Source organism: Acinetobacter higginsii, assembly GCF_000369525.1.
Taxonomy (GTDB): Bacteria; Pseudomonadota; Gammaproteobacteria; order Pseudomonadales; family Moraxellaceae; genus Acinetobacter; species Acinetobacter higginsii.
The window spans coordinates 614,431-672,101 of the sequence record NZ_KB850072.1 but is presented as its reverse complement, the minus strand read 5'-3'; the positions used below and the strand labels follow the sequence as shown (position 1 = coordinate 672,101).

The 57,671-nt window shown below is 42.4% G+C and carries 54 protein-coding genes (2 of these 54 only partly in view); 14 read left to right on the top strand and 40 right to left on the bottom strand.

The annotated features are described in order from the left end of the window. Positions 1–2,017: the 5' portion of an aminopeptidase N gene (gene pepN, locus F902_RS09110; RefSeq protein WP_005202828.1), read on the bottom strand. The gene continues 590 nt to the left of window position 1, outside the view; only the first 2,017 of its 2,607 coding nucleotides appear in the window; it begins with the start codon at positions 2,015–2,017; its stop codon lies beyond the left edge, outside the window. Between the two features lie 433 nt (positions 2,018–2,450). Between pepN and F902_RS09105 the strand changes: the two genes are divergently transcribed. Beyond that, positions 2,451–2,708 (top strand): hypothetical protein, encoded by a 258-nt coding sequence (locus tag F902_RS09105; protein WP_004652954.1) that lies wholly within the window; start codon positions 2,451–2,453, stop codon positions 2,706–2,708. A 57-nt stretch (positions 2,709–2,765) separates the two neighbouring features. Here the strand turns inward: F902_RS09105 and F902_RS09100 are convergent, their stop codons facing one another. From F902_RS09100 to F902_RS09090, 3 genes are all read right to left on the bottom strand, one after another. Then, on the bottom strand, positions 2,766–3,239 hold the full coding sequence (locus F902_RS09100; RefSeq protein ID WP_005189664.1) for a DUF2147 domain-containing protein: 474 nt from the start codon (positions 3,237–3,239) through the stop codon (positions 2,766–2,768). Between the two features lie 215 nt (positions 3,240–3,454). Then, a complete protein-coding gene (locus F902_RS09095; RefSeq protein ID WP_005202827.1) occupies positions 3,455–3,931 on the bottom strand; it encodes a DUF2147 domain-containing protein in 477 nt (158 codons plus the stop codon). 143 nt (positions 3,932–4,074) lie between these two features. Further along, positions 4,075–4,548, bottom strand: a complete 474-nt coding sequence (locus F902_RS09090) for a DUF2147 domain-containing protein (RefSeq protein ID WP_004808021.1) — start codon at positions 4,546–4,548, stop codon at positions 4,075–4,077. Between the two features lie 230 nt (positions 4,549–4,778). On the opposite strand from F902_RS09090, the gene F902_RS09085 reads away from it, so the two are divergent. Both F902_RS09085 and thiM read left to right on the top strand, forming a co-directional pair. Continuing rightward, a complete protein-coding gene (locus F902_RS09085) occupies positions 4,779–5,939 on the top strand; it encodes a hypothetical protein (protein ID WP_005202826.1) in 1,161 nt (386 codons plus the stop codon). A gap of 24 nt (positions 5,940–5,963) precedes the next feature. After that, complete coding sequence (gene thiM, locus F902_RS09080) at positions 5,964–6,779, top strand: hydroxyethylthiazole kinase (RefSeq protein ID WP_005202824.1); 816 nt, start codon at positions 5,964–5,966, stop codon at positions 6,777–6,779. A 172-nt stretch (positions 6,780–6,951) separates the two neighbouring features. On the opposite strand, the gene F902_RS09075 is transcribed toward thiM, so the two are convergent. From F902_RS09075 to F902_RS09060, 4 genes are all read right to left on the bottom strand, one after another. Further along, entirely contained in the window at positions 6,952–7,407 is a 456-nt protein-coding gene (locus F902_RS09075) for a hypothetical protein (protein WP_005202822.1), read from the bottom strand. A 389-nt stretch (positions 7,408–7,796) separates the two neighbouring features. After that, positions 7,797–8,963 (bottom strand): cyanate transporter, encoded by a 1,167-nt coding sequence (locus F902_RS09070; protein WP_005202819.1) that lies wholly within the window; start codon positions 8,961–8,963, stop codon positions 7,797–7,799. Positions 8,964–8,987: 24 nt separating this feature from the next. Further along, the gene (locus F902_RS09065) at positions 8,988–9,449 is read right to left on the bottom strand and encodes a nucleoside deaminase (RefSeq protein WP_005202817.1); all 462 of its coding nucleotides are present in this window, start codon (positions 9,447–9,449) and stop codon (positions 8,988–8,990) included. A 1-nt stretch (position 9,450) separates the two neighbouring features. Continuing rightward, positions 9,451–10,137, bottom strand: a complete 687-nt coding sequence (locus F902_RS09060; RefSeq protein WP_005202815.1) for an ankyrin repeat domain-containing protein — start codon at positions 10,135–10,137, stop codon at positions 9,451–9,453. A gap of 172 nt (positions 10,138–10,309) precedes the next feature. On the opposite strand from F902_RS09060, the gene F902_RS09055 reads away from it, so the two are divergent. From F902_RS09055 to F902_RS09045, 3 genes are all read left to right on the top strand, one after another. Continuing rightward, on the top strand, positions 10,310–11,167 hold the full coding sequence (locus F902_RS09055; RefSeq protein ID WP_005202813.1) for a LysR family transcriptional regulator: 858 nt from the start codon (positions 10,310–10,312) through the stop codon (positions 11,165–11,167). A 183-nt stretch (positions 11,168–11,350) separates the two neighbouring features. Continuing rightward, positions 11,351–12,214, top strand: coding sequence for an alpha/beta fold hydrolase (locus F902_RS09050; RefSeq protein WP_005202811.1), 864 nt, complete (start codon positions 11,351–11,353; stop codon positions 12,212–12,214). Next, positions 12,204–13,133 carry a metal-dependent hydrolase gene (locus F902_RS09045; protein ID WP_005202808.1) on the top strand — a complete coding sequence of 310 codons (930 nt, stop codon included), beginning with the start codon at positions 12,204–12,206 and terminating at the stop codon, positions 13,131–13,133. Before F902_RS09050 ends, F902_RS09045 begins: the two co-directional genes overlap by 11 nt. A 105-nt stretch (positions 13,134–13,238) precedes the next feature. Here F902_RS09045 and F902_RS09040 read toward each other — a convergent pair whose 3' ends face one another. After that, entirely contained in the window at positions 13,239–14,720 is a 1,482-nt protein-coding gene (locus F902_RS09040) for a flavin-containing monooxygenase (protein WP_005202805.1), read from the bottom strand. A 345-nt stretch (positions 14,721–15,065) separates the two neighbouring features. On the opposite strand from F902_RS09040, the gene F902_RS09035 reads away from it, so the two are divergent. Continuing rightward, positions 15,066–16,061, top strand: coding sequence for an AraC family transcriptional regulator (locus F902_RS09035; protein WP_005202804.1), 996 nt, complete (start codon positions 15,066–15,068; stop codon positions 16,059–16,061). 72 nt (positions 16,062–16,133) lie between these two features. On the opposite strand, the gene F902_RS09030 is transcribed toward F902_RS09035, so the two are convergent. The 14 genes from F902_RS09030 to F902_RS08965 all read right to left on the bottom strand — a co-directional run bounded on the left by F902_RS09030 (position 16,134) and on the right by F902_RS08965 (position 29,577). Further along, on the bottom strand, positions 16,134–17,327 hold the full coding sequence (locus F902_RS09030; RefSeq protein WP_005202803.1) for a hypothetical protein: 1,194 nt from the start codon (positions 17,325–17,327) through the stop codon (positions 16,134–16,136). 149 nt (positions 17,328–17,476) lie between these two features. Continuing rightward, positions 17,477–19,117, bottom strand: a complete 1,641-nt coding sequence (locus F902_RS09025) for a thiamine pyrophosphate-binding protein (RefSeq protein WP_005202802.1) — start codon at positions 19,115–19,117, stop codon at positions 17,477–17,479. Positions 19,118–19,155: 38 nt separating this feature from the next. Then, positions 19,156–20,622, bottom strand: a complete 1,467-nt coding sequence (locus tag F902_RS09020) for an aldehyde dehydrogenase (protein WP_005202801.1) — start codon at positions 20,620–20,622, stop codon at positions 19,156–19,158. A 12-nt stretch (positions 20,623–20,634) separates the two neighbouring features. Next, positions 20,635–21,426: an aspartate dehydrogenase gene (locus F902_RS09015; protein ID WP_005202800.1), complete on the bottom strand. Its 792-nt coding sequence runs from the start codon at positions 21,424–21,426 to the stop codon at positions 20,635–20,637. A 9-nt stretch (positions 21,427–21,435) separates the two neighbouring features. Further along, complete coding sequence (locus F902_RS09010; protein WP_005202798.1) at positions 21,436–22,230, bottom strand: SDR family oxidoreductase; 795 nt, start codon at positions 22,228–22,230, stop codon at positions 21,436–21,438. A 22-nt stretch (positions 22,231–22,252) separates the two neighbouring features. Further along, on the bottom strand, positions 22,253–23,068 hold the full coding sequence (locus F902_RS09005; protein WP_005202796.1) for an alpha/beta fold hydrolase: 816 nt from the start codon (positions 23,066–23,068) through the stop codon (positions 22,253–22,255). A gap of 33 nt (positions 23,069–23,101) precedes the next feature. Next, positions 23,102–23,623 (bottom strand): cupin domain-containing protein, encoded by a 522-nt coding sequence (locus F902_RS09000; RefSeq protein ID WP_004652930.1) that lies wholly within the window; start codon positions 23,621–23,623, stop codon positions 23,102–23,104. A gap of 34 nt (positions 23,624–23,657) precedes the next feature. Next, positions 23,658–24,881 (bottom strand): MFS transporter, encoded by a 1,224-nt coding sequence (locus tag F902_RS08995; protein WP_005202794.1) that lies wholly within the window; start codon positions 24,879–24,881, stop codon positions 23,658–23,660. Between the two features lie 40 nt (positions 24,882–24,921). Continuing rightward, positions 24,922–26,133, bottom strand: a complete 1,212-nt coding sequence (locus tag F902_RS08990; protein ID WP_005202791.1) for an NAD(P)/FAD-dependent oxidoreductase — start codon at positions 26,131–26,133, stop codon at positions 24,922–24,924. Between the two features lie 27 nt (positions 26,134–26,160). After that, positions 26,161–27,093, bottom strand: coding sequence for a VOC family protein (locus F902_RS08985; protein WP_005187266.1), 933 nt, complete (start codon positions 27,091–27,093; stop codon positions 26,161–26,163). Positions 27,094–27,104: 11 nt separating this feature from the next. After that, positions 27,105–27,869, bottom strand: coding sequence for an SDR family oxidoreductase (locus F902_RS08980; RefSeq protein ID WP_005202789.1), 765 nt, complete (start codon positions 27,867–27,869; stop codon positions 27,105–27,107). Next, positions 27,862–28,929, bottom strand: a complete 1,068-nt coding sequence (locus F902_RS08975; protein ID WP_005202787.1) for an aromatic ring-hydroxylating oxygenase subunit alpha — start codon at positions 28,927–28,929, stop codon at positions 27,862–27,864. Before F902_RS08975 ends, F902_RS08980 begins: the two co-directional genes overlap by 8 nt. A 17-nt stretch (positions 28,930–28,946) precedes the next feature. Then, a complete protein-coding gene (locus tag F902_RS08970) occupies positions 28,947–29,246 on the bottom strand; it encodes a recombinase-like helix-turn-helix domain-containing protein (RefSeq protein ID WP_004652921.1) in 300 nt (99 codons plus the stop codon). A 25-nt stretch (positions 29,247–29,271) separates the two neighbouring features. Beyond that, complete coding sequence (locus F902_RS08965) at positions 29,272–29,577, bottom strand: non-heme iron oxygenase ferredoxin subunit (protein WP_004808056.1); 306 nt, start codon at positions 29,575–29,577, stop codon at positions 29,272–29,274. A 267-nt stretch (positions 29,578–29,844) separates the two neighbouring features. Between F902_RS08965 and F902_RS08960 the strand changes: the two genes are divergently transcribed. Continuing rightward, the gene (locus tag F902_RS08960) at positions 29,845–30,657 is read left to right on the top strand and encodes an IclR family transcriptional regulator (RefSeq protein WP_005202782.1); all 813 of its coding nucleotides are present in this window, start codon (positions 29,845–29,847) and stop codon (positions 30,655–30,657) included. A gap of 58 nt (positions 30,658–30,715) precedes the next feature. Here F902_RS08960 and F902_RS08955 read toward each other — a convergent pair whose 3' ends face one another. From F902_RS08955 to F902_RS08945, 3 genes are all read right to left on the bottom strand, one after another. Beyond that, complete coding sequence (locus F902_RS08955) at positions 30,716–31,525, bottom strand: SDR family NAD(P)-dependent oxidoreductase (RefSeq protein ID WP_005202780.1); 810 nt, start codon at positions 31,523–31,525, stop codon at positions 30,716–30,718. A gap of 119 nt (positions 31,526–31,644) precedes the next feature. Further along, positions 31,645–32,100 (bottom strand): SRPBCC family protein, encoded by a 456-nt coding sequence (locus F902_RS08950; RefSeq protein WP_005202778.1) that lies wholly within the window; start codon positions 32,098–32,100, stop codon positions 31,645–31,647. A gap of 258 nt (positions 32,101–32,358) precedes the next feature. Further along, a complete protein-coding gene (locus F902_RS08945) occupies positions 32,359–32,631 on the bottom strand; it encodes a hypothetical protein (protein ID WP_005202776.1) in 273 nt (90 codons plus the stop codon). Between the two features lie 622 nt (positions 32,632–33,253). Here F902_RS08945 and aguA (F902_RS08940) point away from each other — a divergent pair. The 3 genes from aguA (F902_RS08940) to F902_RS08930 are packed head-to-tail and all read left to right on the top strand — an operon-like array spanning position 33,254 to position 35,023. Then, a complete protein-coding gene (gene aguA / locus F902_RS08940) occupies positions 33,254–34,345 on the top strand; it encodes an agmatine deiminase (protein ID WP_005202774.1) in 1,092 nt (363 codons plus the stop codon). Positions 34,346–34,396: 51 nt separating this feature from the next. After that, positions 34,397–34,705 (top strand): DMT family transporter, encoded by a 309-nt coding sequence (locus F902_RS08935; RefSeq protein WP_005202771.1) that lies wholly within the window; start codon positions 34,397–34,399, stop codon positions 34,703–34,705. 3 nt (positions 34,706–34,708) lie between these two features. After that, entirely contained in the window at positions 34,709–35,023 is a 315-nt protein-coding gene (locus F902_RS08930; protein WP_005202770.1) for a DMT family transporter, read from the top strand. Between the two features lie 50 nt (positions 35,024–35,073). Here the strand turns inward: F902_RS08930 and F902_RS08925 are convergent, their stop codons facing one another. The 10 genes from F902_RS08925 to F902_RS08880 form a co-directional block, all read right to left on the bottom strand. Then, positions 35,074–35,874 carry an SDR family NAD(P)-dependent oxidoreductase gene (locus F902_RS08925; protein ID WP_005202769.1) on the bottom strand — a complete coding sequence of 267 codons (801 nt, stop codon included), beginning with the start codon at positions 35,872–35,874 and terminating at the stop codon, positions 35,074–35,076. 243 nt (positions 35,875–36,117) lie between these two features. After that, positions 36,118–37,203: an agmatine deiminase gene (aguA, locus tag F902_RS08920; protein WP_005202768.1), complete on the bottom strand. Its 1,086-nt coding sequence runs from the start codon at positions 37,201–37,203 to the stop codon at positions 36,118–36,120. A gap of 57 nt (positions 37,204–37,260) precedes the next feature. Continuing rightward, the gene (locus tag F902_RS08915) at positions 37,261–38,589 is read right to left on the bottom strand and encodes an APC family permease (protein WP_005202767.1); all 1,329 of its coding nucleotides are present in this window, start codon (positions 38,587–38,589) and stop codon (positions 37,261–37,263) included. Positions 38,590–38,708: 119 nt separating this feature from the next. Beyond that, positions 38,709–40,124, bottom strand: a complete 1,416-nt coding sequence (locus tag F902_RS08910; RefSeq protein WP_005202766.1) for an aldehyde dehydrogenase family protein — start codon at positions 40,122–40,124, stop codon at positions 38,709–38,711. Between the two features lie 204 nt (positions 40,125–40,328). Further along, positions 40,329–41,729 (bottom strand): aminotransferase, encoded by a 1,401-nt coding sequence (locus tag F902_RS08905; RefSeq protein ID WP_004808078.1) that lies wholly within the window; start codon positions 41,727–41,729, stop codon positions 40,329–40,331. A gap of 76 nt (positions 41,730–41,805) precedes the next feature. Further along, positions 41,806–43,065 carry a Zn-dependent hydrolase gene (locus tag F902_RS08900; RefSeq protein WP_005202765.1) on the bottom strand — a complete coding sequence of 420 codons (1,260 nt, stop codon included), beginning with the start codon at positions 43,063–43,065 and terminating at the stop codon, positions 41,806–41,808. 468 nt (positions 43,066–43,533) lie between these two features. After that, positions 43,534–44,289 carry a TorF family putative porin gene (locus F902_RS08895; RefSeq protein WP_004652906.1) on the bottom strand — a complete coding sequence of 252 codons (756 nt, stop codon included), beginning with the start codon at positions 44,287–44,289 and terminating at the stop codon, positions 43,534–43,536. A 190-nt stretch (positions 44,290–44,479) separates the two neighbouring features. Continuing rightward, complete coding sequence (locus F902_RS08890) at positions 44,480–46,195, bottom strand: amidohydrolase (RefSeq protein ID WP_017402233.1); 1,716 nt, start codon at positions 46,193–46,195, stop codon at positions 44,480–44,482. A gap of 249 nt (positions 46,196–46,444) precedes the next feature. Beyond that, a complete protein-coding gene (locus tag F902_RS08885) occupies positions 46,445–47,893 on the bottom strand; it encodes an NAD-dependent succinate-semialdehyde dehydrogenase (RefSeq protein WP_005202759.1) in 1,449 nt (482 codons plus the stop codon). Then, positions 47,890–49,200, bottom strand: coding sequence for a 4-aminobutyrate--2-oxoglutarate transaminase (locus F902_RS08880; RefSeq protein WP_005202758.1), 1,311 nt, complete (start codon positions 49,198–49,200; stop codon positions 47,890–47,892). The genes F902_RS08885 and F902_RS08880 overlap by 4 nt, the downstream gene beginning before the upstream one ends. A 161-nt stretch (positions 49,201–49,361) precedes the next feature. Between F902_RS08880 and pdxR the strand changes: the two genes are divergently transcribed. After that, the gene (gene pdxR / locus F902_RS08875; protein WP_005202756.1) at positions 49,362–50,870 is read left to right on the top strand and encodes a MocR-like pyridoxine biosynthesis transcription factor PdxR; all 1,509 of its coding nucleotides are present in this window, start codon (positions 49,362–49,364) and stop codon (positions 50,868–50,870) included. 98 nt (positions 50,871–50,968) lie between these two features. On the opposite strand, the gene F902_RS08870 is transcribed toward pdxR, so the two are convergent. Then, entirely contained in the window at positions 50,969–51,436 is a 468-nt protein-coding gene (locus tag F902_RS08870; RefSeq protein WP_005202754.1) for an Lrp/AsnC family transcriptional regulator, read from the bottom strand. A gap of 120 nt (positions 51,437–51,556) precedes the next feature. Between F902_RS08870 and F902_RS08865 the strand changes: the two genes are divergently transcribed. Continuing rightward, positions 51,557–52,417 carry an EamA family transporter gene (locus tag F902_RS08865; RefSeq protein ID WP_005202752.1) on the top strand — a complete coding sequence of 287 codons (861 nt, stop codon included), beginning with the start codon at positions 51,557–51,559 and terminating at the stop codon, positions 52,415–52,417. Positions 52,418–52,450: 33 nt separating this feature from the next. Here F902_RS08865 and F902_RS08860 read toward each other — a convergent pair whose 3' ends face one another. The 3 genes from F902_RS08860 to aptA all read right to left on the bottom strand — a co-directional run bounded on the left by F902_RS08860 (position 52,451) and on the right by aptA (position 56,950). Then, positions 52,451–53,842 carry an amino acid permease gene (locus F902_RS08860; RefSeq protein WP_005202748.1) on the bottom strand — a complete coding sequence of 464 codons (1,392 nt, stop codon included), beginning with the start codon at positions 53,840–53,842 and terminating at the stop codon, positions 52,451–52,453. A gap of 101 nt (positions 53,843–53,943) precedes the next feature. Further along, a complete protein-coding gene (locus F902_RS08855; protein ID WP_005202745.1) occupies positions 53,944–55,506 on the bottom strand; it encodes a CoA-acylating methylmalonate-semialdehyde dehydrogenase in 1,563 nt (520 codons plus the stop codon). Between the two features lie 61 nt (positions 55,507–55,567). Next, positions 55,568–56,950, bottom strand: coding sequence for an omega-aminotransferase AptA (aptA, locus tag F902_RS08850; protein WP_171061113.1), 1,383 nt, complete (start codon positions 56,948–56,950; stop codon positions 55,568–55,570). A 96-nt stretch (positions 56,951–57,046) separates the two neighbouring features. Between aptA and F902_RS08845 the strand changes: the two genes are divergently transcribed. Then, positions 57,047–57,671 carry the 5' portion of a LysR family transcriptional regulator gene (locus F902_RS08845; protein WP_005202742.1) on the top strand. 296 nt of this gene lie beyond the right edge of the window, so 625 of the gene's 921 nt are visible here — the first part of the coding sequence; the start codon lies at positions 57,047–57,049; the stop codon falls past the right edge of the window.

The window sequence follows — 57,671 nt, the reverse complement described above, 5'->3', positions numbered from 1 at the left end:
CTTTTTGCTGGTCTGGATCTAAGGCCAAATAAGTCTCTTTCCAGAATGAACCTAAATCACGTGCTAAACGGTCTAGCACAGCTTCACGCTTCTCACGAATCAATTCAGGCTCATAGTCTTGATCAATACGACTGCCTAAATAGTTTTCACTTGGTACATCAAATAAACGCGATGCCAATAACGGATCTTTATTCACTAAGTCTGGCAAGGTATTTTTAATTGCCTGAATATAGGTATCTACCTTATGGTCTTCTAAAAGAATACGTTCCAATAAGGTTTGTGTCGCTTGCCATTGGTTAAAGCCATTGGTTTCATGCTGAATCAAAAACGCAAGATCGTCATTGGAATAATCAAAGACTAAATTCACAGGGGCTGAGAAATTACGTAATAACGAAGCCACAGGTTGCTCAGTCACACCTGTAAATTCAATTGTCGCTTCATCTTGATCAAATAAATACACGCCATCTTTGACATCATTCACAAACAGATCAGTGCTGTGCAAGGTATATTGTTCACCTGTATTGGCATTAAATAATGCCAGAGCCACAGGAATTGGCACTGCCTTGAGGTTTGGATATTTTGGATGTGCTTTCAAGCTTTGTTTGAAGCTTAAACGATAAGTCTGTGCAGCAGCATCATATTCACCTTTAGCTTCTAACTTTGGTGTACCAGGTTGGTTATACCAAGTGAGGAAGTTAGATAGGTCAACACCTGAACCTGCACTCAATGCTGCCACCCAATCTTCAACCGTAACCGCTTGCCCATCATGACGCAGGAAATATTCATCTGTGCCTTTACGGTATTTCTCTTTACCCAATAATGTTGCCATCATACGGTTAATTTCAGCACCCTTCTCATATACTGTCGCGGTATAGAAGTTGTTGATTTCGACAAAATGGTCTGGACGAGGCGGATGCGATAATGGACCAGCATCTTCTGGGAATTGATGCGATTTTAATACCGCTACATCATCAATTCGTTGTACGGCTGCTGATTGTAAATCCTCAGAGAAAGACTGATCACGGAAAACCGTTAAGCCTTCTTTTAAACACAATTGGAACCAGTCACGACAGGTAATTCGGTTGCCTGTCCAGTTATGGAAATATTCATGAGCAATGACTGACTGTACTCGCATAATCGCAGCATCAGTGGTGTATTCCTCATCGGCAAGCACACATGAGGTATTAAAGATATTTAAACCTTTATTTTCCATTGCACCCATGTTGAACTGACTGACGGCGACAATCATGTAATTATCGAGATCGTAAGGACGACCATAGTGCTCTTCGTCCCAACGCATCGAATGCTTTAATGCTTCCATGGCGATGTGACATTTCGGAATATCTTTCTCGATTGCATAAATTTCTAAAGCAACATCACGACCTTCAGACGTGGTGTAACGATCTTTCAATACCGCCAAATCACCAATCACACAAGCAAATAAATAGCTTGGTTTCTTGGTCGGATCTTGCCAGATCGCAAAATGACGACCTTCACCAGCCTCACCTGTTTCCAATAAGTTACCGTTGGCGAGCAACACAGGATATTTCTTGTCGGCTTCTACACGCGTAGTAAATTCTGCGAGAACATCTGGACGATCTGGATAGAAGGTAATTTTACGGAAACCTTCGGGCTCATTCTGAGTCACGAATAAATCACCCGCCTTATATAAACCTTCAAGCTGCGTATTTGACTCAGGGTGAATCACCACTTGAATTTGCAAAATGACCTGATCTGGTGCATCTGTGATCAGCAATTGCTCATCGTCTAAATCATATTGCGCTGCACTCAGGATTTGCCCATTCAATTGAATAGACTTTAATTCAAGATCACGCCCCAAAAGCACCAAAGCACCAGTCGTTTGACGTTTCATCACTAAGGTTGAGTCAACAATCGTATGATCATCATAGACTTGAATATCGAGGTTAATGGATTCAACCAAGAAAGATGGTTTTTGATAATCTTTGAGGTAAATGGTTTGATCTGCTTGTACGGGAGGTTGTGCCGCAATATTCATCAGTATTCCTTATCTTTCATCATGTCGTTTAGATGGTCTTGTTGGCAAGACTTCTTGATTAAAGTCATTCGGTTGCACAAATCATGCCTTATTTCGCCTAAATTCTTGTGACAAATCACTTTTGTCACAAGCATCAGTGAAACTCTATCAGATCATACGCCAACTTATAAAACCTGTCTTTACAGCTCGGTATCAGTTTTAATAATTTTATTGGGTTTACTATTCAGGTTTTCAAATTTGATCTGCAAATTGCCCGATCATTTAGACAAAATTACAACATCGTTTTCCAATCTTAAATAAAAAATACAGAACCAATTGCGTTCTATCGCGCAACTTACATTTTTTTCCTGAGTTTTACATTTTGTGCACGGTTATTGCTTAACCCTATATGCCAATCTAGGTAAATACAATAAAACAAGTGAGGGTTATGACGATGGAATTAAAAGCACACCTATATCGTTTAGAAAATATCAAAGCAATCCATGATCTGGCTAAAGCTGGCGTCGATCATCATGTAATTTCCGTTTTTTTAACAGCAGAAGGAATTGAACTGACAACCTTAGAAGTGACTAATATCGTGAATACCTATGATGCACTTGGCAAAGAAAAACTGCCGAGTAAAAAAGTCCAAGCACTTATTGCAGCCAAAAAAATCGGTCAGGAGGACGAAAACTTACCATGCCCTGTTTAATCACTTACTTTAACCAAAAAAAACCTCGAAGCGAATTCGAGGTTTTTTTATTTTCGATTAAGGTGTTGCATTATCAGTACGTAACCAAACGACAGTGCGACCCAGTGCTGAAACGCCCATATAGCCCCGCATACGTAAACGTTTGCCTTCTCCAGTCACGACACCTTTACCTTTATAGACACGGCCAGAAGTTGGTTCCAGAACGCGACCATCAATATATGAATCCGGTTTATTCGGATCTTCTTTAAAGCCTGATAAGATTTCTAGTCCAAGAATTGGCTTATTGGTGTTCGGTGCTGCACATTTGGTGCAATTCGTCAGCGCAATACCATGAGAGTTTGGATAGCGATAAACAATCTTTCCATGATAACGGCCGTCATTTCCTTTACGGATTTCTACGATTGAGAGTTGTTCACCAGTACGTTCTTCAATACTTTTCCAGTAGCCTTCGATAGAAGCTGCGAAAGTCGTTGCGCTTGCACAAGCAAGAGTGAGCCCCATGATTCCGTTCATGAGCATACGATTTAGCATATTAACCCCGTCTTTAAAAAGTAACCTATTCATCTTTATAGGTTTAATGCACGGAAATTATCACACTTTTACCCAAGTTACACTGTACGCTAGCGTTCATTTGTATAAGAAGTAGCTGATCTAGCTGCTTCTTTTTGGTGCGCCTTATATATTCTTTAGCTCAAATAAAAAAGCCCAAACGAGTCGTTTAGGCTTTCTAAAAAAACAACTATTATTTAAGGATTGGCACTATCGGTACGAATCCAGACTTGGGTACGCCCCAGGGCAGAAATTCCCATATAACCACGCATACGCATACGTTTTCCATCCGAACTGAGTTGTGCTTTTCCTTTATAGATATTACCGGTCTTCGGCTCAAGTACTCGACCATCAATATATTGATTTGGATTCTTCGGATCTTCCTTCAATCCCCATGCAATTTGTAGTCCTTGAATCGGCTTATTTTTAAAAGGTTCTGGACATTTCACACAATTGGTGAGTACCGTCCCGCCACCTAAAACGGGATAACGATATACGATAGTCCCAGTGTAAGTATTATCTGGTTTTTTCTTAATTTCTACGATTGACAGTTGCTCGCCTGTACGATCATCGATACTTTTCCAAAATCCTTCAGGAGTTGAAGCAAAGCTCGTTGTGGTGAATACAACCAAAGAGATGCCCATGATTCCTTTCATGAGTGAGTTTTTTTGCATAATTCGCTCCGTAATGCAAAATTGATCCGTCTATCACTTCATTTTTATGCGAATGTATAGAAACAGTCAACACAACCAAAGCATATTTAATTGCTTAAAATCAAACAAAATTTTAAGCAATTCACATAATTAAAAATAAATGATTAGGGATTGGCACTGTCCTTGCGAATCCATACCACAGTACGGCCCAAAGCAGAAATTCCGACATAACCACGCATATGCAAACGCTTTCCATCAGCTGTTAAACGTGCTTTACCTTTGTACACCTTGCCAGTTTTACTTTCGACAATCCGCCCATTGATAAAGTTATCTGGTTTTTTCGGGTCCTCAATCAGCCCTGTTAACACTTCTAAGCCTAAACGCGGCTTCCCTGTATATGGCGGCGGGCAATTCACACAATGTGTGACCACGACGCCTTGTGCATTGGGATAAATATAAACAATTTTGCCACGATAGGTATTGTCAGGAGCTTTTCTTATTTCAATGATGGTCAGTTGTTCTCCGGTTCGATCATCAATACTTCGCCAATACCCTTCGATTGAGTCTGCGTATGTGAAAATACTGCCCAAACACATCATTACGCCAATAACAGTTTGTATCCAAATCCGATTATTCATGTTTTCCCCTTTGCTTTTACTTTGTTCAATTCATATTGAGTTATGATTCTAATTGGCGCAGAAATTTACCATAATTTAAAAAAAGCAAAGTTGTAGGATTATCTTTTTATATAAAATTCAGTCAATTAAGTCTCATTTTAGTCTTAATTTTTATCTGTATATAATCTTTGCATCACTCCTTGGATTCAGCATGTATAATTCTCTATTTAAAGGTTATAGGCTTAATATCAATGGATTTACAGATTCTACAAAAACAGTTAGATGAAAGTAGCCATTGCCCACTGTGCCACGCCTCTATGTTTTGGGTCGAAGCCGAACAATTCAGCCAAGAATTTCAGTTTCATGAATGCAGCCATTGCCAGCACCGTGTTTTTAGAAGTGATAGCAAGCTGAATTGTCACTGTGCTCAGTGTACGGCGCAACGGAAAAAACATACCCAACAAACAATTTTACAAGAACAACGCAAATATAAAATCAAAGACGAAGTGATTTATAGTCTGAATCAACTTAGTTTTTTACATAAATTATTCTTATTGAGCCTTTTAGATAGCTATGCACGTGAGGATGTACAGCATGATGAACTGATTCATTGGCAGAATATTAAATATCGCGAATTTACTCCCAATTACTTATTTCAGAATCATTTAGTTCAAGAATTAATTAAATTAGGCGTGTTTAAGCCAAAAGATACGAGCTTAGAAACTGAGCATTTCTATCTCAACATCCGACTAGATGGTTATTCCGACCCTAGCTTGTTTAGTGTAACTCAGCAATTACGCCACTGGTTCTATGAAAACTTGAGTCAAGGTATTCCATTTAAAAGCACCGATGAAGTCAAAGATGCGTTGTATCTCGTGCTCTATCAAGAAATTGTGCAGTTTATGCAGTTCTATTGTCGGACTTGGGGCATTCAAATTGCAGGTAATCGACCATTTCAAGCCTTTTGCTACCGCTTAATGGAAGGTCTAGCCGTGGGGCAGATTTTTTACCTAATCCAAACCGCTTTAGAATATTTACATAAACAAAATGCGTTGCAACCCAGAAATGATAAATTTATCAACACCAGTTTGCTCAAAAAGACTTTGGAACAATATCGTGAACGTGCTTTGACCGAGCGTTGGGAAACCACGACCTTACCAAGACCGTACATGATTCCATTTAGTAAAATGAGTGAAGTACTGCTGTTTAAATTTTTGGGTTATGACGAGAGTATATTTATTCAGCCTGTCTGGAAGTCTTGGCGAAAAATAGAACCTCGCTTAAGTTTTTACTCGGTTAAACGTTGTATGTATTGCGGCTCAAATGACTTGATCGTGGATTATGATGCGACAGATTATGTGTCATTGATTTGTCGCCGATGTAAACATCAAGACCATTATTTCACTCGTTAATAAAGACTTTATTCTGGATATCACATGTTACAAAAACAACAACTCATTGATCAAGTTATCGATGCTTGGCGTGCATTGCAGCAACAAACACCTTTAGTGCAATGTATGACCAATAGCGTTGCCAATAATTATGTGGCGAATATCTTGCTTGCAGCAGGTGCCTCACCGGCCATGATTGATAATCCATTTGAAGCCGAAGATTTCACCAAAATCAGTGCTGCCTTAAGTATCAATGTCGGAACACCAACCACAGAACAAACCCAAGCGATGTTGATTTCAGCTCAAACTGCGCAACAACATCAAGTGCCGTGGGTACTTGATCCAGTTGGCTATGGGGCAGTATTAAAGTGGCGCAGTCAAACTGTCGATCAACTGTTAAGGTTCCAGCCGAGTATCATTCGTGGCAATGCCTCTGAGATCAGTACCTTAGCAGGCAGCCAGATTCAGTCTAAAGGCGTCGATAGTACTTTAAATAGTCATGAGGTTTATGCACAGGCAAAAAGCCTATTGCAACATACTGAATGTATTGCAATTTCAGGTGAATCAGACTTTATCATCTCGAAACAACTCGATGCTGTGATTCAAGTGAATGGTGGCTGTTATTTACAACCTAAAATTACCGCAACAGGTTGTGCTCTGGGTGCCTTAACTGCAGCCTATCATGCGGTCAGTAGTCCAAGCATTGCTGCTCTCGCCTCACATATTCATTTTGCCATTGCAGGTAAATTGGCCTATGACCATGCACAAACGGTAGGCAGTTTTAATGTGGCATTTTTAGATTATGTGCATATGCTAGATGACAATTTAATTCAGCAATATGTTGATATTGAATTGCTTTAAGTCGTGTATCAATCAATAAAAGACTTTCCTGCTTGAGTGTAACACCTTGCTTAGCAATGCTAAAAACGCAGCCTTCAGTTGCGTTTTATCGATTCAATTTTTAACTGAACCCATTAACTGACGCCCTAACAATGGACTGAATTGAGTTTGTTCACTTAGCAGCGTTTCCGATCTATTCAAAGCTGTTGCGATCAATCTGATATTGTTTAAAGTACAGCGAACGTTCGGCTTCACTCAAACTTTCATCATATTGAATAATGAAGTAAATATCTTTCTTGGTTAAAGGTACAGATTTTAATAGGTCTGCCAATTCAGTCACTCTAATCGCTGCGACTTCACTGGGCTGCTTGAGAATATCCGCATCTTGTTCAATAAACTTAAAATCAACGCCTTGTAAATTGAAATACACCATCACTCTTCTATTCAATGTATCACTGTCATCATATAACACGGTACCTGCAGGCAAGATGGTATAGTCTGAATAATTATCAAAACTTGATGCGATGCTTAAAGGTCTTTCCAAAACATGAATTTTGGGCGTTTCAAGGTATTTCCATAAATACAAAATGACGAGGAATTGAATCAGAGCTAAAAGAATTAACAAAGTAATCGCTATATTTTTTTTCATAAATCATCTTCATGCTCAGGTCAAAACATCAACATCTCGCTTTGAAAAATAAAGTATTCAATTATGACTTACATTGATCAAGATTTTGCATGATCATCAGTTCAACAATATCGGCCTGTCCTTTGGGCTCTTTTTTCTTTTTGAAATGATAGTCCTTCCAAACACTCTCCTAATTGTGATCAATAAAATTCACCATACATGCCTTATACGGTAGCTTTGCTTGAGCCCCCCATATAAAAAAGCATTACAATCCAAATAAGACTTCGATTTCTCATGATTATAAATTAGTGATGCCTCTTTTCAGTATACTTTAAGCTACGGACTCCATGCATAACAGACCTTAAAAGTAATTTTACTCAATTTCTATGAACTTCTTTTTGATCAGTCAATCAAGTCATCACTTTCTCATAATGTGCTGGATTAAGTCGAATCATCAATCCTGCAACAATCACCACCATACATAAATGCCAGATCCATCCTGCAGCATAAGTCCCTGTCATGTCATGCAATACTGCAACCCACCAAGGTGCAATGGCAGCCAATAAGAATCCGCCACCTTGCATCAAGGCTGAAAGCTGTCCTGCATGGGCAGGATCAGGCAAATGGTCGAGTACCACGATCATCAACAAAGCAAAGCATCCGCCTAAACCCGCTCCTACGGTAATTGCCCAGAGATAAGGCCAAACATCTGCAAAAAAAGCCAAGCCTGAAAAGCCAATCAGTTGCAAGATTAAAGTTAATCCCACCCAAATTCGACGATCTCGCTGTTTTCGGGATAAATACGGTAACAGCAATGCTGCCCCTGCTTGACTCAGGGTTAGTACAGCCATCAGATTGCCACTGGCTGTTGCGGCCCAACCTTGTGCTTGAAAAGCAGGCGCAAGCCAAGCCACAATCGAGCTATAGCCGCCATTGATTAAACCAAAACAGCAGATCAGCAACCATGTTCTTGGCTGATTGAGCAACCGCATCACCGAAGGCATTTTTTTATGCTGCTGTGCGGTCTGAGTCAACACACACCTTGCAAAGATCAACGCCAGCAATGCAGGCAATACAAAAACAGCCAGCCCGATTTTCCAGTCACCACTGCTATTTGTCACCACGGGTGCAAGCAATGCCCCAAGCGCTCCACCACCCATTAACGTGGCTGAATAAAGTCCCATCATCGGACTCAGATGATCATGGAACTCTCTTTTAATCAGACTCGGGAACGCTGCTTGAATCATGGCAACGCCAAAGCCAATCACGGCAGCGGTAAAGATTAAAGCCCAACCATGTACAGTAAAAAAGCGTAAACCACAGCCCACGCAGATCATCAGCAATGCGCCAACAATCGTACGACGCTCACCAAACAGGTTTTGCAGAACTGGGCCAACAAAGGCGATTAGTCCCATCAATAACATCGGTACCAGGGTTAATAGCGCAATGCCTTGTAGGCTCAAACCGGTAGTGGCACGAATCTGATTGGCAACCGGCCCAACACTGGTCATAAATGGTCGAAGGTTTAATCCAACCAAGGCAACCGTTGTCACCAAAAATATTCGGTTATTTTGCATATTCGTCTTTTCCCATCACACCGCTTAGGTCGTGGATTTCCAGTAAACATATAAATCTGGTTTTTCTTCTATTCGGACTGGAATATAGCGAATATTCATCGACTGCTCTGCAAAGGGTTTAGCAAGATCAGCATAAATCGCTGCTGTTGATAACCCAAACGGTTCACCATCTTCATTCGAATGTGCATAGCTCACCGCCTGAATCCCAGCTAAACGCATTGCAGCCATACACATCGGACAAGGATGCCCACTGGCAAATACGGCACAGCCTTCAAGATTGGCTGTACCCAAACGTTGGCTTGCAGCACGTATTGCCAGTAACTCGGCATGTGCTGTCGGGTCATTGCTTTTTAAAATCTCATTCACACCTGTGGCAATAACGGCTCCATCTTTCACAACTACCGCAGCAAAAGGACGGCCTCCTTGCTGGCAATTTTGATAGGCCAATTCAATGGCCTGGCGTAGAAAATCTGTTGCTTGTTCCATCTTAATGTTCCATAAATTTTGGTTTCGCACCTGCGGCTAATAATGCTTTCTCAATATGTGTATAGCCACGAGCATGTGCATGTTCAAGCGGCGTTATGCCATCACCATCAGCAATATTGACATTGGCTCCCGATGCAATCAGTAAATCGACAATCTGTTGATACGGTTGTGTGCCATTACCTAAAATGATCGCTTCCAATAAAGCCGTCCACCCTAGGTTATTGATGTGATCAACATCGATACCCGCTGCAATCAGCGTACGTACAGTATCCACATGCCCCCGTTCGGCTGCTGGAATCAACGCTGTACCACCATAGCGGTTGGTACTTTTTAGATCAGCGCCATGCTTCAAAGTCATATTCAATATTTTTAAATAGCCACGCGCGCCAGCATAAAGATAAGGACTATCTTGAATTCGATCTTTGGCATTGACATCCGCCCCAGCATCTATCAGGAATTGCGCTGCATGAACATTGTTTGCACGAGTTGCGATCATTAAAGCGGTTGAGCCTGAAGCATCACGTGCATCAATCTGAATATTTTTAGCGAGTAATTGTTGAATATGAGCCACATCATTGCGCGCAGCAGCAGTATGTAAGGCATCTTCTTGCATAGGATCTCCCGAAGTTGCATGACTACATGCCGTCACCGCTAGTGTAAATACTGCTGACATTAATGATTTGTGCATATACAAGCTCCAAGGATTCACCTAGACAAGTGGATTAAATGAACACAATTGCGCCTAGGATAATCAGATTTATTGATATTTAAAAATTAAATTAATTAATCAAATGTATTAAGATTATGAATAGTTAAATCATTCAAATCGCTTACCCCTGTGTGTGCAAAGGTTGCTGTCTATGTTTGATCCACGCTTACTCCGAGCCTTCGTTACTATTTTCGAAGCTGGTAGCTTTACCTTAGCTGCTGAACGCTTGCATATGACTCAATCCACGGTCAGTCAACAATTGGCTAGATTGGAAGAGTCCGTGGGCAAACAATTGATTGATCGAAATGCACGGCCCTTACAACTCACAAGCTCAGGTGAATATTTAATTAGTTATGCACGGCGGATTCTAGCCTTACAACAAGAGGCTGAAAATATTCTAGGTGATCCAGCAGGTACCATTCCGATTCGAATCGGCTTGCCAGAAGATATAATGAATACTGATATGGCTTTGGCGTTGAGTGCATTTAGTAAGGAAAATCGTACCGTCAGACTGGATGTGACAGCAGGATTAAGCCGTGATCTCATGGAACGTTACCGCAATGGGCAACTTGAGATTGTGATCGTCAAAGAAACAGCGGCCAGTTCAGATCATCATGCCAGCTTCCCCGAGGAAATGGCCTGGTTTGAAAGTATCGATCATGGTGGAGAATGGTCTGATCCCCTGCCATTGGTGACTTTCCCACAAGGTGGACTCTATCGAGATGAGATGTTTGAAGCGATTGAACGTAACCGCCAACATGGCTATATCGCCTTTACCAGCAACAGTTTGGCCAGTGTATTGGTCGGGGTTGAAACAGGTCTCGGTTTATCACTTTTGCCAGTCGCCACCACCACAGGTCATCGGGTACGGGAATATCTACCCTTGGGTAAGGCGCAAGCCATGACCGTTTCCATCTATGCTTGGGATAAAGAAGGACTGGTCGCCAATCTATTGCAGCAGATGACCACGGTGCTGCAACATCGTTTTGAACAAAGTAAAGCCGAATGATTGAACGGCAATACTCCCTTTAACCCTCGAATTAAGCGTCTTTAAGTGCCAAGTCATATGCTGCATGTGCCAAAAATATATGGCATGGCACAAGAAGTTAAATTCCATGCTCTACTGTCAAGACTGTACCTACAGCGCTGATTACTATCGATTGAAATCAACATCTTTGATAAGTAGCTCAGCATGGCAAAACAGACAGAGAAACGATATCGCCAATATTGTCGTAATAACCTGATTTTTAATGTGATTGATTCGGGTCCAATCGATGGAAAGCCGGTTATTCTTTTGCATGGTTTTCCTGAAACCGCACACAGTTGGCAATCCACCAGTGCGATTCTCAATCAGCAGAACTTTCGAACTTTTGCCATTGAACAACGTGGCTACAGCTTAGCAGCATCTCCCCAAGGTCGATTTCAGTATGCAATTACAGAGTTAGTTGCAGATGTAAAAAGCTTGATTGATCTGCTTGGACAGCCCGTGTATGTGATTGGTCATGATTGGGGCTCCATTGTGGCCTCTGAATTGGCCCAGCAATACCCCAATCTAGTCAAGCATCTCACGTTGGTCTCGGTTCCTCATACAGGTGCATTTTTAAAATCCATGTTCAGCAGTACGCAAATTTTCACCTCGTACTATATTGGTTTTTTCCAGCTGCCCTTTATTCCTGAACTGCTTTTTAAAAGAGCTAAATCCCTCAGCCATATATTGCTAAAAAACTCAGGCATGAATGCTGAACAAATCAAGGACTTCCAACAACATTTCATTCAAGAAAACCGTATCGGCACCGCCATTAACTGGTATCGCAGTATGCCATTGGCTCCAATTCGCTCGACCTTTAAAAAAGTAAAAGTACCCACCCTGTTTATCTGGGGAAATCAGGATATTGCGATTGGCAAGAAAAGTGCCCAGCTCAACAAACAGTTTTTTACTGGCGTATATCAAGAGATTTATCTGGATGCCACGCATTGGATTCCGGTCCAAAATGCCGAGCAACTGAGCCAGTATTTTATCAATGCCGTAAATGGAGGAGAAGCAAATGCATCCTAAACAACGACTGGAAAATCATTATCTTGAGCAACGCCGTGTGCGATTTGATTTTAGCCAAACGCCTGAACACTGGATTTATGACAACCCCTTTGCAACCCATTTAATCAATGCCGTGCATTTGATTTTACCTGTGGGTGAACTCTGGATGTGTCGCTCTTTTAATGAAGCACTGCCTTATGTCACGGACGAAAAGCTGCGCGCCGATGTAAAAGGATTTGTCCACCAAGAAGCCCATCATGCCTCTGCCCACAAAGTCGCACAAGACTATTTAAGACATTATGGCTATGAGATTGATGACTTTATTGCTAGCTTAGATACCATATCAAAGCAACTGAATACAGCCCCTTTAGGCTTGGCATTACCACAAAATCTGGCTTATCGTTGGTTAACCATCCGCGTGGGTATCGCCGCAGCGGTTGAACATTTTACCACCATGTTAGGCACCTGGTGCCTCGATGACCAACCATGGCAAAATAAAACTGCTGATGAAATGATGTCTGATTTAATGACATGGCATTTGGCAGAAGAAGTTGAGCATCGAAGTGTGGCTTTTGATCTGTATATGCATTTATGCGGCGAGGAAAATAAAACCTTTGCCTACTTACAACGCCAAATGATTATGTTGGCGGTTGCGCCAGGATTTACCTTTGCCATCTATCAATGCTTTAAGAAACTGGCCCAACAAGATGCTCAAGCCAAACGCTATCAGAACTATGGCCTGCTTCGTTCTTTAGCTCAGACCGCAATCGAAAATGCCCGCAGCAAACAGGTGCCGAGCTTTTTCTCGATGATCTTTAGCTTAAGACATTGGCTGAAACCAGGCTATCATCCATTTTATGAAGGCGATACCTTTAAAGCATTGCAGGTCATCGATAACTCCCCCGCGGTTAAAGCCTTAACCCAACTTCGGGTTTGCTAAGCTACTCAATACTCCTTTCCTCTTTTAGGCACATGATGTGCCTTTTTTTGTGTTTCATTAAAGGTAGATATTAAAAAGCCTTATACAAATAAGGCTCCTTTGCTTTTAACGGTGGAAGCTATAACTATAGCTATCGAATTCCGCCATATCGTTTTTCATATATTGCATGGTCCATGGATAATTCACCACATTCACTTGCTGCGCATCCAAATAATAACTTGCACATCCGCCTTGCTTAAACACCGAAGCATTCAACTTATTTTGCAACTTTTGATTATATTGAGTATCGGCAAAAGTAGAAATTTCAAAGCTGCTTAAATGATGGTCCAATACAAAACGTATCGCTTTCACTGCATAATCAATCTGGTTTTCAACGGCGCTGATTAAGGAGTTATAGCTAATACTATTGGGGCCGAGCAACATAAAGGCATTGGGCAGGTCTTTCACCACACAGCCTTTATAGGCCTGTACTGTATTGATTTGCCAGACATCATCTAGCAACACACCCGTTTTGGTCATAATCCGTTTGGCAATCGGTGGTTTCGCCACCTCGAAACCTGTACTCCAAACAATAATATCCAAGGGAATTTCTTGACCATCGACAAGGATACCTTTTGCAGTAACTTCCTTCACGCCTTGATCAATCAGTTCCACATTTTTGGCTGCCAATGCAGGATAATAAGTATTTGAAAATAAAATCCGCTTGCAGCCCAATGTAAATTTGGGTCTGACTTTCTCGTGTAAAACGGGGTCCTGAATCTGATAATGCATCCAGTGAATCAAACCCTTGCCTAAGACCTCCAAGGTTTGCGGTTGATTGACACTTGAACTAAACATATCCATGGAAACACTGGTCAATTTACGTAGAGAGTGCATGGTAAAAGGTACTTTTTGCTGAACATTTTTAGATGCATCATGTAGCACCAGATTCGGTTTCGGAATCACCCATGGCGCGGTGCGTTGAAATACATAAAGCTGATCAACAATCGGTTGAATTGCAGGAATAATCTGTATCGCCGAGGCGCCTGTTCCAATCACGGCGACGCGTTTATGGCTTAAATCAACCGCGTGATTCCATTGTGCAGAATGGAAGACCTCACCTTTAAAACGATTTAAACCTTTCACCATCGGCATTGTCGGTTCACTCAACGGACCCACCGCAAAAAATACAAAGCGTGCCTGATAAATGCCTTGATTGGTCTCAATTTGCCAACACTGTTGCTCATGCGACCATGAGGCTTGCTGCAATTCGGTATCAAACAGAATATGCTGATCCATCTTAAAGCGGTTAGTGACGTCCTGAATATATTGCTGGATCTCTTTTTGTTTCGCGAAAATATGACTCCAGTTTGGATTCGGTGCGAATGAATAGGAATAAATTGAAGATGGTACATCACACTCACAACCTGGATAGGTATTTTCTCGCCAGACCCCACCTACTTCATTTGATTTTTCGACAATAATAAAGTTATTGATATTTTGCTGTTTCAGCTTAATTCCAGCAGCAATTCCAGAAAAACCGGCCCCGATTATCACCACATCAAACTGATGATTATTTACGACCACATCCTGCTTTAAATCTGACATTTTCCACTCCCAAATATAAAAATCTTGTCAGTTCAACCCATTCATAAATCAACAAATTTATGAACAGAGCTATCTGTGGAAAATAGTTTGATTGTGCAATAAAGACTTGACCGTCAATGCCAGATTAAAATAATCAAAGTCAAATGAATAAAGGATCATAACAAATAAGATTTAACTGATGATTCATTCAACAGTTTGGGTACTTCATACCGCTATTCTGTCCTTTGAAGATAAATAGGCTTGGATTTGAATCCGCTAAGATAAATACCTCAATCAGTGAAAATAATTGGGCTGATTGATCGGGATAGAGTTAAAGGATGTGACTTCGAGACGAGCAGTGTAACTATGACTGAAATTCCAAGTATTCCATCGGTTCTGTTAGAACTCATTGCAAAGTATCTACAACAAAACAATATTTCAAATTTGCAGTTAGATGAGCTCAGTAAACAGTATGCACATCAGGCCCGAATGCCATTGCATAAATGGTGGAATTTACTCGAACAGATTTATCAACAACACCCCACCCCAGTACTGGGACATTTTATTGGTGAGTTGGCCGAACCGCATCATATTCATATTTTAGGTTACTTGGCGCTTTCTAGTCCGAATCTAATTGGCTTTCTGAATTGTTTCAGAAACTTCCAGCCTCTGTTGCAAAACTCAGCCTCATTCTCCATTGTACAAAAGGAAGATCGCTTTTGTATGTGCTGGACACCGGTGGTGCATAAGAACTCGCAACTCTCCAATGAGGTTCTTCTTTCAGGTGTGTTGAGTACCATCCGTAAGATCCTGCAACAACCAGAAATTTGCCCCTTAAAAATCGAATTTTCTGCCACTGCACCTATTGATATCACCCCTTATGCCGAAGTATATGGCTGTCCTGTCAGTTTCGATTCAGATGTATTAAGACTATGGTTGCCGCTTGAAATTCTGCATCTGCCGATTCCAAGTCGCGATCCACATTTAAAAAAACTGCTAAACCAACAAGCAGAAGCCCTGCTCAAAAGTATTCCCAATCCAGATACTTTCTTGAAGGACTTGCAGTTGCTGATTGTAAATATGCTTAAAATTGGCGAACCTTCGGCGGAGAATATTGCCAAACAGATGAACCTGTCGCTAAGAAGCTTTTATCGTAAACTCAGTGGCTATAATTTACAGTACAGTGATCTGGTCAAAAGCATTCGCTTAGAACTGGCAAAAACCTACCTGACCAAGTCAGCACTCTCACTCACAGAAATCGCATTATTGCTGGGTTATGCCGAACAAAGTGCTTTTAGCCGTGCCTTTAAACAATGGGAACACCTGACACCATCTGAATATCGAAAAAGCCATCTCAGTTAAAAACTTCTCAAAAGCAAAAAGAGTGAATCATGGGCATAATTCACTCCTTCTAAAAAAGTACCAATTGGAAATTTAGAAACTAAATCCAATATTTAAATTGATGCGGTATAACCACTGGTCGCTATACGGTGAAACCGTTGAGGTATAACCTGTGGCATTGGAAGCCCCACCAATAATATTGGAGTTTTTACCCCAGGTATAATCAGCCCACACCATAAATGGGGAAGCAATAAACATCATCCCTGTGGTATTCATTTGTGAAGCCGACCAGTCATCACGTTTCTTGTCCATATAGCTATAGTCATTATAGAAACGGATGGCTTTGAGTTTACCCATGTCCTGTACAGGCAAGGTATAAGCAAGGTTTAAACTGGCAACGGTGGCTTCCGAAGCAATGAAATATGCAGGCGTAAATCCATTATTGCCCATCAAGGTCACATCATTACTGACGCCTTCTGGGTTTTTAGCATCATATTGATAATGAATTACAGAACTTTGTAAATTAAAGCGTTTGTAATTATTATCTGTGTGTAGACCGACCGCATAATACTGACCATTTTTATCAGTGCTTTTATTATGCAATTGCGCAATAGCACCCGACACACCAAATTCTTGCTTACCAAAATCAGTTTCTAATTTACGTACGATGCGCGTGTTAAATTGATGGCGCTTTTCATTTTGATAGGCTTTTTGGGTTGGAAACGCATTATCGGCCAAATCATCATAGGTGGCACTTTCAGGTGAGTAGCGCAGACTGGTCTCCAGCATTTGCGGATAATAGCCCAGTTTGATATCCCAATCCTTGTTATTAAAATTCCAGTTCAAACCCGGTGCAACGTTATTGCCATAGCCGAGGAAGAATGGAATATGGTAAGTCCAGCCATTCTGCGGATAAGGGTAAATTGCAAAAGGTTTATAGACAAAACCTGCTTCTATACTGTTATTTTGATCAAGGTTATAGCCGACATAAGCTTTCTCAATCGAGCGTTTCTCTTGATCCTGAAACAGATAACTGGCATTAAAATAAGCGTCGTCAAATTTGCCTTTTAGATCTACCCTGAAAATATCAAAATACAGTTTTCCAAAACCGCCATTGGGTCCTTCCCAATTTTCATAACGTTGGTTGAGTCGCACCACGCCACCCAATTTTACCGAATCCGTTCCATCTTCACTTTTCCATTCTAGGGCTGAGCTTTGTGCAAAAACATGGGATGTGGTACCCAAATAAAATGCAGCAAATAGCATGGCTATAGAGGTCTTTTTCATCTCTTGATTCCTTGGTTTTTGTTCCAACGATCCTGTTGGCTAGCTTTTTTGTTTTACCTATGAAACATAGTTTTTATCGTTTTATGAGCAAAAAAATTTGCCCATAAAACGGTCTTCACATCAGCACGGACTGCCAATGCTCAGTGAGATTAGTACAATTTTTTCTGTGGTGGACCCGCGAAGTTCAATGGCCCAATTGAATGCATATCCAGCTCAATCACGCTTGGCCCTTGGAATGCAACAGCTTCCTGAATCACGGTCTTGAATTCATCAGCACTGCCCACTTTCCAGCTCTTCACACCCATTGCTTCGCCTAAAACTTTATAGTCTGGGGTATGCAATTCATTGAAATACTGGCGACCACCGAAGTAATTCTTTTGGATACCACGCATCACGCCATAACCACCATCATTCATGATCATCAACACCATATTGGTATTTTCTTGCGCCATGGTTGCGATTTCGCCGATGCCTAACATCAAACCACCATCACCGACCAAGCCAATGACTTTTTTATCAGGGTTGGCAATGGAAGCACCAATCGCAGTCGCCAGCCCCAAACCAATTGCACCTGCTAAAGAGTGAATATTCTGGTTTGGTGCTTGTACTGGGAATAAACGGCTGCCCCAAGTGCTGCCTGACATGGTAATGTCGCGTACGAAAATACCGTCTTGTGGTAAAGCAGCACGTAAGTGATCACAGATTAAAGCGTACTGATCTAACTGCGTACGTAGCGCATCGATTGCCGCCTGTTTTGCCTTCACCATCGCGGCATCATAATCCGCATCGACTTTTGAAATACCTTGCAAGCTAGTCAATACACGTTGCAATACATCTTTAGCGTCACCACAGATGAAGTTACGCACTTTGTAATTACGCTGTTGTGCCACAGGATTGGCATCAATCTGGATAATATTGTCAGGGAATTGCACTGAATAGGTTTTGGTTTCATTACTACGTAAACGAGAACCCACCACTACCAATAGATCAGCGTCTTTAAGCAATTGCTCAACACCAGCCGAGTTATGGAATGCACCTAGGCTACGCGGATGATCATCCGCCAATACACCGCGCGCATGTGTTGATGACACCACAGGAATACCAAGATCAGCGATGGCTTTGACTTCCGCAACGCTATTCAACGTACCGCCACCGATCCAAAACACTGGACGTTTGGCTTTTTTCAGTTCTTCAACGATTAAATCGACTTCGACCTGTTCAGCCTGTGGTAATTCAAGGGCTTTTACTGGGCCCAAGTTCAGCGGCAAATCGATTTCTGCTGCTTGTACATCAATCGGTAACTCAACACTCACTGGCCCCATCGGTACCGTCGTAGCTACACGAATCGCTTCACGAATCACACCCACCGCATTGTCAGGACTAGTAATACGGAAAGCAGCTTTGCTTGATGCACGTAAGAAAGTCAGCTGATCTTTGGTTTCATGAATAAAACTGGCGTCACGATCCAAATATTCACGTTCGACTTGCCCAGTTAAGTGTAAAACAGGACTGCCTGCATTCATCGCTTCAATCAGTGAACCGACTGCATTACCTGCACCCGCGCCCGTACTGGTGAGCGCCACACCGAGTCCTTTAAAACGAGAGTGACCATCTGCCATCGTGACCGCACCTGCTTCACCGCGTGCCGCCACAAAACGGATTTTTTCACGACGACCCACTGCATCAGCAATCGGTAAGTTATGGATCGAGATCACGCCATAAATACTGTCTACTTGGTGTGCTTCTAAAACACGGGCGATGGCTTCGCCGACATTTACACGTTCTGTCATTTGTATATTCCTCAAAAACGGTTCATTCCATGAATGTATTAATTCGCCCAAGGATTTGGCTGCTCGCTTAATCCCATATAGATACTTTTTTGTTGCATATAAGACAAAATGCCTAAACGACCTTTTTCACGCCCAATGCCACTTTCTTTAAAGCCGCCAAATGGCGCAGAAATCGAGAATTTCTTATAGGTATTGATCCAGACCGTACCCACTTCTAAAGCACGCGCAATTTGCCATGCCTTACGATAGTTTTCCGTCCAGATGCCTGCAGCAAGTCCAAAACAACTGTCATTGGCTTGTGCAAGCAAATCTTGTTCATCGTCATATTTCATCACCACCAGTACAGGGCCAAAAATCTCTTCCTGACAGGTTTGTGCTGAATTGCTTAAGCCAGTGATAATGGTGGGTAAGTAATAGCTACCTTTAGCAAACTCACCTTCGGTCAAGGCATGACCACCCGCAAGGACTTGCCCACCTTCTTGTTTCGCGAGCTGTACATAGTCATCGACAGAAGCCAAATGCTTCGGGTTAATCAAAGACCCGAGATGTATGCCTGCTGTTTCAGGGTGTCCAACACGCAAGCCTTTGGTAATTTCAACCAGACGACTGAGGAATTGATCATAGATACTGCTGTGTACAAACAGACGCGAACCTGCAATACAGGCTTGTCCAGCCGAACTGAAAATACCGTAAGCCACACCTTTGGCTGCCAGTTCAATATCTGCATCTGGCAATACAATCGTTGGTGATTTTCCACCAAGCTCCAAAGAGGTCGTGATCAATTTATCGGCTGCTAAATGTGCCAAATGACGACCCGTAGTGGTTCCACCCGTAAATGAAATCTTACGCACCAAAGGATGCTTTACGATTGCATCACCAATCACCGAACCTCGTCCGACCAATACACTGAGTAAACCTTTCGGTAAACCCGCTTCTTCAAAGATTTTAGCGAGTTCCAATGCAATCAAAGAAGTCACTTCCGCAGGTTTTAGAATCACTGCATTACCGCCCGCAAGTGCAGGTGCCAATTTCTGTACTTCACTGGCAATCGGTGAGTTCCACGGGGTAATTGCAGCGACCACGCCCACTGGTTCATGCACGCTCATGGTCATGAAATCTGCGGCACGTTGCGTGGTCAGCTCATCATTCAAGGTTTCGCAGGCTGCTGCTACATAACGTGCTGTTGCTGCCGCACTCAGGGTCAAGGCACGGGTTTCAGCCAATGGCTTGCCATTATCACGAGTTTGCAACTTTGAAAGCTCATCTACACGCGCTTCAATAATGTCTGCCACTTTATATAAAATACGGGCACGTTCATGCGGCATGCTGTTGCGCCACTCAGCTTTACGCCAAGCCGCATCTGCCTTTTCGATGGCTTCATTGACATCTTCCAGACTCGCCGTTGAAATTTCAGCATTCACCGATTGATCTGCTGGAAATAAACTTTGAATCGTAGCGCCTTTACCTAATCGCCATTCACCAGCGATATAAATTTCCTTTACCATGATCAAATCCTTTTAAATCTGAATTGCTTCAACACTATTGCGGCAAGCGCGAATCACACTTAATGCAGCCAAGGTTGAGGTTTTTGGATTACTCGCCAATGGCACACCGACCAGTTCAATTGTCATTTCACCGAATACACCTTCTGCCACAATGGTGTGCTTGTTTTTGTTGATACTCGGATCAACCGTCAGCTCAACCATCGTGTCATCCATACCCAGTCCAGCCAGGGCAATCGTGGCTGCCACATTGGCATTGGCTGGAAACTTCAAGGCTGCTTCTCTGGCTGTGCCACGGAAGAAAACCGTTGCTTCGCTAACCTGATCGAGGTCGACCAGTTGTTCTGCATAGCTGCCACGCCAGCTTTTCGGACTCTTACAGCCCTTGTAAGTGACCTTTTCCAGACCGCCTTCTTTGGCCGCAGAGATCCCATCAATCCCTGCAATTGCACCCGCTAATAAATGCAGATGCGCATCATTTTGTTCTGCCGTTTTTTTCAGTTGAATTAAAAATTCGTTATCCGCCAAAGTGCCTACTGAAATCAGGCCAATGGTCCAACCTTTTTCCAAAACTTTTTGTGCATGTTCTTTCACCGCAGCCTGTCCTGCCACTTCAATCACGTAGTCAGGCGTCCCCTGACATTCATCAATTGAAGAAATAACCTGTACATCAGCTGCAACCTGTGCCTGTACTTTTTCTACACTGCGTGCAGGGACCACAATCCATTTAAGTTGCAGGTCTTGAGGCATGTGGGCATACACTTCTGCCGCCATCGCTCCAAAACCAATCATCATCAACTGTTTCATGTGAACACCTTATAAATGTTTGTTAAATCCACCAGAGACATCCAGTGTCGAACCTGTGGTATAGGATGCCAAAGGCGATGCTAAAAACACCAAGGCACGCGCTGGCTCTTCTGGCTTGCCTAAACGTTGCATTGGAATGCCACGGTTTTTGGCAATATTGCCTGTCCACTGTTCCCATGTTGCATTTGGATCAGAACGGGTTTCAAAACGGCGTTTCCACTGTGCTGATTCCACCATGCCCAAAAGAATTGAATTGACACGAACACCGTACTGGGTAAATTCATGTGCCAATGAATGGGTTAGATTTAGCAATGCTGCACGGGCAGATGAAGTCGCAATCATGTGCGGTTCAGGTTGCAGTGCCAGCAAAGAATTCACATTGGTAATCGACCCGCATGCCGAATGTTTTAAATCATTTAAAAATGCACGTACTGGATGTAATACACTGAAATACTTCAGTTCAATTTCTTTCATCCAGTCTTCGTCTTGGGTATTTTCAAAATTAGACACACGCCCCTGACCTGCGTTATTGATCAGCATGTCGACATTACCCAGATTTTGGTTTACCTGTTGGGCAAAACGTTTTACATCTTCTTTATCCAAGACATTGCAGATACTGGTGAAGATATTGGCATGCGGATATTTTTCTAAAATATATAGTTTTGATGCCGCCAAACGCTGCTCATCTCGACCGCACCACGCCACCTTGGCACCTTCTGCAACTAAAATTTCGACTGCAGCCAAACCAATGCCTGACGAGCCACCTGTGACAACTGCTACTTTTCCTTCAACTTGGAAGCTCATATCCATATCTCTCGTTTAAGTCTTAATGTGCCGATAAAACAATGTCGTTAAACTGTTCAGGTTGATCGACATAACTCAGATGACCTGCATCTGTAATGAGATGACATCGGCTCAATTGCATTTCTACAGCAAGTTCCTTGATCGCTTGCGCAGGCGTAATTCCATCCTTGTCACCCGCAATCACCACACAAGGAACAGTAAGTTCTGTTAAATAATTCCGAATTTCGTCATACGCCAGCAAATAAGATGCTCGAGTAAAACCGTCTAATGTCAGTTGCCCCATCACTTCATTGACCAAAGCCATTGCCTGAAGGTCTTGTTTATAAATTAAATGCGGTCCACGGCTGGCTGCCATGCCTGCATTGCCCAAGCTTTTCAACATATTCGGGCGTTTTTGATAGACCTGTGCTTTGGTATCTTCATCGGAACGTTGATAACCTTGTGCTGCGTTGGCAAGCACTAAAGTCAGTACCCGTTCAGGATAAAGATAGGCAAACGCACTGGCCTGTAAGGCACCCAATGAATGACCAATTACAACGGCTTTTGCAATGTTCAACGTATCCATCAAAGCCAATACCCGTTCTGCATAATCGGCTGCATTGGGTTGATCTGTGTTTAAACCATCGGATAAACCATAGCCCGGTGCATCCCAAGCGATGACATGAAAATGCTGACTGAGTGTCTCTAGTTGATTGACCCAAGAGGCTGAACCCGAGCTAATCCCATGCAATAAAATCAGCGGCTGACCTTGACCTGCCTCACGATAGGCTTGCACCTGACCATTTACGGCAATAGTTTTGACTGGGTATTTCGCTAAACGCTCAATCAGTGTCATCATGTCATTCCTTCAACATTTATAAGATCAATCGGATTAACGTTTGATTTGAGACAATGGATGCTCAGGTGGATAGTTCGGAATGGTTGGTTTACCCGCACCCAACATCACACACATCAAGGCATCTTCCTGACCCGGATTGAACAAACCACGATAAATACCCGGTGGAATTGAAATCAGGTCACGCTCTTTCAATCGGGTCTCAAATTTTTCCCCGTTATGTTCAATGAACAGGTCAATTTCGCCACGCAACATGAAAAATACTTCTTCAACATCGTGATGAATATGCAAAGGTCCTTCACATTGCGCAGGTAAAACCATGGTAGAGAAGGTAAAGTTTTCCGCTGGAACCGTGTTGCCATCATTAACCACACCTGTTGCACCAGTACCCATATAACGCATTTGTGCACGACGATATTTAGGGTCATAGTCTGCTTGGAACTTCAATGCATCAAAATCATATTTACGTGTTTCAAAGCGTGCGATACGTGTATTCAACCAGTCTTGTAAATTTGTACCTTCAGGTTGTGTCCATGATTCGAATTGTTGAGTAGTCATGTTTTAACTCCTAGGCTTTTGTTCAATAGTTTGATTAATAACGTTTCAATAAAGGAACTAAGAAAAACGATCCAATCACAGCGACGGCTGCCAAGAAGGTAATTCCTAAATTAAAACTATGTGTTTGCATCACGATATAACCGATCAGAACAGGTGCAATTGCACTGGCAAAATTCCCCATCCCGTTGAAAATTCCACCCGCAGTTGCACCAACATCGGCAGTTGTGACACGGGCAAGTAAAGCGAATACTGCTGCGACACCAAAGCCCCAAGCCATTGCGCTTAAAGACATAGCAGCGATCACGAGAATCGGGTCAGTCATAATGACCATGACATACATAAAGATGCCTGCCACCAACAGGCCACTGAAGACCTGAATAGCACGGCGGCCTAACTTGTCCGAAAGGAAAGCACCGATCACCTCACCAATCAGCATGGCAATGAATGGCAAGCTGGAATAAACACCAAATTCTTTCAGGTTAAAGCCCTTGTCCTGAATCAGATAAGAAGGCACCCAGCTGTTTAAACCCCATAGATAGGTCATCAATGCAATATTGAAAATACACACCAACCAAAATGCGCGGTTCTGTAGTAGTACCTTGGTGTTATGAATGTGTCCTTTGAAATTGACGCGTTTGCTGGTCGATTCCAATTCAATGGTTTTCTTGAGCTGTAAATGACGTAAACCAAATGCAATCGCAAGTAATGCAATGACCGTTAAACCCGCCATCACAAAGAATGTGGTATGCCAATCATGCTTTGCCAATACTGCAGCGGTAATTGGAAAACCCAGAAATGCGCCTATCGGGGTTCCTAATAAAAACATGGTCGAAGCACGTGCTTGCTGACGGTCGGTATAAGTTTGTTTTACGATGGCATAAGCCAGTGCAAACAATGGCCCCTCAGCCAAACCGAGCAAAACGCGCAGGATCAACATGCCTGTATAGTTGGTGGTAAAACCCATACAAAACATGAGCAAGCCCCATGATGCGACGCTCCAGAACAGCATTTTCTTCGGGTTAAAAATATCGCCTAAAAAGCTTAAAAACACCGATGAAAAACCATAAGCCAACAAGAAGCTGGTCATGAGCCATCCGAGTTTTGCCTTGTCTTCTGCAATACCCATCGCACCTTGGAAGTGCGGGTCAGCAAATAACACTGCGATACTAATTTTGTCGAAGAATGCCAGAACGACACATACCATCAGGACGAAAGCAGGAACCCAATGCTTTAATCCACTTTTCTCTTCATTACTCATACTTCATTCCTTCGATTGAGTCATGAACCGGATCTAATGTTTATGGTTTTAATTTCATGACATTAAATTCAGGGTCTGCTAATAATTTTGGGTCTAACTCGGTATTCGACTGCATCCAGCGCTTTGCCAGTTTGACCAGTTTTGAATCATTGATGGCGATCATGTTCAACAAACGGTTTTGATCATCTAAATACAAATAACTGCATTGATCATCTGCGCTTTTTCGAACCACAATCTGCCCTGTTTTTTCAGGTTGATAAGTACCTAAAATCTGAATATTGAAGTGATACTGATCTGACCATAACCACGGGATATCGCTATATTCGGTTTCAATACCCAGCATTGATTTTGCAGCGGCAATGGCCTGATTCTGTGCATTAGCCCAGGACTGAATGCAATACCCAAGCCCGGGATGAATTGCAACATCACCTGCGGCATAAATATCCTGATCAGAAGTCTGCCCAAAACCATTCACCACAATGCCATCTTTCACATCCAAGCCTGCATTCACGCCAAGCTCTTTGGCAATATCTGCACCTGCACCCACAACCACACAGTCAAATAACTCACTCACATTGGGATGATTGACCACTTCAACTTTTTGCTGACCCGCTTCAATCAAATGCAGATTTTTACTGTCTAAATGAATCTGAGTACCCTGTTGCTCATGCATACTTTTCAGAAAAGCAGAGACATCAGGGCTGACACTACGTGCGCAAAGACGATCACCGTATTCAAAAATATGAACTTCTTTACCCTGTTTACGTGCGGTCGCCGCAATTTCCAAACCGATCCAGCCACCACCAATCACGGCTAACTTTTGCGAATGCTGCAAGATTTCGGCTAAACGCTCACAATCCTGAACATTACGTAAAGTCACCACATTGGGAATAAACTGCCATGTGTTCACAGGCACACGGGCACGGCTACCTGTGGCGATCAATAATTTGTCATACGGTAAAACCTGACCGCTTTCCAGAACCACCTGCTTCTGTTGGCGATCTACCTGAGTAGCAACTGCAGGCTTGTGCCATTGGATATTAAAATCCTGCACCTGCTCTGGAGAAAACAGATGCAAGCTTTCATAAGTGGCTTCTTTTGAAAGTACCTGTTTTGACAATGGTGGGCGTTCGTAAAACACACGGTCTTCATTTGAGACCACATGAATTTCACCTGAATATCCATTCTGGCGCAAAGTACTGACTGCCCAACCTGCTGCTTGTCCTGCACCCACAATTACGATTCTTTCCATAGCTTGTTCTCCCTGCCTGATCTGTACTTATGCAGGTTTAACCTGACGACGGGTATGATCATCCAGACCGCCTTCAATCGCCCATTCTGTAAAGAGTTCCAGACGATGTTCTTCGATACGTGGTTGCCATTCTTCAGTCAGGTAGTCATCGTTGGTGTAATACTCAAATGCGCCACCAAGCGGTGAATTGACATACCAGAAGTAAGCTGAAGAAATCGGATGACGTCCTGGGCCAATGAAAGTCGACCAGTCAGAACGGTTCATGTGCAATCCACCACCAATCACCTCATGGATATCACGAACGACGAATGCAACGTGATTGAGTCCAGCAGGTTTATTTGGTACTGAAAGCAAGAACAGGTCGTGGTGGAAACCTTTACCGCGACAGCGTAAGAATGCACCACGATTGCGATAAGCATCTGATAAGAAGAAACCAAGCTTTTCAATATAGAACTGTTCCGTCTTTGCTAAATCAGGCGTGAAAAAAACCACATGTCCAATCGCAACAGGTTGTCCTTTGTCATATACAGGACTTGCTGCATTGACACGTTGTACATTGCCGTACTGGTTAATGCCTTCTGTTTTTAATGCAGGCAGCTCTTGGGTAAAACTCTTTTGAAAACGGATGGTCATACCATTTGGATCTATGCATTGCACCATATCCGTACTGGCTTGATAACCCTCCACATCATTCAGACGAAGTGCTAAATTTGCCAAATCCTGTGCCGCATCATCTAGCCCCCAAGTCACTTCACGTAAAGTTGAACCTGACTCGATTGCTTTAGGTAAACGATGATCATCACAATCAAATAAGTAAATCTTGCTGCCATTTTGTGTCTGGTAAAGATCTGTCCCTTCAATATCTGACTGACTTTGCTTGAGACCGAAATCTGCCAAAAATTTATTCGAAGCAGCTCTGTCTTCAACGCCAAACTTTAAAATCTCAATCCCTGTAATCATGAGATTACTCCTTAATTAAAGACAAAACCGCCATTTACTGGAATATTCTGTCCTGTCACAAACGAGGACAAATCTGATAGTAAATAAAGGGCTGTTCCGTTCAAATCCTGTGGTAATTGCTGACGTTGAATCGCACGACCATTCACATATAAATCATGGCGTTCTTGCGGCACATAAGCTGTTGCTTCAACCAAAGTTAAGCCTGGTGACAGCGTGTTAATACAGATATTGAATGGTCCAAGTTCTCTCGCCATGGAACGCGTCATTGCAGTCAAGGCACCTTTGCTTGCCACATAGGCCATCAAATTCGGTGCTCCCCATAAGGCGGTATCCGAAGCGACATTGATGATTTTGCCTGCATTCGATTCGCTGAGATAAGGCACCGCAGCCTTGGTCACTAGCCAAGTCCCTTTCACATTAATGTTCATGACACGATCCCAAAGATCAGCGTCATAATCCATCATGCTTTTGCCACCCACATTGGTTGCAAGTGCAGCACAATTCACCAAACCATCGATGCCACCTAAATGCTCAGCGGCCTGTTGAACCGCCTTTTCAATCGAGTTCGCATTTGCAAGGTCAATGCTGACTGCATCAACACTTAAACCTTGTGCCCGCAATGCTGTTGCTTCGCTTTGCACCAGATCTGTCAAGACATCTGCCATGACCACATGCGCACCTGCTTCCGCAATCGCCTGAGCAAAGTCTCGTCCCAAGCCTCTTGCCGCACCTGTGACAAGGACTTTTTTGTCCTGCAACAGTGCGACATTAACCATGGACTTCTTCCTGCATCTCAATACGGTTTGAGCTATTGAGTGCTGCAATTTTCTTTAACTGTTTTTCCGCTTCTTTTTTCATTAAACGGCGCAAACGAGAGAGACCGACATCATGTTGATAGAGAAATTCGTGTTGACGTGCATTCGGTGCAAGATGTTCTAAAATAATCCGATCTTGCTCCAACACATCCCAATGCAATTTTTCTAAATGGTTACGATACAAGAAACGCCAGACATTACGTTGCCAGCCACTGACTTTACGACAGCGCCAGAAGAATACACGGGTATTTTTTTCATCAATTGGCGTTGCATAACCGACAATCCAGAATTCGCCACCTGGGCCAAAATCTTTACGATACGGAATCGAAAGACGTAACCAGCTCGCACCGGTATTGGCATATTCAACCCAGTCAAAATTCACACCGACTTGGCCTTCTTTTTCAAAAATAAAACCATTGGGCGTTGAACGATGTTTCATTTCTGCCGTACGATCACCCTCTGCCATTGAGTGTGATGTGCAATGCAAATAGCTGCCGTGCATCGGGTCCATCACATTATCAATCGCATACTGATGATTTACTTTCCAGTCCGCCTGACATAAGAATGAACTCCATTCTTCACTTGCCAGTTGTTCAGGAAAATCTAGCGGCTTAGGCGCTTCATTGGCATCGATACCGAACCACATGAAAATTGCACCATGCTGCTCAATCACAGGATAGCTTTTGACACATGACGTGCCTTTCATTGGACAGTCATGTACCGCAGGCACATCTTCCACCACGCCATCATGACGGACTTCAACCCCGTGATACCAGCAAGCAACACGATTGCCCAGATTCCAACCTAAAGAAAGACGTGCGCCACGATGCGGACAACGATCTTCCAAAGCATGAATCTGACCTTCCGCATCACGCCAAACCACGATATTTTCGCCTAAACGGGTAATCCCGACAGGATTCGCCGCCACTTCCCAGCTTGCTAGCACTGGATGCCATTGGTCACGTAAACCTAAATCCAAATATTCTTCTACACTCGGTGTTACTGATACTGCTGCGTTCATCACTATTCTTCCTTGAATTAATAACCTAAACGTTGCATTTCTTCTGAGAAGGTTTCAGAAGTCCAAAGCTCACCAGATTCACAACGGAAGCCTTGTTGATTTAAAGACTGCACTAAATCACCAAGTTCTGTTACACCTGCTGCAAAGGCTTTAATTAAGTACTGAACAAAATCTTGCTCATAGGCCGTTGGCGCTTTATAGCGTGTCTGCCAAACCAGAAGCTCTGCCTGACCTGGTATCTGAATATTGTTAATCCCTGCTTCAGTCGCTGGCGTGGCATGAATCCAGTTCGCTAGCTTCTTATTAAATGTTTCCATGAGATTCCATCCTTATAAATAAGACTTATAGTTGAATTTGAACGTCCTGCCCTTCAACACGTACAGGATAGGTGCACAAATCACGGCATCCTGGTCCACTCTTCAACTCACCTGTCTGGATATCAAAGATCGCCTCATGCAATGGACATTCCACTGTTTGATCTTCGATAAAGCCTTCTGTTAACAAAGCAAAGGCATGTGGGCAAACATTCTCGATGGCAAAATAATGATCATCGATGAAAAATACGCCAATTTTCTTACCGTCGACTTCAATGGCTTTCGGCTCGTCTTCGGTCACGTCGTCTTGCTGACAAACTGAGATCCAACTCATCCTTGCATCCTCATTTGTTTTATATATAAAACAATATTTGATATAACAAACTTTAATAAAGAATACTCCGATGCTGTTTTTTATGTCAAACAATATAAATCTTTAAAAATCATTAATTTGATATTTATCACACATTCTTTTACGTTTTACTTAGGAAATTTTGTTTCATATATAAAACTATCTTTTCGTTATGCTTTGCAGTTAGAATAGAATTCTAAGAAAATTAAATTTTTATGATTTGCATTTTTTTGTAGGAAAATTAAACTGATGAATTCGAGCATTGAAACAGACTCTCAAGAATCTGAACTGACAAAAAATGATGATCGCTATTTAGTCCCTGGCTTAGTGCGTGGCTTGGCAATTTTGCAAGCCTTTAATCAACAAACCCAAGAAATGACCATTACTGAAATTGCCGAAGTTCTCGATGTTAACCGTTCCAGTGCCTTTCGACTGATCTACACACTGGAATCATGCGGCTTTCTACGCAAGGCGTCACAAAAGACCTATGCACTCGATTCGAAGGTGATGGAGCTCGGCTTTAATAGTTTGTCTAAACAATCCTTATTAGATTTAGCTACGCCGTTGATGAAAGAACTGCGTGATCAAACCCAACTGGCGGTGCATTTATCCATTTTGGAAGGCACGCATATTGTCTTTATCAATAACATTCAATCGAATGGCACCTTTACCAGCAATATTGGCCTAGGTACGCGCTGGCCCGCACATGCCACCGTGATTGGACAAATGATGTTGGCAGATCTCAGCGAAACGGAAATTCGTGACCGTTATAAAAACTTTAATCAATGGGATACATTCTCAGAACTCACCCCTAAAAACCTCAAGGAGCTGTTACAACGCCTCAGTTTTGTCAAAACCCAACGTTCCATGGTCAGCTGGGGACATTACAATCACGATATGGCGGCCTGTGCTGCACCGATTTTTAAACAATCTACCCATCAAATGGCGGCGGTACTCTCTGTCAGTTGCCCATTAGGCAGTTATGATGAACATTATTTTAGAAATGAAATCGCTGAAACAGTGATTCAGAGTGCAGATAAGATTTCTAAATTTATCTATTAAGGGATAACAAAAAAGCAGCGAAAGCTGCTTTTTTGTTTAGATTTTCAGACTTCAATTATCAGGTTTGATCTGTCTTTAATTTATTTTTTAAACGTTTATCCATTGCATCGAATAAAGGACGCGACAAATTCATCATCCATGTAGGTACTGTATTCAATACTGCATTGGCAACCAAACCTGTTTTACTACTAACCCGATAGGATTTTTCTTGAATCGCTTTCACAATCCAACCTGCAGCAGCAGGTGTATCTAACATTTTCATGTGTTTGTAGATTGCGGTCTTGGATGACATTGGCGTTCTGACCATTGGAAAATACACAATACTGACATCAATGCCTTTATCTTTCAGTTCCATGGATAATGAACGGGAAAAAGACTCGAGTGCAGATTTACTCGCGAGATAAGCTGAGAACAACGGAATTGGCACTTGAGTGGACATGGTCGAGATATTGACAATATGCCCTGCGCCATTGGCCAAAAAATGCGGCAATAATCCCAGCGTCAGATTGACTGCTGCAAAATAATTAATCTGCATGGTACGCGTATAGTCATGTAGACGATCAAGCGATTCAAGAATCGGACGGCGAATGGAACGGGCTGCATTATTCACCAGAACATCAATGTTCTGATGTTCAGCTAGAATCTGAGCAATACAACTTTGTGCTTGTTCTACATCAGTCAAATCAGCCTGATAAATAAAGACTCGTCCCCCTTGAGCCTGAATGCCGGTTTGAATTCTTTGTAATTCATCTAAACGACGCGCAATCAGACAAACTGTAGCCCCTGCTTGCGCCAGTTGTATGGCAGCCTGTTCACCAATCCCACTTGAAGCACCCGTAATAATGATGGTCTTTTCCATTACATCCATTGCTTTCTCCTTGATCAGAATACCATTTCAAATCTGTCGATTTACTTATCCTACAGTAGCTATAACCTATCGCGATCAAACTTATGCTGTTTTCTATTTTTTATCAGCTACTCACTTGGCTACAAGGCCTTAATTTGAAACTGGTTAATTTTAGCTGCAATTTTCTTTAGCCCATGGTTTGCCGAGGTCTGCAACTGCATCAAGGTTATTTCTGTAAGGAATGGGACTTTGCTCTCTAACCAGATGGTATAAGTCAAATGGGTATGTCCATCTGATTCTTCAAACTCCAATCGCCCCAAATGATAACTGAATAAGCAATTCTTTAGCATTTGATATTCAATCATCTGATTGGGCAAACTCTGTGTGATCTCTTCTTGAATCGGTTTAAATACCCCGAGGCCCATCTTTCGTATTGAACCCACCCCATCTGTATTGTGATCATCCGTAGAAGCTTTAATCACAACCGATTGTAGCGGCCATAAAACCGTATTAAAGGTTCGATGTTTTGAAAAAAGATGAAAAATAAGGTCTACTGGTGCATTAAAGCTTTGTTTCATTACAACAAATTTGGGCATTCGACATCATCCTTCTCATCGTCTCACCCGAAAATTATGTAATATAAAACCAGCTTCACTCAGAATTAAATCAAAACCTGAATAGTGCTATATAGCTGCTTATTGATATAAGTTTCGGGACTACTTTCCTGAGCATTATATAGACTACCGATGATTTATCTTGACGCTGCGTCTTTAATTTGACTTTCTGTGCCAATTTCTATCCCTATAAAACGCATAAAAACCATAATTTTAGCTAAAATAAAGCCAATAAAGTACTTAACATTCACACGTCCCAAACATGTTATAGACAAAATATACTGGTGCATCTTCTGGATAGACATCGCTGTCTTTAATCATGAATAAAACGCCTTCACTCAGTATGATCAAAACATCTTGATTACGGCTGACAACGGTTCCTTTACTTATTATTTTATTTAGCTTACCGATATTATCAGCATCATGTATAAAAAAAACTTTTCGTCCTGACTTAATACTACTTGGAATAACTTTCTTATATAAACCACAATTCTTACATACCCATTTCTTCACTATCAATTCTCATGAACAAAAGGAAGATCATATTAAAAATTGCCCGCATTAAGTGGACATGAAAAACCTAATAAATTAACAATACAGTCTTTTCTTTATACGATAAAACAGGCTAAATGCCTAACCAACAAATTAAACATAAAATAAAAACAGATTAGGACAAAATTATAAATTTATTTTAAAGTTAAATATAAATCTTAAATCTATCTGATGATACATAACATAGATCATCTAACCCTATTCAAACAGGTATTTCGCACATAATGAGCTTGGATGATTGATGAGTCGTTTTTATTCTACACATCATGCATATATACACTCTCTATTGTTCTTTCTCTGTAGCCCAATACAGCTACCTATTCGTGAGATAAAAATAGTACTAGTTTCTTCATTTTCTTATACATTTTAGGTCATTTATTCATAAGTTATTTTCCATTGCTTAGAAAACAAACTCTGTTTTTATGCTTCTTCGAACTCGCGTCAACTCATTCATATCTTTATTTATTTTATTTTTCCGTTTTCTTTAAATCGGCAATTTAACCAGTATTTAAACCTTGAGATTTCAAAAAAACTGATAGCTCCTTTATTTAACATTCAAAATATCTGAACTAATATCGGATCAATGAAACCTGATATGAAGTTTAAGCACATGAAAAATCATATGTATAAAATGCCCGCTGAATGGACGCCACAACAATGTGTTTGGATGATTTGGCCTTATCGTACCGATAACTGGAGACAAGGTGCATTGCCTGCACAGCAAGCCTTTGCCAAAGTCGCTGAAGCGATTTCTAAAACCACACCGGTATTTATGGCGGTTCCCCATGCTGAAATGAATAAAGCAAAAGCCACGATTCCCGCCCATGTCACCTTAGTTGAAATTGAAAGTGATGATGCATGGATGAGAGATACCGGACCAACCATCGTGAAAGATCCAGCAGACAATAATGTCGCTGTTGATTGGGTCTTTAATGCATGGGGTGGTGAAAATGGTGGCTTGTATGATAATTGGGATAAAGATCTTGAGGTTGCCAGTCAGGTCGCCCATTTTCATTCCATCCCATTACATCAGTCTGGCATGGTCTTAGAAGGTGGTGCCATTCATGTCGATGGCGAAGGCACATTATTAACAACCAAAGAGTGTCTACTGCATCCCAATCGTAATCCAGAAATGACGCAAGCGCAGATTGAGCATGAACTTTCCACCTTACTTGGTATTGAGAAATTCATTTGGTTGCCATTGGGTGTGTATAACGATGAGACCGATGGGCATATCGACAACATGTGTTGCTTTGTCCGTCCAGGCGAAGTGGCACTACATTGGACAGATGATCAGAATGATCCACAATATGCAAGTTCAAGACAGGCATTAGACATTCTCGAATCAGTAACTGATGCAAAAGGCAGGAAACTGAAGGTGTGGAAATTACCCGCGCCAGGACCTTTGTATGCCAGTGAAAATGAAACCATTGATGTTGAAAAAGGCAATGCCATTGAACGTTTTGAAGGTAATCGTTTAGCGGGATCATATGTGAATTATCTGATCAGTAATCAGCAGATTATCTTTCCCTTATTGGATGAAAGAACTGATGATCAAGCCTATATTTTGTTCCACAAAATGTATCCTGATTATCAAATCACTGGCGTTCCTGCGAGAGAAATCTTATTAGGTGGCGGCAATATTCATTGTATTACCCAGCAAATTCCCAAATAGCATCTGCACGGATTGCTTATTTGTTCATTAATCTACTTACGGTGAGTTCTTATGGCTTGGTTATATTTATTCATTGCGAGTTCATTCGAAATACTTTGGGCCATTGGCCTAAAATATTCTCGAAACTTATTTGAATGGTCATTTACGGTTTTCTTTATTGTCGGAAGTTTCCTATTTTTATTCTTAGCAGCAAAAAAAATGAAGCCCTCTTATGCCTATGTATTTTTTGTTGTTCTTGGAACCTTAGGAACGTTTCTATTTGACACTTATATTATTGAGAATCCAGTCAATTTTATTTCGCTGATTGCAATTGTGATGATCATTATTGGTGTGGTCAAATTAAAACAGATCGGAGACTAAAATATGAGCTGGCTATTGTTAATTGCATCTGGGATATTAGAAATATTTGTCGTGAAAAGTATTCGTGACCTGATTCATAAAAAATACCGAACCGCGATTCCACTCTACATTGTGTCACTTTCAGCTTCGCTGTTTTTATTGCATATGGCGATGAAAAATATTGATGTTTCAATTTCTTATGCTGTTTATACGGGTATTGGTGTGATCGGTACTATTTTAATGGGCATTTTCTTTTGGGGTGAACGAAAAAGCATGGAGAAGTTTTTTTATGTCGGTGTCATTGTCACGGGTGTCATTACCTTAAAACTTGCCAGTTAAATTTAGTTGTAGTCTGTAGCTTAAATGAAGCTACAGACATCTGATATTGGCTATCCACGCTGAGATGAGATATTGCCTCCATCAACCACAATTTCTGCTGCTGTGATATAACTCGCTTCGTCTGATAGAAGGAACCTGACCACACGACCAATTTCCTCAGGTTGGCCTAAACGCCCCAAGAGAATACGTTTTTCGAAAAAATTTTCTGGAAGCGAATCCAATGAAGCTTGTACCATTGGGGTATGAATTTGACCAGGTGATACTGAGTTAATGCGAATATTATCCCGTGCTAAGCGATCTGCTAAAGAGCGTACCAATGACAACATTCCGCCTTTTGCTGCACTGTAAATTGGATTAATCGCATTACCAAGCGTTGCATTGATAGAAGCAATCGTCACAATTGCTGAACCTTTATTCAATGTAAAATCACGATACAATTTTTGGCTTAAAAATGCTAAAGGTCTTAAATGCGTATCAATTCCCGCAGCCCATGTCTCTAAGGTAATGCCTTCTAAGGAGCCAGTATCTACAATACCTGCGCAATGTACCAAGCCACCAAGACTTCCAAGTGCCTTACGACTCTTCTCGATTGCATCATCGTACGCCTCCACCTCCATAATATTAATCCCAATCCCGATCGCTTTAACGTTAAATTGTTTTGATATTATGGCAGCACTATTTTTAGCTTTTTCTAAATTAATGTCCCAAATCGCAATGGGTCTCCCTACTGCTGCTAGGGTCTTTGCAACAGCAAGACCAATACCTGAAGCACCACCAGTAATGACAACACCTGTATTGGGTATTGCTAATGTTGGTATTAAATTTTCCGTATCTAAAACATCTGTATTCATTTTAAAAATCCATCTAAACACATTAAGTTTTAGATATTATTCCTTTCACCTAGCGGATATCTAAAAAAAACAAAATATAATATTTTTTACCAATTTAGGATTATCAAACAGACATATTAGGAAAAAATTTAATAGACACTATTAAAAACATAACAACTTAAAATCAATTATGCCATATTAAAAAAATAGAGATAATATAAAGACAGCTATATTATAATGCTATATAGCTGTCTTTCTTACAATTTATGCTGGAATTTGCTGGGTAATACAGTGAATATTACCACCACCCAATAAAATCTCACGTGCAGGAACACCCGTAATTAAATAATCAGGATACATCTGCTGGAATAAGGCTTTAGCTTCCTCATCGGTGCGTTCATCTAATAAAGGGAAAATGATCTGCTGATTACTGATCAGATAATTCACATATGATCCCGCTAGACGATTACCTTCAAAACGTTCAATCGCATTGCCTTTTTCAACATCAATGGTTTCATTTTCACTGGCATACAAAGGTCCTGGTGATGGTAACTTCCATACTTTTAAACTTCGTCCTTGTGCATCTTTGCTATTTTCAAGCACCGTTAATGCCGCGACAGATCGTGCATATTGTGGGTCTTGAGGATCATCCGTCCAATGCAACGCAACTTCACCAGGACGCACGAAACAGCACATATTATCGACATGCCCATCAGTTTCATCATTAAATACACCTTCAGGTAACCAAATAAAATGGCTTACGCCGAGACATTCTTTGAGGGTATTTTCAATTTCAGTCTGCGTCAGATTTGGATTTCGGTTTGGATTAAGCAAGCACTCTGAGGTCGTCAATAATGTCCCTTCACCATCCACATGAATCGCACCACCTTCCAAAATGAGAGAGGTCGAATAGGTTTCAAGATCATGTCGTGCTGAAATCTGCTGAGCAATTAATTGATCTTGGTCCCATGGAAAGTATAATCCGCCATTTTCGCCACCCCACGCATTGAACACCCAACTCACCCCTTTTCTCTCTCCCGTAGCATTCTTGACAATACTTGGCCCCGTATCACGCGTCCACGCATCATCACTTTCCATTTCAACCAATGTCACTTGCGCTGGCATTGTTTGACGGGCTTTATCCATTTCAGCAGAGGGTACGGCCATAAACACGGGGGTGGTTTGAGTAATTGCCGCAGCAACTTGAGCGAAAGCCTGCTGAGCGGGTTGTCCATTGGCGCGCCAGTTATCGGTACGATAAGGCCAAATCATCCACACCGCTTCTTGAGGCGACCATTCGCCCGGCATCTGAAAACCATCTTGCTTTGGTGTATTCATTGTTTGTTGCATATCCTGTTTTTCCACAACTTTTAAATCCTTAGAAATATTTTTTAACTGAGTAAACCTTCAGGTGGTTGCACCAAAGGAAATCGGCTGCTTTCTCAATTTTTTATAAAGTAAAAGCAAAACACCTGTGGCTAGCCATATTCCACCAAACTCCAAAGCTGATTTTTCGAGATGTAACCACAACCCTAATAAACACAGCACCGAAGCCAATGGCAGCAATAAATTGAAGAAAATATTTTTAAATCCAGCCCGTTCTTTGCGAATCACGAAAAATTTCATAAATACCGAAAAGTTCACCATCGTAAAAGCAATCAAGGCACCAAAACTCACCAGACTGACAACTGTTGCTAAGTCCACGACAATTGCGAGCAACGAAATCATGCCGACAAAAAAGATCGAATATAAAGGTGTGCCTAATCGAGCATTCACGGAACCAAATACTTTTTGGTTAAATACTCCGTCTCGGCCCATGATATACAGCAACCGCGATGCGCTGGCATGCGAGGCCAAACCTGATGCAAAGGCATTCATGATTTGTACAGTCAATAAGGCAGACTGGAAGAATACCCCACCGACATAGAGTGCAATTTCAGGTAAAGCTTCATCAGGATTTTTAAACTGTTCCAGCGAAGGGAAAGACAATTGCACAAACCAAGAGACCGTAATAAAGATAATCCCGCCCAATAAGGTGGTGAGTATGATCGCACGTGGAATGGTCTTGGTTGGATTTTTGCTTTCATGCGCCAAGGTAGAAACAGCATCGAAACCTAAATATGAGAAACAAACCAGTGAGACACCTGTCAGTAAGGTCAGATATTCAGGATTGCCATTCAATAGTGGTGTGAGCGTCATCACACTGCCATAGCCGTGAGAATTACCAATGCCTGTGACCACCAAAAAGATAAATACCAGCATCATGGCAACCGTGGCCAGAATAAAGATGAAACTAAAATTGGCGAGAATATTGATGCGGAAACTATTAATCAAGGTTAACAGTCCCACCATGATGAGCACCCATCCGGTATAGGAGATATCAGGCATCAATGCATTCAGATAGAAAGATGCCAATAGCACATTGACCAACGGGATTAGCAGATAATCAATCAGCGAACACCAGCCCACAAAAAAGCCAGCAGTCTTGCCACAGGTCTCCGTGGTATAGGTATAGGCAGATCCTGACTTGGGTGACAATTTACTGAATCGCGCATAACTGAAAGCGGTTAACAGCATTGCAATCAACGCCAAAACATAGGCCAGTGGGACACGTCCTTCTGTCACTCTGGAAATAATACCAAAGGTATCAAATACCGTTGCGGGCGCCATATAGGCCACACCAATGACAACGACTTGCCAAAGTGAAAGCCCTTTCCGATTATTATCGCTTTCCATGCATATTTCTCCTACATCAATGCAAACTCTTATTTAGTGCATTGTTTTTTTTTCACCGAGTCGGCGTTGTATTGAAAAGAGAAGTCCCTTTCTCGATCCAATAACCTGTTTTAAATGGGTTAAATCGTAATGACGTTTTCCTCTAAATAGCTTTGAATGCCAGACTCACCGAGTTCACGCCCAATGCCACTCTTTTTAAAACCACCCCACAATGATCCTGGCTGAATCATCTGGAATGAATTGATCCAGATGTGGCCTGAACGCAAGCGTTTAGCAATTTTTTTACCGTGCTCCACAGAACCCGCCATGATGGTGGCAGCCAAACCAAATTCCGAATCATTGGCTAAGCGCACAGCCTCATCCTCGGTTGCAAAACTACGGCAACACATCACAGGACCAAAAATTTCTTCTTTCCACAGTCGACTCTCTGTAGGTACATCAATAAAAACGTGTGGCTGAATAAAGAAACCTTTGCTCGGTAAAGCAATTTGATTCAGATCAACCAATGCTTGAAGTTTTTCTTGCTGCGCAATGCCTAAGTATTCATGCACTTTATTGAATTGCTTTTGCGTGGTCATCGGCCCCATTGCGAAAGGTCCGGTAAGATCCGTGCCAAGCTGCATCGACTCTACAGCGACTTTCAGCTTTTGATAGAAAGTCTCGGCAATGGATTGATGCACCAATAAGCGTGATGTCGCAGAACACATTTGACCGCTGTTATAGAACATGCCACCCAATGCTTTATCGACTGCTTCATCTAAATCAGCATCTTCCAGAATTAAAATCGGTGATTTTCCACCGAGTTCCAAAGTCACACGTTTGACAGAAGGTGCGGCAGCCTGCATCACATGAATTCCAACTTCAGTGCTGCCCGTAAACGAGACTTTTTGCACATCCGCATGCACCACCAAATGTTGTGCTGCCACAGCATCCCCAAGAATCAGGTTAAACACCCCTTGTGGAAACTGGATTTGATCTAAAATTTCAGTAAAGGCATATTCAGGTAAAGGCACCAGTTCAGAGGGTTTAAAAACAATGCTACAACCTGCTGCTAAAGCAGGTGCAATTTTCCATGCGCTGGTGATTAACGGAAAATTCCACGGCGTAATTAATGCAACCACGCCTACAGGGTTCTGTTGATGGGTGAGTTCAGTCCCATCCTCGCATTGCGTGGTTTGACTAAACGCCATGCTCTGCACTAAATCTGCATAATAGCGATAGCACTTGATACTATTTTCAACATCCACCTGCGCTTGCTCAGATGACTTGCCATTATTTCGATGTGAAAGTTCAATCAGGCGAGTTTTCTCAGTTTCAAGCTGGTCAGCGATTTTGTTTAACCATTCTGCTCGTTGTTGAGGTGTGGTCATACTCCAAGTATCAAGCGCCTGATTCGCAGCAGCAACAGCCACATCAACATCGTGTGTAGAAGCAGCGGTATAATCTAAAATCTGCGCTTCATTATTCGGGTTGATCACTGCAATCTGTGCTGTACCTGTGGTTGCCTGCCACTTTCCATTGATATAATTCTTCATCTGCTTACTCGCCTTCAGGTGATACATCTGCTTTAAGCTTTATGATTGCCATTATTTCAGTGCAACTTAAAACGGTATCGACCTTAATTACTCAGCCATTTCGGTCCATGTCTTTTGTTTCACCTCAGCCTTTTGCGGTTGAGGATCTCAACTCACCCCTTAAGGCAAGTTGAAATTAGGGGAAATAAACACTGATTTTTCAGCTTATAGATGCCCTTCGGCTTTAAGCTCTTGAATGGTATTCTGAATTGCATGACGTAAAGTCTTCACTGCAAAATCAACTTGCTCACGGGTCAAGATCAGAGGCGGTGACAACACATTCATGTGACCAACTGGACGCACGATCAGACCTAATTTTTGACAATGATTGGCAATACGTTTTCCAACACCTACTGAACGATCGAAGAGTTCTTTGGTTTGTTTATTACGCAAGTTTTCAATACACATCATGAATTTTTTGCCACGTACTTCACCGACGATTTCAAGATCAGCCAAGGTTTTTAACTGTTCCTCAAAATAAGCGCCCATGTCTTGCACATGCTCACAAATATTTTCTTTTTCAATGATTTCAATATTTTTCAGTGCAGCAACACAGCTCACTGGATGACCTGAATAAGTAAAACCATGGGTTAACAGACCACCTTCATGGTGTGGTTTGCTGATCGCATCATAAATTTCATCAGAGATAATGGTTGCACCTAATGGCAAGTAACCTGAAGACAAGCCTTTGGCACAAGTAATGATGTCTGGAACGATGCCAAATACCGCCTCTGAAGCAAACATATGCCCCAAACGACCAAATGCAGTTACCACTTCATCAGACACATATAACACGTTGTACTTTTTACACACGGCTAAAGTCTTGGCATGGTAGCCTTCTGGTGGAACAATCACACCGCCTGCACCCATAATTGGCTCAGCAAAGAATGCGGCAACGTTATCTGGGCCTAGCTCCAAAATCGTATCTTCCAGTTCCTGCACTTTTTCATTACAGAAATCTTCCATCGATTGAGATTCAGGCTTACGGTATGGGTTCGGGCATGAAACGTGATGGACTAATTGATTGTGAATCTCAAAGCCAACATGATCAGCTTCAATCCCTGTCAACGTCATACTGATATAAGTACTGCCGTGATAAGCATCCTTACGTGCAATCAGTTTTTTCTTAGATGGCTTGCCGATTTGATAAAAATAATGATGAATCAAACGCACAGCGGTATCATTGGCAACCGAACCACCACAACCATAGAACACATGGTTTAAGTTACCCGGTGCTAACTCTGCCAGTTTGGCAGCCAACTTCGCTGCTGGCGCAGTGGTTTGATGTCCAAATGGAGAGTAATAAGGCAATTGCATAATTTGTTCAGCAACTGCATCTGCAATCTCTTTACGTCCATAGCCGACATTGACACACCATAAGCCACCGATACCATCTAGGTATTTATTGCCATGTGCATCATAGACATAGACATTTTCGCCTTTAGACATAATTAAAGAGCCTTCGTCTTTAAATGTCGAAAAATCAGTCCATGGGTGAATTACATGGTCTTTATCTTTTTGCCAGATATCTTGAATATCAATTTCTACTGGTAATTTAGAGTTCATCGTTGTCCATCCTCAATATTCGCAGTACTTCTTTTAGAAGCCTGCATTTCCTACATTTCGCTCTTGGCTATAATCGTTAAATGGTTGCTACATACGCTGATGAATCTTGCGCAGCATGTTGTTTGTCATAATTTAGAATGGCATTCAGCAAGACATCGGCACCTTGTGCAGCGTCATTCGCATAAATGTCTTCTGCTTCGTTATGGCTGAGTCCATTGATACATGGAATAAAAATCATGGTCGTTGGGCAGTGTTTAGCAATGTTAATTGCATCATGACCTGCGCCACTGACAATTGTCTGATTGCTATATCCCAAGCTGTCCACAGCATCTTGTACAGTTGCAACACAAGTGCGATCAAAATAGGTCGCTGGGCTTAACCAATGTTGTGAAATGCTGATCTCTAAATCTCGTTGTGCTGCGAGGGAATGCAATAGCTGATGCGTTGCTTGTTCCATTGCTTTGAGCTGGGCATCATCTGGATTACGTAAGTCAATGGTCCACTGGATTTGACCAGGAATGGTATTACGTGACGAATTCGCGACCTGCATTTCACCGAAGGTCACCAAACCTTCTGGGAATTGTTCCAAAATGCATTGCTCTAAAGCCACAATCATTTCAGCAGTCCCGACCATGGTGTCTTTACGCAGATTCATTGGCGTAGTGCCAGCGTGTGCAGCACGACCTTTGGTTTCAACATCCAGCCAGAGAATCGCTTGCCCACCCGTCACCACACCAATCGAAATCTCATTTTTTTCCAGTACAGGGCCTTGCTCGATATGCGCTTCGTAATAGGCTTGGAATGGACGAGCCAATGGGTAATTGCCAAGTTGTCCAGTACGCACCAGTTCCGCAAAAACGGAAACACCTTGCTTATCTGTGCTGTCATAAATTTGTTGCTTAGGAATAACACCCGCGAAAGCCGCTGAACCCATCATCGCTGGGGTAAAACGTGCACCCTCTTCATTCATCCACACTACAAGCTCAAGTGGATGTTCCGTGCTTATTTTTTCTTCAGCTAAACGCTGTAAAACTTCCATGCCCGCCAGCACGCCATAAATTCCATCAAAGCGACCGCCTTTAGGTTGTGTATCGAGATGACTCCCCATCACAATCGGTAAAGCACTTTCATTTCGACCTGCATGGCGTAAAATCAGATTTCCGACTTCATCATAATGAACTGAAAGATTGATTTTTTCTGCCCATTCCAGCAGTAAAGCTCGACCTGCAATATCTTCATCACTGAGTGCTAAACGGGTATTGCCGCCCTGATCAGTCGCACCAATTTTTGCCATCTCCATGAGCATCTGCCACAACCGTTCTGCATTCACTCTCATTGTCTTATACATCCTTTTTTAAATATCTTTTGGAGTCTTCCTCTATAGCTTCCACTTTGATAAATAATTCAAGAAAAGACGAGTACCAATTTCACCACTCTTTTAGGAACCAATTCCGTTGTTGCCAAACAGAACAGAAAAAAACATTATTTTTCAATAAAATAATATCTGTAAAAATGAATAAAATTATATTTTTTAAAGTGCTCAATTGCCTATTATTAAACCACTGTAAATCAGCTTTAAATTTGAATTGGCTCCTACCCTTATTTTTCTGTTTTATAGGTAAAACATGTTGATCCTAATGGACGAAAAATATGATGATGGCTTTATTATTTTCTCTTCTCATCATAATAAAAAAGCCTCAGGCCTACGCTGAAAAATAAGATGAGTTCATCTATATTTTCAAAATATTGGACCTAAGGCTGTTTATTTTACAGGAGCAGATTTTACAAATTGCAAAATGATCAATTAGAATGTTCTGGTCAAGCTAAACACCACAGTTGAATCGGCATTTTTCAAGGCCTTATTCACATTACCATCGGCATAATACAGATCAAAAATAAAATCCTGATAGTTAAAATCGACACCTATTTTATAATCATAAAAATGTTTCTTTTCATCAGTTGCCCACAATAATTCATAGGCCTCGTTACTTGAGAACTGGTTATAGGCAGCCTGTGCATAAGCATGCCATTTGTCAGCTACAGGATAGCGATAACCGACCTCATAACGCAGCATCTTCCCTGTTTCTAGAGTGTAGTCTGGTGAATAATAAAATGAGAGATTCAGTTGATCTTGTTGATTCAATAGCCCTGATGCAAACAACCCAATTGAATACTCCTCAAAGTCGACCCGTGGTAAGGTTTTATCTTCACCGGGGTAATTGACATCCAAATATTGTAGATTCAACTTTAAGTGATCATTGAATTGGTAATCATAGCCAAGGTAATAGTCGAACTCGACACTGCTACCGATATCGAGTTGTATATTCGAGGCAAAAAGCTGTGCGTATAAACCTGAATCATGATCTGCTCTTAAGGTCCCCTGAACGGCAGGCTTACCCTGCGTCTGGGTTGTGCCGCGCCAGTAGTATTCCGTTAGAAATGCCAGCGAACCACTCACAGCAAACTGATCTTTAAATGCTTTCGTTTCTGCGGCTTGCACATTGATTGTTGAAAATATTGCCGATGTGAAAATCCCTAGCAGCACTGTATTTTTTATCATTCACTTATTCCATTAATACATGATTATTCTTGAATTTTTATTGTCTTTAATTTTGAAATAAAACCGAGAACCAATTTAAATAAAAATATAGGAACCATTTATTTTTTAAGCAAAATGCGTTTAGCCATGATTTAAAATCAAATCACTAAAAATAAAAAAGCCCGCAGGCTTTTTTATTTCACTCAATTTATTATTTACTGTTCAGCTTGCCGTCATAAACTTTTTCTCCCGCAAACCAAGTTTGAGCCACTTTCCAGTCTTTAATGTCTTTATTTAATGGCGTTTGCAAAGCCCCTTGTAAAACCACAAAATCCGCCCATTTTCCTACACTAATACTGCCAATTTCATTGCCCCAGCCTGCGACATTGGCGGGTGCTTGGGTATAGGCATACAAGGCTTCATCTAAACTCAAGGCATTATCGCTATAACGCGTCTTGCCATTATATTCGCGGAACACGACATCACTTAACTGTAGCATTGGATTTTCAGGGGCCGTTGGCCAGTCGCTGCCCAACACCATCGACGCACCACTACTCAATAACGACTGCCAAGCATAGCTATATGGCATGCGTGCTTCACCGAGACGTGACTCCTGATAATTACCAACAATCGCATGGTCTGGCTGCATGGAAGCGACAACGCCTAATTCAGCAAAGCGAGGGATTGCCGTTTTAGTGGTGACTTCAATATGTTCAATCCGATTCAGCAGTTGGCGATGTTTCGGACTGTTTTCAATCGCATTCAATGCCATATCCACACTTTTGTCACCGATGGCATGGATCGCCACAGGAAAGCCCACGTCGTTGGCATTTTTCACGATGTCATTCAATTTTGGCTGCGAAGTAATAGGCTCGATGTTGAAATGGTGTCGATCTGCATAAGGTTCATTCAATGCTGCGGTATAGCTCATCAGCGTACCATCAACAAAATATTTCATATAACCAAAACGGAACTGCGGCCCTTTCTGCCACTGCTGCTCTTTTTGGATAAAACGTTGATTCAGTTGATCCCGTTGTTTGGCATAGCTTTGCAGTTGTGCCAGCGTTGCCTGATCTTCCCCAGCCATTAATCCAAAACGAATACGCATCGGTAACTGTTTCTGTGACTCAAGTAAAGCTGGATACACTGTAGCGAGTTCAGCCCACATATCATGTACCGAGGTTATTCCCAAGCTGTTAAAATGAGCAACAATTTTTTCAACCACTGGGATTGCGGCTTTGCCTGAGAGTAATGCTTTTGTATATTGAGGGCTTGCTAAAACCAGTTGATTGGCTGCCGTTTCTTTAAAAATTCCTGTCGGCTCACCTGTTTGTGGATCTTTAACAATCTCGCCGCCTTCTGGTGCTTTGGTATTTTTATCGATTCCCAGCAATTGCATCGCCTTGCTGTTTACCCAAACGGTATGATAATCAATATCCTGTAACACCACAGGCCGATCAGGCACAATCGCATCCAGCTCCTGACGTGTTGGCATACGATTGTCCTTCATGGCGCTGACATCCCAACGCCCACCGACCAACCACGCATCTTTCGCAAGTTCTTTATCTCGTTTGGCAATCAATTTAAACCATTCTTGCCGATCGGTGATCCCAAACAGATCCACACCTTCCCAAAGTTCCAGACCACCTAATAAATGAGTATGTGCATCGGTCAAACCAGGTAGGACTGTTTTACCTTGGGCATCAATCACCTGTGTCTTTGGACTTGCCATATTTTGAATAAAGGCATTATTACCAACAGCTAGAAACTTGCCATCTTTAATTGCAAATGCTTGTGCTTTCGGTTTGGCTGGATTTGAAGTTCGGATATCTGCATTCATCACAATGATATCCGCTTGTGGTGTTTGTGCCTGAGTCCCGAAGGTCATCATACAAACGCTGAGTCCTAAGCATAATTTCTTATTCATAAGTCCGTTATTCCATTATCCATATTTATTTTTGCACTTTTCATTGTCTGTGATTTTTCAATAAAACCGAGAACCAATTTGGTTGAAAACATAGGTACCATTTAAATAAGCATGAAAATCGAGATGCAATGGATCTCAAAAATTACCCCGCATTTTCAATACAAAAAGCACCTCATCGCTGAAGTGCTTGAATGGATAAAAAGGTCTGAAGAAAGGAGTACGCTCGTTCAGACCATTAACCGTTTTCGATTAAGAAATATCGACACACATATATTTCAGTTCCAGATATTCCTCAATCCCAAATTGCGAACCTTCACGACCTAAACCTGACTGTTTAATTCCACCAAAAGGTGCGACCTCATTGGAAATCAGCCCTGTATTCACCCCGACCATACCATATTGCAGCGCTTCACCTACGCGCCATTGACGTGCCATGTCTTGAGTAAAAATATAACTCGCCAAACCAAACTCCGTATCGTTGGCCATTGCAACTGCCTCAGCTTCATCATTGAAACGGAATAACGGCGCTAATGGACCAAAAGTTTCTTCTTTGGCAACTTTCATCTGCTGAGTGACATCTCTTAAGATGGTCGGTTCAAAGAAAGTTTTCCCCAAGGCATGCGGCTGGCCACCAACAACAATCGAAGCACCCTGAGTCACCGCATCGGCAATATGCGATTGCACTTTTTCAACTGCGTCTTGATCAATCAGTGGACCTTGTGTCACTCCTTCTTCACGTCCATCCCCGACACGAAGTTGCTGTTCAACGGCGATTTTTAAGCGCTCACAAATCTCATCATAAATCCCGTCCTGAACATAGATACGGTTGGCACAGACACAGGTTTGTCCGCTGTTACGGAACTTGCTGACCATAATGCCCTGCACTGCACGCTCAACATCTGCATCATCAAAAATAATCACAGGAGCATTGCCACCCAGCTCTAAAGAAAGCTTTTTGATGGTTGGCGCACATTGTTTCATCAAAATACGACCAACATCGGTTGAACCTGTAAAGCTGAGTTTACGCACCGTATCACTTGCACATAAAGTTTGCCCAACAGCCACCGCATCACCACTGATCAAAATAAATAAATCAGCGGGTAAGCCTGCCTGCTCTGCCAGTACCGCCAAAGCATAGGCAGTTAACGGAGTCTGTTCCGCAGGTTTGACCAACATCGAACACCCCGCAGCCAAAGCAGGTGCAATTTTTCGAGTGATCATGGCTGCTGGGAAATTCCACGGCGTAATCGCTGCGGTCACTCCAATCGCTTGTTTAAGCACAATCAAACGCTGCTGTGATTGAACAGGTGTTAACACGGAACCATCGACACGACGCGCCTGCTCTGCAAACCAACGAATGAACGAAGCAGCATAAGCAATTTCGCCACGTGCTTCTGCCAGTGATTTTCCTTGTTCTGCGGTTAAGATTTGTGCCAAAGCTTCACGCTGTTGCAAAATCAGCTGATACCACGCCAGTAGAATATCGGCACGTACCAAAGCCGTTTGCTGTTGCCATTGAGCCTGAGCGATGGCTGAACGCGTAATCGCTGCTTCAACTTCGGCTTGGTCAGATGCTTTGACCCAAGCCAAAGCTTGTCCTGTCGCCGCATCATCCACTACAAAATAATGTTCAGTTGGCGCCGCATCAAAACGAATATCTGGATGCTTTAATAGAGCCTGCAAGTTGAGATCAATCATGCTTCAGCTCCTGCGAGCTTTTGTAAGGCAGGTTGTTGCGCTGCAATTGCATCTTGAATAATCACCAGCGCTTGATTGAACTGAACCATAGGAATCGTCAATGGATATAAGAAACGAATCACATTGCCATGCTTGCCACAGGTTAAAAGTAATAAGCCCTGATCCATGGCATATTGCTGAATGGCTTTCGCCACTTCTGGTTTCGGTTGGCCCGTGACATGATCACCAAATTCAACTGCCACCATCGAACCCAATGCACGAATATCAGTTATATCGTTTGAATATTTTTGTGCCACTTTGAGCATTTCTACTAATTCATCACCGAGTACATTGGCACGTTCACATAACTGTTCATCTTCAATCACATCGATCACGGCATTGGCTGCGGCAATCGCAAGTGGGTTACCCGCATAAGTACCGCCTAAACCGCCTGGATTCGGTGCATCCATCACTTCAGCACGACCGACCACACCTGACAGAGGAAAACCACCACCCAAGCTTTTTGCCATGGTAATCAAATCTGCTTTGACTGGATAATGCTGCATCGCAAACAGTTGGCCGGTACGCGCAAAGCCAGTTTGTACTTCATCTGCAATTAACAGAATACCGTGTTCATCACAAATCTTGCGCAGTTGTTGCATAAACTCAACTGGTGCGACATTAAATCCGCCTTCACCTTGTACAGGCTCTAGTACAATTGCAGCCACATCATGTGCTGCAATATCTTCACTAAAAATTTCTTCTAGGCTAATCAAGGCATCATTCACCGAAATTCCTTTAGACGCCACTGGATAACGGGCATGGAATACGCCTGCGGTCATCACACCAAAGTCACGTTTATAAGGGGCTGTTTTGCCTGTCATGGCCATGGTCATAAAAGTACGACCGTGGAAACCACCACCAAAGGTGATAATGCCATGACGGCCCGTTGCAGCACGCGCAATCTTCACTGCATTCTCAACAGCTTCAGCACCTGTGGTAAAAAATGCTGTTTTGGCAGGACCTTCAATCGGCGCGCGGGCATTAATCCGTTCAGCCAGAGACACATAACTTTCATACGGTACAATTTGATAGGCCGTATGGGTAAATTTATTCAGTTGTTCAGCCACCGCGGCGATGACTTTTGGATGGCGATGCCCCGTATTTAAAACTGCAATTCCACCGGCAAAATCAATATATTCGTTTCCTTCCGTATCCCACAAAGTCGCATTGCTCGCACGTTCAGCATACCATTGGCACATCACGCCAACACCACGTGGCGTTGCTTGCTGTTTACGAGCATTTATTGCAATATGCTTTGCATCCATTTTGTTACCTCTATACGACAAAACAATAATCTTTTTGGGCATTTAAATTGCTTCATGGCAATGTATTGCTGAAACAAGGCTAAAATGCACTATGGGTACTTAATGTGTACCTTTTATAAGGAATAGACGAGAGCCACTTTTGGACTAAAGGAGAGAGCCAATTGCGTACCCTGTTAGGAGACTACCTGTTACAACATTTACAACAGGCCAGTGAAGGGACTTTACCCGCTCGGGTTTTTCATTGTTTAAGAGATGCCATTTTGGAAGGCATTCTTGCGCCCAATACTCGTCTTCCTGCATCACGTGATTTGGCCAATGAGCTGCACGTTTCACGTAATACCGTGCTCAATGCCTATGAGCAATTACGTGCTGAAGGTTATATTCAAGCACATACCGGTCGAGGCACTTGGGTATCAGAGACACTACCTGAAAGCTATATTCAGGTCAGTACTACACCAAGCTATGCTGCTGCAAGCACAGAAGATACAGCACGAACGCTTTCTCAGCGTGGGGAGACTTTGCTGCAACATGCAGCTGCCTCCCCCTATCAATGGGGCGCCTTTGTACCCGGTGCGCCTGATGTCACCGAATTTCCGCATGCCGAATTTAACCGGATCAAATCCCGTCTCAGTCGACAGCCTGAAATTGCCAATTTGATCTACAGCAATGCCGGAGGATGTATGGAGTTACGCCATGCATTGGCGGATTATTTGCGCATTGCCCGTTCAGTCAATTGTGAAACAGACCAGATTATTATTACCGAAGGCATCCATCAGGCGGTTGATCTGGTGTCACGCGCTTTATGTGATTTAAATGACAATGTCTGGATTGAAAATCCGGGCTATTGGGGTGCCAAGAATATTCTGCGTATCAATGGCCTCAATATTGTTCCGATGCCTGTCGATGCCGAAGGCATTATTCCAGAAGAACATCCAGCTACCCCACCGCGCCTGATTTTCGTTACCCCGTCTCATCAATATCCTTTGGGTTCGCATCTCAGTTTATCTAGACGCAGAAAATTGCTGGATTTGGCTCAACAGCATGGTAGCTGGATTATTGAAGATGACTACGACAGTGAGTTCCGTTTTTCAGGTCAGCCTTATCCATCGTTACAGGGTTTGGAAGACAATCCACCGGTCATTTATATTGGAACCTTTAGTAAAACCATTTATCCCGCCTTGCGCATTGGCTATATGGTGGTTCCAAAACAACTGGTACAGCCCTTACGAACGATTTCGGCGGAACTGTATCGAGGCGGTCACTTACTCACTCAACGTGCTTTGGCAGAATTTATTCGTGAAGGACATTATGCAGCGCATATCCGCCGGATGCGCCTGCTGTATAGTAAAAGACGGAAATTTCTGATTGAACTGATTCACCGTTATCTGGGCGATGTGTTTGTACACGAATTTAATCATGATGCAGGTCTGCATCTGGTACTCAAATTACCTGATCACGCCAATGATGTTGAAATATCTGCACTGGCACTGTCGCGCGGGGTCAATGTCCGCCCATTGTCACAATATTATTCAGGTGTCGATACCCCAATTCAATCGGGCCTATTGCTTGGATTTGCCTGTGTGCAGGAGCAAGACATGACTTTTGCCTTTAGTATCTTACGTCAATGCTTGATTGAAAATGCTGTTGAGCTTTTTCCACAGAACCGTTGATCACAGTAAAATAGCACTTGGTTTAGAAAGTCAAGGCAACACTCTTGTATGAATTCACACCTCAACCAAGTGAAACTGAATCAGCAGTTCAATCTGAACTAAAAACAAAGATCTAAACTGACTTTGACCCGATCTAAAACGATTAAGGTCCGATAGGTTTTTACATCTTGATTATCGGCAAAATGCTTTCTGACTAAGGCTTCAAAATGAGATAGATTATTGGAGAGCATAATCATAATAAAAGACACCCCGCCATTGACGAAATAACATTGCTGAATCTCGTCTACGCCAGCAAAGTATTGCTTGGCCCGATCCATCACCACGGAACGATCCTCGCTTAAACGGACCTCGATAATGGATGTGACCTTCTCTCCAAATCGCTTTGGATTCAGTACCGCACAATTCTTTTCAATAATCGCTTCCTGTTCCATTCGAACAATACGCCGTTGTACCGATGCCTGAGATAGACCAATCTGTTCCGAAATCTGCCGATGTGAAGTTTTATTATCCTGCTGCAATATTCTTAAAATTGCATAATCAAAATGATCGAGTGAAAGTTCTGCCATGAATTAATTTCTCATCTTTCTTCGATAATAGAGTGAATAACCCACAAACTTCAATCAATAAGCGCAATTTAATCATCCTTCAGGAACTAAAATCTCATGATCAAGCTCTAGGTCATCGACATGCGTGCGTCTGTTCAGAATAAACAAGAATTTGCTTTGGCTGCAGCATGCCTATCACTTGCCTCGGTACAAATTGGGGCTGCAATTGCCAAAACCCTATTTCCGATCTTTGGTGCTGAAGGAGTTGCGCTGATTCGCTTAAGTTTCTCAGCTCTATTACTTTGGATAATTTTCAAACCTTGGCGTAGCTTGCATTCCCAGATGGATTGGAAAAACCTGATCATTTATGGGTTAATTCTGAGCCTCATGAATCTTTTGATCTATAAGGCATTTTCGCATCTATCGATTGGTATTGCCATTTCAATTGAAGTCTTGGGCCCACTCACCGTTGCCATTGTCATGTCAAAACAGAAACAGGATTTACTCTGGGGTGCTTTGTCGTTTATTGGGCTGATGCTGTTACCTTTGGGTAGTAGCAATCAGAATTTCAGTTATATCGGCATGTTTTATGCGCTTGCCGCAGCATTCTGTTGGGGCATGTATATCATTTACGGTACTAAAGTCGCCAAAGGCGGCAGCAATACGGTGGCGATTGGCATGTTGGTGGCCACTCTATTTGCGCTGCCCTTTGGTATCTCTGATCTGACTCAGCTATTTCATTCTTATTGGATTTTGCTGCTCTGTGTTTTAGTGTCACTACTTTCTAGTACCCTACCGTTCCTGCTGGATATCTTTGCGATGAAAAAGCTCGAACCGAAAGTATTTGGAATTTTACTGAGCGCCTCTCCTGCAGTCAGTGCCCTTGCCGGTTGGCTGATCTTAAATGAACATCTCAATCCATATCAAATCACGGGCATTGCCATCATCATGCTCTCGTGTGCAGGTTGCTCCTATTTCGCCTATAAAAATAATAAGGCCTAAACTTTAACGCACAGGCCTTATGATGATGTGTTATCAATCTACCCGTATTGCGACGGTTCGATTACTTTTCTTCTTTCGGGTCACGATCAGTCCACAGATCACGACAATGAAGGTTACGCTCAAAGATAAAGTCGTTTCATAGCTATATTGAGGTGACAGGAACATATAACCTAGTACGCTCATAATCACGACAATCACAAACCAAGTCAGCCACGGAAATAACCACATTTTAAAAGGCACAGCAGCCCCAACTTTGTCTAATTGGGTGCGCAAACGGAGTTGTGATACTGCAATCACCAAGTAAACCACCAGTGCAATCGAACCCGTAGTTGACAGTAGGAATCCAAATACTTGCCCAGGAAATAAATAATTCACTGCACAACAAATCAATCCAATCAATGTCGATGCAAATACCGCGATGGTCGGTACACCTGCTGCATTAATTTTCGTGACCATTTTTGGGGCTTCTTGACGAGCCCCTAAAGCAAATAGCATGCGTGAAGAGGTATAGACAGCCGCATTCATACAACTCGCCACGGCAATAAATACCACAGTGTCCATAATTAACTTGGTTTGAGGAATATTTAGGCTGACCAAGACATACTGAAAGGTGCCTAATTTTTGTAAATCGGGTGAACGCCAATCAACCAAGGCAACCGCGAGGAAAATCGAAACCACGAAGAATAAGATAATCCGATACAGCACTAAATTGGTCGCTCGTTTGATTTTCTCTTCAGGATTTTTAGACTCCGCCGCAGCAATCGAAAGAATTTCAATGCCAAAGAAGGAAAATGCCGAGATCAAAATTGCCGATAGAACACCGCCCATGCCATGTGGCATAAAGCCGCCATTGGAAAAGAGATTGCCCACACCACTGACATCTTTGGCTAAAGGCCACAGTCCAAATACAGCAGATGCACCAATCACAATAAATACAAGGATCGCAATCACTTTAATCAGCGCAAACCAAAACTCAAACTCGCCAAAACTTTTGGTGCTAAAGAAGTTGGCCAAACTCAGTAAAATAATAAATGCAAAGGCGTAAATGGCACTGGATACCTGTGGAAACCAAGCATGCAGAATTTCGGCCCCTGCAATGGCTTCAATTGGAATCACCAAAACCCAGAACCACCAATACAGCCAGCCCACACTAAAACCTGCCCAAGGACCAATTGCTTTACGGGCATACGTTGAAAATGAACCTGTGTCAGGCTGTGCAACGGCCATTTCACCGAGCATACGCATGACTAAAAAAACCAGAATACTGGTAATAATATAAGCCAGTACAGCAGCGGGACCTGCTTTGGCAATTGCAGCGGATGAACCGACAAATAAACCTGCACCAATGACACCACCAATACTGATCATAGTGACATGGCGGTTCGAAAGTCCTTCACCTAATTTTGTTGTTTTTACGCTATTCATATTTTATTCCTTAAAAATACGTCTTAAAAAACCGTTAATTACATGTTTAAATTCCTATAAAAATAAAAAGGGAAAACCAATGGTCTCCCCTTGAGCAAAAATTAATTTAAAGTTGGCATGGCAAATTGTTTCGCCTCACGAATCTGTGCGGATGGCCAACGTTGGGTGATGGTTTTACGGCGGGTATAGAAACGCACGCCATCTGGCCCATAAGCATATAAATCACCAAACAGTGAACGCTTCCAGCCGCCAAAACTGTGATAGGCAACAGGTACAGGTAATGGCACATTGATCCCGACCATACCCACTTGGATATTATTGCTAAAATAACGCGCCGCTTCGCCATCGCGAGTATAAATACAGGTGCCATTGCCATATTCATGGTCGTTGATCAACTGCATGGCTTCTTGCATGCTCTCGACACGAATCACTTGTAATACCGGCCCAAAAATTTCTTGTTGATAGCTTGTCATCTCTGCTGAAATTTGATCAATCAAGGTCGGCCCGACAAAGAATCCATGTTCATAACCGACGGGTTTGGCATCACGTCCATCCACTACAATTTTAGCACCTTGTTGCTCGGCACTTTGGATATAAGCTTGTACCTTCTGTTTATGTGCTTGCGAAATGAGCGGTCCAAAGTCATTACTGGCATCGGCATAATGACCAAACTTCAATTGCTGCATTTCTTGCTTGAGCTTGGCAATCACCACATCGGCCACTTCATCGCCAATGGCCACCGCAACGGACAAGGCCATACAACGCTCACCCGATGAACCAAAGGCCGCCCCCAGTAAAGAGGTCACCACGTTATCAATATCGGCATCGGGCATAATGATGGCATGATTTTTTGCACCACCTAAGGCCTGACAGCGTTTTCCTGTCGAGGTGGCAGTCCGATAAATATATTCCGCGATTGGCGTTGATCCAACAAAGCTGATGGCTTGGATTTTAGGATGATGCAGTAAAGCATCGACGGCTTCTTTGTCACCATTGACCACATTAAACACCCCATCTGGCAAACCCGCTTGTTTCAATAATTCAGCTAGATATAATGCAGCGGATGGTGCCTTTTCCGAAGGTTTTAAAATAAAGCAATTGCCACACACAATCGCCATCGGGAACATCCACAGCGGCACCATTGCAGGGAAGTTAAAAGGGGTAATCCCTGCAACCACACCTAAAGGTTGAAACTCACTCCAAGAATCAATATCTGGACCAACATTCTTAGAATATTCGCCTTTTAAAAACTCAGGTGCACCACAGGCATATTCCACATTTTCAATGCCACGCTGCAATTCACCTTTGGCATCATGGCAAATCTTGCCATGCTCTTGCCCGATCAATTCACACAGGGTTTCAGCATTTTCTTCAAGTAATTGTTTGAACTTAAACATCACCCGCGCGCGTTTGATCACCGGTGTATCGCGCCATGCTGGGAAAGCCTGTTCTGCAATCTGCACCACCTGATTCACTAAGGCTGTATCCGCCAATGCCACTTCTTTGCTGATCTCACCTGTTGCCGGATTATAGACCGCTTGTTTTCGACTGAATTTGGTGACTAAACCACCTTGAATAAAATGCCCAATCAATTGAGGGGTTGAGGCTTGAGCTGAATCCGTATTGCTGAACGCACTGGCATTAAAATGTTCTAAATTATTCATCTGTATTCCTTGTCTCTGTGTCTTATTTTCCGTTTGCTTTTGGCGGGTAATCAGCCAAGCTTTATTTCACTTGATAAAGAGTTTCACCCACAGCATTGATCAACCTTGATAATTGCGCTTCGGTGCTATTGAACATTGGGCCAAACTGAATGGTGTCTCCACCAAAACGCACATAGAAACCGGCTTTCCACAACTTCATACCAATTTCAAATCCACGAATGGTGGCATCTCCTTCACGCGGTGCCAGTTGTAACGCACCAATCAAGCCGCAATTGCGGATATCAATCACATTCGGTGCACCTTTCAATTCATGAATCAATTTTTCAAAACTTGGGGCTAAGGCCGCAGATTGAGTAATCAGATTTTGATTTTCCAATACATCTAAAGTGGCTAAAGCTGCGGCACAGGCAACGGGGTGCCCTGAATAGGTATAGCCGTGGGTAAATTCAACCGCATGTTCAGGCAAGTCTTGTTGCATAAAGGCATCATAGATTTCGCGGCTTGCGACAACGCCACCTAATGGAACAGCACCATTGGTAATTTGTTTGGCAAAGGTCAGAAGATCAGGCGTTACATCGAAATATTCTGCTGCTGTCCATGTACCCATGCGACCAAAACCCGTAATTACTTCATCAAAGATCAGCAGGATATTGTGTTGATCACAGATTTCTCGCAGGCGTTTTAAATAACCTGTTGGCGGCACAATACAACCTGCCGAACCCGAAACAGGTTCAACAATCACTGCGGCAATATTCGATGCATCATGTAACTCAATCAGCTTGAGCATTTCTTCGGCCAGCTCAATTCCGCCTGTTTCAGCACAGCCTTTGCTAAAGCTCAGATGTGGTTGCAAGGTATGCGGTAAATGATCTACATCCATCAATTGACCGAACATTTTGCGGTTGCCACCGATACCGCCTAGGCTTGTCCCTGCCACATTGACACCATGGTAGCCACGTGCCCGCCCAATCAGCTTGGTTTTGCTCGGTTGACCTTTAATCCGCCAATAAGCTCTTGCCATTTTAATCGCAGTATCTGCTGACTCAGAACCCGAATCGGTAAAAAATACATGCTGTAGCTTTTCAGGCATGTGTTGCACAATTTTTTCAGCCAATTGAAAGGATAATGGGTGTCCAAATTGGAAAGCTGGTGAATAATCCAGTTTTGCCAATTGGCGACTCACCGCTTGCTGGATTTCAGGCAAGCTATGCCCTGCACCGCAAGTCCATAATCCTGACAATGAGTCATAAATCTCACGTCCTGCACTGTCGATCAAAGACGAACCTTTGGCAGCCACGATGATGCGTGGATCTTGATGAAAATTACGATTGGCGGTAAACGGCATCCAATGCGCTTGATAATTTAACTTCATAGCAGCGTCTGACGGACTGGCTTCCAATGCATCATCACGGTCATTTGTGGTGTCGATATCAAACATAATCACTCTTCTTGTTTTGGGTTTATGTTTGGAGTGTACAGCGCGTTATAGTTTTGATAAATTCAAATTATCTTGAGTTTAGATATAAAAAAGCAAAACTAAATGAAGCCTAAAAAATTAAATCAAGTGACTGATTTTGATATAAAACTGCTCAAAATTTTTAAAACGGTGTGTGACTGCCACAGCTTTAGCGCTGCGGAAAGTCTACTTGGCATCAGTCGTTCTGCGATTAGTCTGCATATGAGTGATCTGGAAAATCGGCTCGGTATTCGACTGTGTCAGCGTGGTCGAGCAGGCTTTGCCCTGACCGATGATGGTCGTGAAATTCTGGAATATATTGAAGTGTTGAATGCTTCGATTGAAGACTTTCGAGCCAAAATCAATCAAATGCATAATCAGCTCAAAGGTGAATTTAATATTGGGATTATTAATAATTTAGTCACCATGCCCAGCGCCTATATCACCAATACCCTTGCGCTATTGGCTGATGAAAATCCAGAAGTGGTGATTAATATCAGTATGAGTACCTTGTCCGATATTGAATGTCGCGTCTTGGACAACCGCTTACATGCAGGTGCCATCCCCTTAGTCACCCCATTATCTGGCTTAGATTATTTTGATTTATATAGCGAAAAGTCTTTACTCTACTGCGGTAAAAATCACCCGCTGTTTCAACATTTAGGTGGCTTCCACACTGCAGATTTAAAAAACTGGCAAGCGGTATTGC

Coding starts and splice junctions, on each gene's coding strand:
- F902_RS08985 (WP_005187266.1), bottom strand. CDS start 27,093: ATGATTACAGGGATTGAGATTTTAAAGTTTGGCGTTGAAGACAGAGCT.
- F902_RS09045 (WP_005202808.1), top strand. CDS start 12,204: ATGCATCCTAAACAACGACTGGAAAATCATTATCTTGAGCAACGCCGT.
- F902_RS08995 (WP_005202794.1), bottom strand. CDS start 24,881: ATGAGTAATGAAGAGAAAAGTGGATTAAAGCATTGGGTTCCTGCTTTC.
- F902_RS09035 (WP_005202804.1), top strand. CDS start 15,066: ATGACTGAAATTCCAAGTATTCCATCGGTTCTGTTAGAACTCATTGCA.
- F902_RS09050 (WP_005202811.1), top strand. CDS start 11,351: ATGGCAAAACAGACAGAGAAACGATATCGCCAATATTGTCGTAATAAC.
- F902_RS09105 (WP_004652954.1), top strand. CDS start 2,451: ATGGAATTAAAAGCACACCTATATCGTTTAGAAAATATCAAAGCAATC.
- F902_RS08980 (WP_005202789.1), bottom strand. CDS start 27,869: ATGGTTAATGTCGCACTGTTGCAGGACAAAAAAGTCCTTGTCACAGGT.
- F902_RS08880 (WP_005202758.1), bottom strand. CDS start 49,200: ATGGATGCAAAGCATATTGCAATAAATGCTCGTAAACAGCAAGCAACG.
- F902_RS09010 (WP_005202798.1), bottom strand. CDS start 22,230: ATGAGCTTCCAAGTTGAAGGAAAAGTAGCAGTTGTCACAGGTGGCTCG.
- F902_RS08910 (WP_005202766.1), bottom strand. CDS start 40,124: ATGAAGAATTATATCAATGGAAAGTGGCAGGCAACCACAGGTACAGCA.
- F902_RS09015 (WP_005202800.1), bottom strand. CDS start 21,426: ATGAAACAGTTGATGATGATTGGTTTTGGAGCGATGGCGGCAGAAGTG.
- F902_RS09070 (WP_005202819.1), bottom strand. CDS start 8,963: ATGCAAAATAACCGAATATTTTTGGTGACAACGGTTGCCTTGGTTGGA.
- F902_RS09060 (WP_005202815.1), bottom strand. CDS start 10,137: ATGCACAAATCATTAATGTCAGCAGTATTTACACTAGCGGTGACGGCA.
- F902_RS09055 (WP_005202813.1), top strand. CDS start 10,310: ATGTTTGATCCACGCTTACTCCGAGCCTTCGTTACTATTTTCGAAGCT.
- F902_RS08970 (WP_004652921.1), bottom strand. CDS start 29,246: ATGGAAACATTTAATAAGAAGCTAGCGAACTGGATTCATGCCACGCCA.
- F902_RS09095 (WP_005202827.1), bottom strand. CDS start 3,931: ATGCAAAAAAACTCACTCATGAAAGGAATCATGGGCATCTCTTTGGTT.
- F902_RS09030 (WP_005202803.1), bottom strand. CDS start 17,327: ATGAAAAAGACCTCTATAGCCATGCTATTTGCTGCATTTTATTTGGGT.
- F902_RS08860 (WP_005202748.1), bottom strand. CDS start 53,842: ATGAATAGCGTAAAAACAACAAAATTAGGTGAAGGACTTTCGAACCGC.
- F902_RS08975 (WP_005202787.1), bottom strand. CDS start 28,929: ATGAACGCAGCAGTATCAGTAACACCGAGTGTAGAAGAATATTTGGAT.
- F902_RS09020 (WP_005202801.1), bottom strand. CDS start 20,622: ATGGTAAAGGAAATTTATATCGCTGGTGAATGGCGATTAGGTAAAGGC.
- F902_RS08915 (WP_005202767.1), bottom strand. CDS start 38,589: ATGGAAAGCGATAATAATCGGAAAGGGCTTTCACTTTGGCAAGTCGTT.
- F902_RS08905 (WP_004808078.1), bottom strand. CDS start 41,729: ATGAACTCTAAATTACCAGTAGAAATTGATATTCAAGATATCTGGCAA.
- F902_RS09085 (WP_005202826.1), top strand. CDS start 4,779: ATGGATTTACAGATTCTACAAAAACAGTTAGATGAAAGTAGCCATTGC.
- F902_RS08930 (WP_005202770.1), top strand. CDS start 34,709: ATGAGCTGGCTATTGTTAATTGCATCTGGGATATTAGAAATATTTGTC.
- aguA (WP_005202768.1), bottom strand. CDS start 37,203: ATGCAACAAACAATGAATACACCAAAGCAAGATGGTTTTCAGATGCCG.
- F902_RS08870 (WP_005202754.1), bottom strand. CDS start 51,436: ATGGCAGAACTTTCACTCGATCATTTTGATTATGCAATTTTAAGAATA.
- F902_RS09065 (WP_005202817.1), bottom strand. CDS start 9,449: ATGGAACAAGCAACAGATTTTCTACGCCAGGCCATTGAATTGGCCTAT.
- F902_RS08965 (WP_004808056.1), bottom strand. CDS start 29,577: ATGAGTTGGATCTCAGTTTGTCAGCAAGACGACGTGACCGAAGACGAG.
- F902_RS08925 (WP_005202769.1), bottom strand. CDS start 35,874: ATGAATACAGATGTTTTAGATACGGAAAATTTAATACCAACATTAGCA.
- F902_RS08895 (WP_004652906.1), bottom strand. CDS start 44,289: ATGATAAAAAATACAGTGCTGCTAGGGATTTTCACATCGGCAATATTT.
- F902_RS09100 (WP_005189664.1), bottom strand. CDS start 3,239: ATGCTAAATCGTATGCTCATGAACGGAATCATGGGGCTCACTCTTGCT.
- F902_RS08950 (WP_005202778.1), bottom strand. CDS start 32,100: ATGCCCAAATTTGTTGTAATGAAACAAAGCTTTAATGCACCAGTAGAC.
- F902_RS09005 (WP_005202796.1), bottom strand. CDS start 23,068: ATGATGACACTGATTGAGCGTTTAGCGAAATACCCAGTCAAAACTATT.
- F902_RS09000 (WP_004652930.1), bottom strand. CDS start 23,623: ATGACTACTCAACAATTCGAATCATGGACACAACCTGAAGGTACAAAT.
- F902_RS08955 (WP_005202780.1), bottom strand. CDS start 31,525: ATGGATGTAATGGAAAAGACCATCATTATTACGGGTGCTTCAAGTGGG.
- F902_RS09075 (WP_005202822.1), bottom strand. CDS start 7,407: ATGAAAAAAAATATAGCGATTACTTTGTTAATTCTTTTAGCTCTGATT.
- F902_RS08900 (WP_005202765.1), bottom strand. CDS start 43,065: ATGAGAGTGAATGCAGAACGGTTGTGGCAGATGCTCATGGAGATGGCA.
- F902_RS08865 (WP_005202752.1), top strand. CDS start 51,557: ATGCGTGCGTCTGTTCAGAATAAACAAGAATTTGCTTTGGCTGCAGCA.
- F902_RS09040 (WP_005202805.1), bottom strand. CDS start 14,720: ATGTCAGATTTAAAGCAGGATGTGGTCGTAAATAATCATCAGTTTGAT.
- F902_RS08855 (WP_005202745.1), bottom strand. CDS start 55,506: ATGAATAATTTAGAACATTTTAATGCCAGTGCGTTCAGCAATACGGAT.
- thiM (WP_005202824.1), top strand. CDS start 5,964: ATGTTACAAAAACAACAACTCATTGATCAAGTTATCGATGCTTGGCGT.
- F902_RS08990 (WP_005202791.1), bottom strand. CDS start 26,133: ATGGAAAGAATCGTAATTGTGGGTGCAGGACAAGCAGCAGGTTGGGCA.
- F902_RS08890 (WP_017402233.1), bottom strand. CDS start 46,195: ATGAATAAGAAATTATGCTTAGGACTCAGCGTTTGTATGATGACCTTC.
- F902_RS08960 (WP_005202782.1), top strand. CDS start 29,845: ATGAATTCGAGCATTGAAACAGACTCTCAAGAATCTGAACTGACAAAA.
- aguA (WP_005202774.1), top strand. CDS start 33,254: ATGAAACCTGATATGAAGTTTAAGCACATGAAAAATCATATGTATAAA.
- F902_RS08935 (WP_005202771.1), top strand. CDS start 34,397: ATGGCTTGGTTATATTTATTCATTGCGAGTTCATTCGAAATACTTTGG.
- F902_RS09090 (WP_004808021.1), bottom strand. CDS start 4,548: ATGAATAATCGGATTTGGATACAAACTGTTATTGGCGTAATGATGTGT.
- F902_RS08885 (WP_005202759.1), bottom strand. CDS start 47,893: ATGATTGATCTCAACTTGCAGGCTCTATTAAAGCATCCAGATATTCGT.
- F902_RS09025 (WP_005202802.1), bottom strand. CDS start 19,117: ATGACAGAACGTGTAAATGTCGGCGAAGCCATCGCCCGTGTTTTAGAA.